The sequence below is a fragment of the Burkholderia sp. AU45274 genome (assembly GCF_030482505.1).
In the GTDB taxonomy this organism is placed as follows: domain Bacteria; phylum Pseudomonadota; class Gammaproteobacteria; order Burkholderiales; family Burkholderiaceae; genus Burkholderia.
The window spans coordinates 1-54,172 of sequence record NZ_JAUJQE010000005.1 but is presented as its reverse complement, the minus strand read 5'-3'; the positions used below and the strand labels follow the sequence as shown (position 1 = coordinate 54,172).

Here is a 54,172-nt window from a genome sequence, read left to right as displayed (position 1 = left end):
ACGAGCTGCGAGATCACCGAATAGCCGACCGCCGTCATCAGCGGGTTGCCGTTGTACGTGCCGCCCTGGTCGCCTGCCTCGAACACCGCGAACTCGGCCTTCGACAGCAGCGCGCCGAGCGGGGCGCCGCCGCCGATGCCTTTCGCGAGCGTCATGACGTCCGGCTCGATGCCGGACAACTCGTACGCGAACAGCGTGCCCGCGCGGCCGCAGCCGCTTTGCACTTCGTCGACGATCAGCAGCAGGTCGTGCTGCTTCGTCAGCGCGCGCAGCGCCTGCATGAATTCACGCGTGGCCGGAATCACGCCGCCTTCACCCTGGATCGGCTCGAGCATCACGGCGACGGTCTTGTCGGTGATCAGCTTCTCGACCGAGTTGATGTCGTTCAGCTCGGCCTTCGGGAAGCCCGGCACCTGCGGGGCGTAGATCGTGTCCCAGCCCGGCTTGCCGCTGGCCGACATCGTCGCGAGCGTGCGGCCGTGGAAGCTGTGGTCGAACGTGATGATCTCGTACGCGCCGTTCTTGAACTTGCGGCCCCACTTGCGCGCGAGCTTGATCGCGCCTTCGTTCGCTTCCGCGCCGCTGTTCGTGAAGAACACCTTGTCGAACACGCTGTGCTGCGTGAGCAGGCCCGCGAGCTTTGCCATCGGTTCGTTGTAGAACGCGGGCGACGGGTTCAGCAGCTTTTCCGCCTGCGTCTTCAGCGCGTCGACGATGCCTTCGTTGCAATGGCCGAGGCTGTTGACGGCCCAGCCCTGGATGAAGTCCAGATAGCGCTTGCCCGTGTGATCGTAGAGCCACGAACCCTTGCCGTGCGTAAACACGATGTCGGGGCGGTTCGTGATGTACATCAGCGAGTCGATCGGATAATCGTTCAGGGGCATGGCAGCAGACTCCAGCGGACGTTGAAAGGGAAACAGGCAATAAAAAAGCCACGGAAGGCCGTGGCTGGTGGGTCGAACAGCTTGTGCGTAACCGGTGAAGCTGTGGGGGTTACGCGCGAGTCCGTGACGAGCCTGCGGCATCCGGGCGGAGCGGCGAGCGGCGACGTCGAAGGGCGGACAGGAAGCAGTTCATGTGCGCAAGCATAAGGCATCCCGCGCGTCACTGTAAACCGCCGCGATGCCACGGATGTGACATCGCAGCGCGTAGTGCCGTACGCGGGTGCGCGGGCCTCAGACCGGATGCGCGAGATCGGCGGCGCTCGTGAACGAGTCCGCGTAGAACTCGTCGGCCGGCAGCGCGTGGTGCTGCGTGAAGTCGCGCTGCGCGGATTCGACCATCACCGGCGCGCCGCACGCGTACACCTGGTGGCCCGACAGGTCGGGCAGATCCTCGATCACCGCGCGGTGGACGAAGCCGGTGCGGCCCGTCCACTGATCGCCGGCGTCCGGCTCGGAGAGCACCGGCACGTACTTGAAATTCGGGATCTCGCGTGCCCACTGCTCGGCCAGTTCGCCGAGGTAGATGTCCTTCTTGCGGCGCGCGCCCCAGTAGAGCGTCATCGGGCGCGTGATGCCCGTGTGCTTCACGTGCTCGATGATCGCCTTGATCGGCGCGAAGCCGGTGCCCGATGCGAGCAGCACGATCGGCTTGTCGGAGTCTTCACGCAGGAAGAACGTGCCGAGCGGGCCTTCGAAGCGCAGGATGTCGCGCTCCTTCATCGCGCCGAACACGTGGTCGGTGAACTTGCCGCCCGGCATGTGGCGGATGTGCAGCTCGACCGGGCCTTCCTCGTGCGGCGCGTTCGCCATCGAGTAGCTGCGGCGCGAGCCGTCCTTCAGGATGAACTCGACGTACTGGCCCGCGAGGTACTGCAGGCGTTCGTTGGCGGGCAGTTGCAGCTTCACGACCATCACGTCGTCGGCCTTGCGCTCGAGCGCGGCGATCCGGCACGGCAGCTTCTTGACCTGCACGCCGTCGACGCCGGCGATTTCACGCACGTCGATTTCGAGATCGCACTGCGCCTTCGAGCAGCACAGCAGCGCGAGGCCGCGCGTGCGCTCGTCGTTGGACAGCGCCGACGCGGCGTGCGGGCCCTGTTCGATCTGGCCCGACACGATCTGGCCCTTGCACGAGCCGCACGCGCCGTTCTTGCAGCCGTACGGCAGATGGACGTTCTGGCGCAGCGCGGCCGCCAGCACGGTTTCATCCGACTCGACCTGGAATTGCCGGCCGCTTTGCTTGAGAGTGACGTTGAATGCCATAGAACCAAACTAGAACAAAATGGGGGGACCGTGCATGTCGGGCACGGCAGCTACAATGCAAACCCGTTGCGCGTCGCGCAACGGTGGCTACTGATTTCGCAACCAACATGATCGCGACTCGAATCCTGCGCCGGCCGCGCGCACTGATCGTCGGCTGCGGCGACGTCGGCATGCGCTGCGTCGCGCAATGGCGCGACACGCGCCGCAACCTGCGGATCTTCGCGCTGACGAGCCATCCGGCCCGCCGCGACGAACTGCGCGCCGCGGGTGCAACGCCGATCGTCGGCGACCTCGATCGCCGGGCGACACTCGGCCGCCTCGCGGGTCTGGCCCGCACGATCCTGCATCTCGCACCGCCGCAGTCCGATGGCCGTGACGACCGGCGCACCCGTGCGCTGATCGCCGCAACGACCGTGCCTGCGCGACGGCCACCGGTGCCGCCGGCCTCGGCGGTCGGCCGGCTCCGAACCCTGCGCACCGCTACCCGGCAGGCCGGCGCGCCCGTTCGGGCAGCGCGTATTGTACCCGACGCCCTTCGTGCGCCGAGGCTCGTCTATGCCAGTACGACGGGCGTTTACGGCGATTGCGGCGGCGCGCGCATCGACGAAACGCAGCCGCTGCGTCCCGCGAATCCGCGCGCGTTCCGGCGCGTGTCGGCGGAGCGGCAACTGCGTGCGGCGACGGTGCGCGGCGTGCTGTCCGCGCGCATCGTGCGGATTCCCGGGATCTACGCGGCGAACCGCCTGCCGGTCGCACGGCTCGAGCGCGGCACGCCGGCGCTCGAGCCGGCCGACGACGTCTACACGAACCACATCCATGCGAACGATCTCGCGGCGATCCTGCGCCGTGTGGCCGAACGCGGCAAGCCGGCGCGCGCCGTGCACGCGTCGGACGACAGCGAACTGCGGATGGGGGAGTATTTCGACCGGGTCGCGCAGGTGCTCGGCCTGCCGAGGCCGCCGCGCGTCAGCCGCGCGGACGCCGAGCGTCAGCTCGAACCGACACTGCTGTCGTTCATGCGCGAGTCGCGGCGCCTGTCCAACGCACGGCTCAAGGCCGAATTGTGCGTGACGTTGCGCTATCCGACCGTAGATGATTTCCTTCAAACGCTCGCGCCGGGGAGCGCGTCAGGTGAGCGCCGGTAACGCCTCGATCAGCAGGAAGCACAGCAACGCGCCGATCAGCGCGCCAATCAGGTTCGGATGATATTTGTGCTTCATGTGCATCGCGGCCAGCAGCCCGCCGATCACGATGACACCGATGACCGCGAACGCGATCATCACGGACGACAGTTCGAAAGTATGGTTGTTCATGATGCCTCCCCCTACGTCGCTGTTCTCTTACAGCTTGTGATTTCAGTATAGCGGGGGAACATGCGGCCGAGATGCGGTCGAGCGTCGAACGGTCGTGCGGATTTTCCCTTACAGGGTTTTGACGGTATTGCGCAGCGCCGAAAGGTCGGCGTCGTCGAGCCATCGCCACGCGCCGGGCGCGAGGTCGCCCGGCAGCGTGAAGCCGCCGATGCTTTCGCGGTGCAGCAACTCGACGCGGTTGCTCACCGCCGCGACCATCCGCTTGACCTGGTGATACTTGCCTTCGAGCACGGTCAGCGCGAGCGCGTGCGGGTCGCGCGCGTCGGCGGCGACCGCCGCGATCGGCTTCGGCTCGCCGTGCAACTGCACGCCGGTGCGCAGCGTGTTCAGCTGCGTGTCGTCGAGCGGGTGGCGCACGGTTGCCACATAGGTTTTCGGCACCTTGCGTTTCGGCGACGTGTACGCGTGCACGAACTGGCCGTCGTCGGACAGCAGCAGCAGGCCCGTCGTGTCCTGGTCGAGACGCCCGACGCACTGCACGCCGCGCGCGACGAGCGGTGCAGGCAGCAGGCTGAACACGCTCGCGTGGTGTTGCGGATCGCGCGAACACTCGTAGCCGGCCGGCTTGTTGAGCGCGAGATAGGCGCGTGCGTGGAACGGCCACGCCGTATCGTCGACCGAGAACACGAGGCCGTCGGTATCGAACGCGGCGTCGGGGTCGGTCGCGCGGGCGCCCGCCACGGTGACGCGGCCCGCTTCGATCAGGCCCCGGCACTGGCGGCGCGAGCCGAAGCCCTGGGTGTAGAGAATGCTTTCGAGATCCATAGCGCGCGCATTCTATCAAGCGATGGCGCGCGACCGGCATGAGCGCGCATGCGCTGGTAAGCTGCCGGTACGCCGCGCGGGGCGCGGCGCCCGTTCATTCTTCACGGAAAGTCCATGCCTTTTGCTTCGTTCCCGTTCGGCCGCCACGCCGCTGCCGTCATCGTTGCGGCGACCGTCTCGTCGGCCGCGTTCGCGCACGCGCACCTCGCGAAGAGCGATCCGGCGGCGGGCGCGTCGGTGGCTGCCGCCCCGGCCGCCGTCACGATCGACTTCACCGAGCCGCTGGAACCCGCGTTCAGCTCGATCGTCGTCGTCGATGGCGACGGCAAGACGGTGTCGGACGGCCGCGCGCGCATCGACGCGTCGAACCGCAAGCGGATGTCGGTGCCGCTCACGGCGGTCGGCACCGGCGCCTATACGGTGAAATGGGTGGCCGTCGCGACCGACGGGCACCGCACGCAGGGCGCGTACGGCTTCAGCGTGAAGTGACGCAACGGCGACGGCAGGCCCGTGCCAGGGCTGCCGCCGCCCCTATCCGACACGGAGTCCCGCATGAATCCGACGACGCTCGACGCACTCGCCGATTTCCCCCGTCAGCTCGAAGCCCATTTCGCGGCCGTCCCCGACGGCTACGCGCGCTGGACGCCCGACGACTGGGCCGGGATGCCGAGCGAGCATTTTTCGCCGCTCGGGCAGCTCTGCCATGTGCGCGACATCGAGATCGACGGCTATCACGTGCGGCTGCGGCGGATGCTCGACGAAGACCGGCCGCTGCTCGTGTCGATCGACGGCGACGCGCTCGCGATCGAGCGCCGCTACAACGATGCGTATGCGTCCGACGTGCTCGCGGCGATCCACGAAGCGCGGCGCGAGACGCTGGACCTCGTGTCGCGCCTCACGCCCGAACAGTTCGCGCGCACCGGGGAATTCGACGGCTACGGTTCGTTGACCGTGCGCGGGCTCGTCCACTACCTGTGCAGCCACGACCAGCAGCACCTGGCCGGCATGCAGTGGCTGCTCGGCAAGATCGACGCGACGCTGTACGCGCGCTGAGCGGGCGCCGCCCTCGGCATCGGCGCCCATCAATCGAGGGCGGATCCGGCGCGGTTGTCGGTGCGGCAGGCTGCACTGCCACGCTTCGATTGGATCGTTTTTCTGGATAATCCATCCAGCGTTGCCCGGCTGACCGGCGCGTCGCGCGTGCCTACACTCCAAGCTTCGTTCAACGAGAAAGGGAGTCAACCGTGGCAACTCATACGCTCGCAGACAAGGTCGTCCTGATCGCAGGCGGCGCAAAGAATCTCGGCGGCCTGATCGCGCGGGATCTGGCGAGCCACGGTGCGAAGGCCGTGGCGATTCACTACAACAGCGCCGCGTCGCAGGCGCAAGCCGAGGAGACGGCCGCCGCGGTGCGTGCGGCCGGCGCGGAAGCGGCTACGTTCCAGGGCGACCTGACGACGGCCGCCGCGGTCGAGAAGCTGTTCGACGACGCGAAGCAGCGCTTCGGCAAGATCGACATCGCGATCAACACGGTCGGCAAGGTGCTGAAGAAGCCGTTCACCGAGATCAGCGAGGCCGAGTACGACGAGATGTTCGCGGTCAACAGCAAGTCGGCATTCTTCTTCATCAAGGAGGCGGGGCGGCACCTCGAGGATCACGGCAAGCTCGTCACGCTCGTGACGTCGCTGCTCGGCGCGTTCACGCCGTTCTATGCGGCGTACGAAGGGTCGAAGGCGCCGGTCGAGCATTTCACGCGCGCGGCGTCGAAGGAATACGGCGCGCGCGGGATCTCGGTGACGGCCGTCGGGCCGGGCCCGATGGACACGCCGTTCTTCTATCCGGCCGAGGGCGCCGATGCGGTCGCGTATCACAAGACGGCGGCCGCGCTGTCGCCGTTCAGCAAGACGGGCCTGACCGACATCGAGGACGTCGTGCCGTTCATCCGCCATCTCGTCACCGACGGCTGGTGGATCACGGGCCAGACGATCCTGATCAACGGCGGCTACACGACCAAGTAACCGGCCCGGCAACGGGCCGCGCGGCGCACCGCAATGGCGCGTTTGCATGGACAATGGACAGGCGCGCGGCCTCGCGGCTGCGTGCCGTTTTCTCTGTGCCGCCGGACCTGGCCGCGACGCGTGACGGCTGGCGGCGGCGTTCGTCCGAACCTACGTTTCCTGCCGATGGACAAGCTGGATCAGGTCAGAATCTTCCTGCAGGTTGCCGAGATGGGCAGCTTCATCAAGGCCGCGCATGCGCTCGACGTGCCGCGCGCGACCGTGTCGGCAGCCGTCCAGCAACTGGAGACGGGGCTCGGCACGCGCCTCTTGCACCGCACGACACGCCAGGTGCAACTGACCGCCGACGGCGCGCTGCTGCTCGAACGTGGCCGGCGCCTGCTCGCGGAGGCCGACGAACTCGACCGCCTGTTCCGCCGCCGCGACCGCGACGTGATCGGCCGGCTGAACGTCGACGTGCCGAGCCGGATCGCGCGCCGCATGGTGGCGCCCGCGCTGCCGTCGCTGTTTCACCGTTATCCGAAGCTGCAACTGTCGCTCGGCTCGACCGATCGTTCGATCGACCTGGTGCAGGAGGGCGTCGACTGCGCGATCCGCGTCGGGCGGCTTGCCGACAGCAGCCTCGTCGTGCGGCCGCTCGGACAGTTCATGCTGATCAACTGCGCGAGCCCCGACTACCTGCGCGAATGCGGCGTGCCCGAGCATCCGGATGGGCTCGCGCACGGACACTGGGCGATCGGCTATGCGTCGCCGACGATCGGGCGCGAACTCGACTGGGAATACTGCGTGGACGGCCAGCGGCACACGCTCATGCTGCCGAGCCGGGTGATCGTCAACAATGCCGAAACCTATATTGCCAGCTGCATCGCCGGGATGGGGCTGATCCAGATTCCGCGCTTCGACGTCCAGCATCTGCTCGACAGCGGCGCACTCGTCGACGTGATGCCCGGCCACCGCGCCGCACCGATGGACGTGTCGGCCGTGTACCCGCACCGGCGTCACCGTTCGCGCCGGCTCAATGCCTTCATCGAATGGTTCGGGGAACTGATGGCGAGCGCGCTGACGCATGGCGGGGAGGGCGCGGAGGGCGACTGACCGGCACGGCCGGATCGCGTCACGTGCCGTCGTGCCTGTTTCAGCCGGGCAGCGCCGCGAACTGCCGGCTGCGCCCGGTTTCCCGCACCGCGTCGATCAACGCGGCGGCGGCGCCGTCCGGTTTCGCCGCAAACGCGTAGAAACGCGCGGCCGGCAGCGCCGGCAGGCCGTCCTGCGGGCCGCATTCGCGCAGGCCGTCGCGCAACTGGCTGCGCGCCAGCGCGGTGACCGCGAAGCCCGCGAGCGCGGCCGACACGCAGCCGGCCATGCTGCTGCTCTCGAACAGCACGCGAAACGGCCGCAGTGCAGCGGCGAGTGCCGCGACGGCGGCTTCGCGATAGACGCATGGCTGCGGAAACAGCGCGAGCGGCACGTCGCCGCCGGCGTCGAGCGTGCGATCCGACGCGAACGCCCACACGAGCGGTTCTTCCCACAGCAGTTCGCCCGGCGTGTCGACCTGCCGGCACTGCTTGCCGAGCACGACGTCGAGCCGGCCGAGCGTCTGCTCGCGCAGCAGCGACGCGGTGATCCCGACCTTCAGCTCGATCGACGTGCGCGGGTGGCGGTCGCGGAACGTGCGCAGCACGTGCGGCAGCCACGCACCCGCAAAATCCTCCGATGCGCCGACCCGCAGCGGGCCGTGCGCCGGCGCGCCGCGCAGCCTTGCGCGCACTTCGCGCTCCATGTCGACGATGTTGCGTGCGTATGCGTACAGCGTGTCGCCGGCCGGCGTGAGCGCGATGCGACGGGTGGTGCGCGCGAGCAGCACCGTGCCGGCCGCCTGTTCGAGCCGCTTGATGTGGCCGCTGACGGCGGATGGCGTCAGCGCGAGCCGTTCCGCGGCCGGCGCGAACCCGCGGCTGTCGACGACTTCGAGGAAGGTGCGCAGCAGCGTGATGTCGAGCGAGGTCGACGCGGGATCGGTCGGCGGTTCCATGGATCAATTCAACGCGATATTCGAAGAATGAACCATGATACTCCGTGAATCGTGATGAAAGGCCGGCCTACCATCGTGCACTCGGATCCACCCAACGGAGTGCACGATGACGACCTATGCGCATGCGACGACCGCGTCGCTCGACCTTGCCTATCTCGAATGGAACCCGCGCGGCGAGCGCGTGGCCGTGCTGCTGCACGGCTGGCCGGACAGCCCGGTCGGCTGGGACGCGGTGGCGGCAAGGCTCGCCGCGCACGGCTACCGCGTGCTCGCGCCCGCGCTGCGCGGTTTTGCGCCGACCCGCTTTCGCGACGCATCCGTGCCGCGCAGCGGCCAGCTCGCGGCGCTCGGGCGCGACCTGCTCGACTTCGTCGATGCGCTCGGCATCGAGCGGCCCGTACTGGTCGGGCACGACTGGGGCGCGCGGGCAGCCGCGAACGCGTGCGGGCTGCGCGAAGGCGCCGCATCGCATCTCGTGATGCTGTCGGTCGGGTACGGCACCAACGATCCTGGGCAGCCGCTGTCGCTGCAGCAGGCACGAAACTACTGGTATCACTGGTTCATGGCGACGCCACGCGGCGAGCAGGCGTTGCGCGACGATCGCCGCGCGTTTGCCCGCTTGATGTGGGACACGTGGTCGCCGCCGGGCTGGTATCGCGACAGCGATTTCGACGCGGCCGCCGCCGCGTTCGACGGGCCCGACTGGATCGACGTCGTGCTGCATTCGTACCGGCATCGATGGGGATTCACACCGGGCACGCCGGCCTATGCCGACGACGATGCGCGGCTGAATCCAGCGCCGGTGCTGGCGCTGCCGACGCTCGTGCTGCACGGCGGCGCGGACACCTGCAATCATCCGGACAGCTCGGCCGGGCGCGAGCGGTTCTTTGCGGGGCGCTACGCGCGCCAGGTGCTGGACGGTGTCGGCCACTTTCCGCAGCGCGAGGCGCCGGCGGCAATCGCCGACGCGATCCTCGGGTTCTGCGAGCCAGGCTGACGCGCGCCGGCGTGACCGGCGCACGGTGGATCAGCCGCCGACGCGGGCCGCGAGCAGGTCGGCGAGGCCGATGTTCCTGAATATCTCGCGGCGAATCCGGTCGCCGACGCGGAACACCTCCTCCGCGCCGTCCTGCGACGGATCGACGAACACGCGGTACGGGCGCTTGCCAGCCGGGGCGGCGACGATGTCGGCAATGGCTGTCGCGACGGTGCCGGCATCGGCGTCTGCCGGTTCGAGCGCGGCGAGGCCTTGAAGCGCCTGTTCGGCGACGCCGGCATAGGGGCCGTCGACGTAGGCGGCCTGAACGCCTGCATCGGCCGGCTTGCCCGCGTGGGCGAAGTGATTCGTGCCCTGGGTGAACGCGCCCGGCACGACGATCGACGTCTCGATCCCCCAGCGTGCCAGTTCGGCCGCGTAGGACACCGCGAGCGAATCCATCGCGGCTTTCGCGGCGAAGTAGGGCGCGAGGAACGGCGGCGTACCGCCGCGCGCGGACGACGACGACACCCAGACGAGCAGCCCGCGCCCCTGGCGGCGCAGGTGCGGCAGCGCCGCGCGGTTGACGCGCTGGGTCGACACGACGTTGATGTCGTAGAGCTCGCCGATCTGCTCGGGCGTGAACGCTTCGGCCGGGCCGAACACCATGTGGCCGGCGTTGTGGACGATGACGTCGAGCCGGCCGTTGTCCGCGATCACGCGATCGATGGCGGCGCCGACGGACGCGTCGTCGCCGACGTCGAGCTCGACGGTGCGCAGGTCGACGCCGTGTTCCTGCGCGTAGGCGGCGATGGCGGCGACGCGCGGCGCGTTGCGGCCGGTGCTTTCGCGCATCGACGCGTAGACGGTATGCCCGGCGCGGGCGAGCGCCTGGGCCGTCAGCAGGCCGAAGCCGCTGGACGCGCCCGTGACGAGAATGACTTCCTTCATGACCGATCTCCGGTAAGCGGTGGGCGTGGCAGGCGGCCGGTCAGCACATGCCGCCGTTGGCACGCAGGACCTGGCCGTTGACCCACGCGCCGTCGGGGCCGGCGAGGAACGCGACGACGCTGGCGATGTCGGCGGGCTGGCCGAGCCGCTCCAGCGGGTTCATCTTCGCCATCCGGTCGACGAGTTCGGCGCTCTTGCCCTGCAGGAACAGCTCGGTCGCGACCGGCCCGGGCGCGACGGCGTTCACGCTGATGCCGCGGCCCCGCATCTCCTGCGCGAGCACCTGCGTCATGCCCTCGACGGCGGCCTTGGTCGCGATGTACACGCCGTAGGTCGGCAGGCGCATGCCGATCACGCTCGAGGTCAGGTTGACGATGCGCCCGCCGTCGCGCACGCGCTTCGCTGCTTCGCGGCTGACGTTGAACGCGCCCTTCAGGTTGATCGCGACGGTCTGGTCGAACGCGGCGTCGTCGAACTCGGCGAGGGGCGCGAGCTTCATCACGCCGGCGCTGTTGACGACGACGTCGATCCGGCCGAATGCCTGCTCGGCCGTGTCGAACAGCGCGGCCACCGCGGCCGGATCGGCGACGTCCGCCTGCACCGCGACGGCCGTGCCGCCGCCGGCGACGATCGCGTCGACCACTTCCTGCGCGGGGCCGGCGCCGCCGGCATAGTTCACGACGACCCTGAAACCGTCGCGGGCGAGGCGGCGGGCGATTTCCGCACCGATGCCGCGCGACGAGCCCGTGACGAGGGCGACCTGTTCCGATGTGCTCATGTCCTGCTCCTTGGTTCGTGAGTGCCGTGCGATCCGGCGACAGGACTAATGTAGGCTCCCTCGATCAATAAAAATAATGAATAATGATCAGATCAAGAATGACTGAAAGTACGTCTCATGGCATTCGACAGCAGGCTTTTGAGCGGGATCGGCGTGCTCTCGGCGGTGATCGAGGCCGGCACCTTCGCGCGCGCCGGCGAGGCGATGGGGTTGACGCAGCCGGCGGTGAGCCGTGCCGTCGCCCGGCTGGAGGAGCGCGTCGGCATCCGGATCTTCAACCGCACGGCCCGTGCGATCACGCTGACCGACGAAGGGCGGCGTTTCTATGAAGCGGTCGCGCCGCTGCTGGCCGGCATCGAGGACGCGGCGATCGACGCCGGCCAGTCGAAGGCGCGTGTCAGGGGGCGGCTGCGCGTCAACGTCGACGCGACGTTCGGCCACTACGTGCTGGCGCCGAAGATGGCCGAGTTTCTCGACCGCTTTCCCGACCTGTCCGTCGAGATCAGCGTGCGCGACCGGATGGGTGACCTCGTCGCCGACGGGTTCGACGTGGCGGTGCGGTTCGGCATTCCGGAACCATCGTCATACCGTGCGCGGCTGCTGCTGGAAACGCGCGTGCTGACCTGCGCGTCGGCGGCCTATGTCGCGCGCCACGGCGAACCGCGGCACCCGCGGGATCTCGCGAGCGGGCATCGCTGCGTGCTGATCCGCGACCCGGTGACGGGGCGGCCGTTCGAATGGGAATTCCATCGCGGCAAGGAGGTGATGCCGTTCGATGCCGCCGGCCGGCTGATGGTCAACGATACGGGCATGCTGCTCGGCGCGTGCCTGGGCGGCGCGGGGATTGCCCAGCTGCTGGAACTCTATGCGCGCGACATCCTTGCCGACGGGCGGCTGGTGCTGCTGCTGCCGGAATGGGCGGACGAGACGTTTCCGCTCTACGCGTATCACCACGCGTCCAACCTCGTTTCCGCGAAGGTGCGCGTGTTTCTCGACTTCGTGCGGGCGTTGATGGCCTGAGCCTGCGCTCGACTTGACGTGCCGACGGTGGCCTTCCGGTCCACTCATTCGGTGCGATGCGGAATATTGTCCGGGAACGGGTAGGGCGCGTGCGGGCCCGGCCAGTCGGGCACCGGCGGCGCGGTCAGTACATCGCAGCCGGCCAGCATGAGCGACAGCACCGCGGCGAGCACGCGGCGGCGGAGCGGGGATGAAATCGTGCGCATGGACATGGCGTGCCTCCGTGCCGCGCATCCTCATGCCGCTTGGACTGTTGCGCGGGGCGCGCGTTGCGGCGCGGGCGGCAAAAACAAAAAACCCGCGAAGCGGCGAGCTTGCGCGGGTTTCGGGAGGCGCAGCGCTCACGCTGCGAGAATGCTGGTGCCCAGGGCCGGAATCGAACCGGCACGCCTTGCGGCGGGGGATTTTGAGTCCCCTGCGTCTACCAATTTCACCACCTGGGCTTGATCCTGGCCGCGCATGCGATGGTGCGCGGCGAAACGCGGATTATGTCCGAAATCCCGCCGCTGGGCAAGCTGCCCGGTTGCGGGCCGTCCAAGTCACTGACTGAGGTAGACGAACCGGCCCTGCTTGACGATCCCCATCACGCTCGCGCGCTGGTCGAGTCCCACATGATCCTTGTCGCTCGTGTTGACGACACCGTTCGGCACGACCAGCTCGTGCGCACGTTCCAGCTCGCGCCGCAGCGCCGCGCGGAACGCGGGCGTGCCGGGCTGCGCGGCCTTCAGCGCGCGGCCGACCGCGTCGGCGAGGCGCGGGTAGACGCCCGCCGCGTCGCCCGCGAACTGCGTGACCGTGCCGGCACCGTACTTCGCTTCGTACGCGTCGACGAACGCGAGCGCGGCCTTGCGGGACGGATGATCGGCCGGCAGCGTGCGCGCGACGACCACCGGCTGGGTCGGGAACAGCGTCCCGTCGACATCCTTGCCGCCCAGCTTGATGAATTCCGGTGTCGCGATCCCGTGGGTCTGGTAGACCGGGCCCTTGTAGCCGCGCTCGATCAGCGTGCGCTGCGGCAGCACGGCCGGCGTGCCCGAGCCCGCGATCAGGATCGCGTCGGGTTTCGCCGCGATCAGCTTCAATGCCTGGCCCGTGACGCTCGCGTCGGTGCGGTTGAAGCGCTCGGTCGCGATGACGCGGATCTTGCGCAGGTCCGCGAAGCGCGTGAACTCGTTCAGCCAGCTATCGCCGTAGCTGTCGGCGAAGCCGATGAAGCCGACCGTCTTCACGCCGTGGTTCGCCATATGGCGCGTCATCACGTCGGCCATCGCGCGGTCGCTCTGCGCCATCTTGAACGCCCAGGTCCGCGCGCCTTCCTGCGGCTCGACGATCGCGCCGGAGCCGACCAGCGTGATCATCGGCGTCTGCCCGGCGGCCACCGCATCGAGCGCCGCGAGCGCGGCCGGCGTGATGTTCGGCCCGACCACCACGTCGACGTGATCCTCGTCGACCAGCTTGCGGATGTTGCGCACCGCGGTGCCCGGGTCGGACGCATCGTCGAGCACCGTCACCTGCACGGGTTGCCCGGCGATCGTCTTCGGCCACATCAGGATCGCGTTCTTGCTCGTGATGCCGATCGCGGCCGCCGGGCCGGTCGACGACAGGTCGACGCCGACCTTCAGGTCGGCATGCGCGGCGGCGCTGGCCAGTACGAGAGCGGCGCCGGCAGCGCGGCGCAACAGGGCGAGAAGCGTCATGCGGAATTCTCCGTCGGACAGCAAAAAGGGGCGCGATGTGCGCCCCGTGGTTATACACGCCGCTCAGAGTTCGTACGATTCGGATTCGCCCTTGAGCGCCTGCTCGATCAGCTTGCGGTTCAGCGTCGGCGACAGCAGTTCGACCAGCGTATACACATAGCTGCGCAGGTAAGCGCCCTGCTTGAGCGCGACGCGCGTCACGTTGCTGCCGAACAGGTGGCCGACCGGGATCAGCCGCAGGCTACGGTCACGCTCGGGATTGAACGCGATGTCGGCCATGATGCCGACGCCGAGGCCGAGTTCGACGTAGGTCTTGATCACGTCGGCGTCGATCGCCTCGAGCACGATGTCCGGCGACAGGCCGCGCAGCGCGAACGCATGGTTGATCTTCTTGCGGCCCGCGAACGCATCGTCGTACGTGATCAGCGGGTACTGCGCGAGATCGTCGAGGGTGACCGGCTTGCGTTCGAGCAGCGGGTGGTCGGCCGGCACGACGGCCGCGTGATGCCACTGGAAGCAGGGCAGCGACACGAGTTCCTTGTAGTCGGAGATCGCCTCGGTGGCGATCGCGAGATCGGCCTGGTCGTGGATCACCATCTCGGCCACCTGCGTCGGGCTGCCCTGCAGGATCGACAGGTGCACTTTCGGGAAGCGCTTCTTGAACTCGGCGATCGCGGCCGGCAGCGAGTAGCGGGCCTGCGTGTGGGTCGCGGCGATGGTCAGGTTGCCCTGATCCTGGGCTGCATAATCTTTTCCGACCCTTTTAAGGCTTTCAACCTCCTGGAGAATCCGCTCGACCGACGCGAGGATGATCCGGCCCGGCTCGGTGAGCGAGCGCACGCGCTTGCCGTGCCGCGTGAAGATCTCCACGCCCAGCTCGTCCTCGAGCTCGATGATCGCCTTCGATACCCCCGGTTGCGACGTGTAGAGCGCCTTGGCGGCCTCGGTGAGATTGAAATTCTGCCGGACGGCCTCGCGCACGAAGCGAAATTGGTGCAGGTTCATTTATAACCCTTCCGCATATCAACAGAATTTTTTAGTCGTTTGAAATATAAGGCGAGTTTATTACGATTCACCGGAGTTTTTCAAATATGGATATCTGTTTTCGTCATTAGCAATCCAGCCGGGCAGCGGAAGGCCGGCGATAGCGGCGGAACGGAGATTCGGGCGCGACGTGGCTAGGACGTCGCGCGGTCACCACGAAAACCCTGGGGTCCCCGAATGTATCAGTACGACCAATACGACCAGACGATCGTCGACGAGCGTGTCGCGCAGTACCGCGATCAGGTGCGCCGCCGGCTGTCGGGCGAGTTGAGCGAAGAAGAGTTCCGTCCGCTGCGCCTGCAGAACGGCCTGTACATGCAGCGCCACGCGTACATGCACCGCATCGCGATTCCGTACGGCAACCTGCGCAGCGATCAGCTCCGGATGCTGGCACGCATCGCCCGCGAACACGACCGCGGCTACGGTCACTTCTCGACCCGCTCGAACATCCAGTTCAACTGGATCAAGCTGGAAGAAACGCCCGAGATCCTCGCGAAGCTCGCGTCGGTGCAGATGCACGGCATCCAGACGTCGGGCAACTGCATCCGCAACATCACGGCCGACCAGTTCGCCGGTGTCGCGCAGGACGAAGAGATCGATCCGCGTCCGTGGTCGGAAATCCTGCGCCAGTGGTCGACGTTCCATCCCGAATTCGCATGGCTGCCGCGCAAGTTCAAGATCGCGGTGTCGGGCTCGAAGGACGACCGTGCGGCCGTGCAGATCCACGACCTCGGCGTGTACCTGAAGAAGAACGCGCAGGGCGAAGTGGTCGCGAGCATCCTCGCGGGCGGCGGCCTCGGCCGTACGCCGATCATCGGCGCGGTGATCAAGGAAGACCTGCCGTGGCAGCACCTGCTCACCTATTGCGAAGCCGTGCTGCGCGTGTACAACCGTTACGGCCGCCGCGACAACCTCTACAAGGCGCGCATCAAGATCCTCGTGAAGGCGTTGTCGCCCGCGAAGTTCGCGCAGCAGGTCGAGGAAGAGTGGCAGCACCTGAAGGACGGCCCGTCGACGCTCACGCAGGCGGAAGTCGACCGCGTGTCGCAGTACTTCCAGCCGCCCGTCTACGAGAAGCTGGCCGACACCGACGCGTCGTTCGAACAGCACCTGCTCGAGAACAAGGCGTTCGCGCGCTGGGTCGAGCGTAACGTTGCCCCGCACAAGGTGGCCGGCTATGCCGCCGTCACGCTGTCGCTGAAGGATCACCGTATCGCGCCGGGTGACGCGACCGACCAGCAGATGGATCTGGTGGCCGACTGGGCCGACGCTTACTCGTTCGGCGAGCTGCGCGTGTCGCACGAGCAGAACCTGATTCTCGCGAACGTGAAGAAACGCGACCTGTTCGCCCTGTGGGAAAAGGCGAAGGCAGCCGGTTTCGCGACGCCGAACATCGGCCTGCTGACCGACATCATCGCGTGCCCGGGCGGCGACTTCTGCTCGCTCGCGAACGCAAAGTCGATCCCGATCGCGCTGGCGATCCAGCAGCGTTTCGACGATCTCGACTATGTGTACGACCTCGGCGACCTGTCGCTGAACATTTCCGGTTGCATGAACTCGTGCGGTCACCATCACGTCGGCAACATCGGCATCCTCGGCGTCGACAAGGACGGCGCCGAGTGGTACCAGGTGTCGCTCGGCGGCGAGCAGGGCACGGGCCGGAACGGCGCGCGCCTCGGCCGCGTGATCGGGCCGTCGTTCTCGGCGGAGGAAGTGCCCGGCGTGATCGCGAAGCTGATCGACACGTTCGTCGAATCGCGCATCGACGGCGAGCGCTTCGTCGACACGTACGATCGCATCGGCATCGCGCCGTTCAAGGAGCGCGTGTATGCGGCGCGCCAGGCAGTGAACGCGTAACCAACCGGGTAGAAGGAATTAGCAGATGGCTTCGATTATCAAGAACCGCGCAGTGATCGACGATGCATGGCAGGTCGTGCGCGCGGCGGAAGACGGTGCACTGCCCGCGGTCGACGCGTTGCCGGCCGGCAAGGTGCTGGTGCCGTTCGCATTGTGGCAGGCCGAGCGCGCGGCGCTCGTCGCCGCGAAGACGAAGGACGAGCTCGGCGTGTGGCTCGCGCCGGACAGCGAGCCGGCCGATCTCGTGGCCGATTTCGGCGCGATTTCGCTGATCGCGGTCGACTTCCCGCGCTTCGCGGACGGCCGCGGCTACAGCATCGCGCGCCTGCTGCGCGAGCGCCACGGCTGGACGGGCGAGCTGCGCGCGATCGGCGACGTGCTGCGCGACCAGCTGTTGTACATGTCGCGTTGCGGCTTCGATGCGTACGCGGTGCGCGCCGACAAGGACATCCACGACGCGCTGAATGCGTTCACGGAATTCACGCAGCGTTACCAGGGCGCGTTCGACCAGCCCGAACCGCTGTTCCGCCGCCGCGGCGCGACGCCCGACGCGAAGGTGGGCGCATGAGCACCGCGACCGCCACCGCGCTGACGCCGGAACTCGCCGCGAAGGTCGAGCGCCTCGACGCGCTGCTCGCGCAGATCGGTGCCCGTCACGAGAAGGTGAAGTTCGCGAGCAGCCTCGCGGCGGAAGACATGCTGCTCACGCATGCGATCCTGTCGAAGGGCGTGCGGATCGGCATCTTCTCGCTGAACACGGGCCGCCTGCATGCTGAAACGCTCGGCATGATCGACCGCGTGCGCGAGCGCTACGGCTACGAGATCGAGCAGTTCCATCCGCAGCAGGACGCGGTCGACCAGTACGTCGCCGAGCACGGCCTGAACGCGTTCTACGAGAGCGTCGAGCTGCGCAAGTCGTGCTGCCACATCCGCAAGGTCGAGCCGCTGAATCGCGCGCTCGCGGACGTCGGCGCATGGGTCACGGGCCAGCGCCGCGAGCAGTCGGTCACGCGTGCCGAACTGCACGAGGAAGAGCAGGACGAAGCGCGCGGGATCGCGAAGTACAACCCGCTCGCCGACTGGACGGAAAGCGACGTGTGGGCGTACCTTAAGGCGTTTGACGTGCCGGTCAACCCGCTGCATGCGCGCGGCTACCCGAGCATCGGCTGCGAGCCGTGTACGCGGGCGATCCGTCCCGGCGAAGACAGCCGCGCGGGCCGCTGGTGGTGGGAGTCGCGCGATACGAAGGAATGCGGCTTGCACATCACGACGATCACGCCGATTCCCGCGGACGCCGTTGCCGGCGCCACGCGCTGAAAGCCTGACAAGAAACTGAATATTGCGCCGCCTGCGACAGCGGGCGGCACGAACCCAGAAGAGAAGGACTGAAATCATGAGCACGACGCTCGAGCAATCCGCCTTTGCCCCGCCCGCCGGTGCCGACAACCGCATGGGCCACCTCGACTGGCTCGAAGCCGAGTCGATCCACATCCTGCGCGAACTGGTCGCCGAATGCAGCAAGCCGGCGCTGTTGTTCTCGGGCGGCAAGGATTCGGTCGTCGTGCTGCATCTGGCACTGAAGGCATTCGGCCTCGGCGCGAACCGCAAGACGACGCTGCCGTTCCCGCTCGTGCACATCGATACGGGCCACAACTACGAAGAAGTGATCGACTTCCGCGATCGCCGCGCGCAAGAACTCGGTGCCGAGCTGGTCGTCGGCCACGTCGAGGATTCGATCAAGCGCGGCACGGTCGTGCTGCGCCGCGAAACCGATTCGCGCAATGCCGCGCAGGCCGTCACGCTGCTCGAGACGATCGAGCAGCACGGCTACACGGCGCTGATCGGCGGCGCGCGCCGCGACGAAGAGAAGGCGCGTGCGAAGGAACGCATCTTCTCGTTCCGCGACGAATTCGGCCAGTGGGATCCGAAGGCGCAGCGCCCGGAACTGTGGAGCCTGTACAACGCCCGCCTGCACAAGGGCGAGCACCTGCGCGTGTTCCCGATCTCGAACTGGACCGAGCTCGACGTGTGGCAGTACATCGCGCGCGAGAACCTCGAACTGCCGTCGATCTATTACGCGCACCAGCGCGAGATCGTGCGCCGCAACGGGCTGCTCGTGCCCGTCACGCCGCTCACGCCGATGCGTGACGGCGAGACGAGCGAGCTCGCGCAGGTGCGCTTCCGCACGGTCGGCGACATTTCCTGCACGTGCCCGGTCGAGAGCGATGCGGACGACGTCGAGAAGATCATCGCGGAGACGGCGGTGACCGAGATCACCGAGCGCGGCGCGACCCGGATGGACGACCAGGCCTCCGAAGCCGCGATGGAACAGCGCAAGAAGCAAGGTTATTTCTGAAGCACACGAGGACATTCACATCATGAGCATCATCGAGAACACCGAAGACCTCGGCGTGCTGCGCTTCATTACCGCAGGCAGCGTCGACGACGGCAAGAGCACGCTGATCGGCCGCCTGCTGTACGACAGCAAGGCCGTGCTGTCCGACCAGCTGTCCGCGCTGTCGCGTGCGAAAAACAAGCGCACGGTCGGCGACGAGCTCGACCTCGCGCTGCTGACCGACGGCCTCGAAGCCGAGCGCGAGCAAGGCATCACGATCGACGTCGCGTACCGCTACTTCGCGACCGCGAAGCGCAAGTTCATCATCGCCGATACGCCGGGCCACGAGCAGTACACGCGCAACATGGTGACGGGCGCATCGACCGCGCACGCGGCGATCGTGTTGATCGACGCGACGCGCATCACGGTCGAGAACGGTGTCGTGCAACTCCTGCCGCAGACCAAGCGCCACAGCGCGATCGTCAAGCTGCTCGGGCTGCAGCACGTGATCGTCGCGATCAACAAGATGGACCTCGTCGACTACAGCGAAGCGCGCTTCAACGAGATCCGCGATGCATACGTCACGCTTGCGAAGCAGCTTGGCCTGAGCGACGTGCGCTTCGTGCCGGTGTCGGCGCTGAAGGGCGACAACATCGTCGGCGCGAGCGAGCGCATGCCGTGGTACGCGGGCGAACCGCTGCTCGACGTGCTCGAATCGCTGCCGGTCGAGACGCAGGCGCACGACGCGCTGCGCTTCCCCGTGCAGTGGGTCGCGCGCCAGGACGGCAGCTCGGCCGACGATTTCCGCGGCTACATGGGCCGGATCGAGTCGGGCGAAGTGAAGGTCGGCGACGAGATCGTCGTGCTGCCGTCGAACCGCACGGCGACGGTCGCCGAGATCGTCGCGCCGGTGCCGGGCGGCACCGCGTCCGTGCCGCACGCGTTCGCGGGCCAGACCGTGACGATCCGCCTCGCGGAAGACGTCGACGTGTCGCGCGGCGACATGTTCGTCACGTCCGCCGAGCCGGTCGAGCCGGCGAAGAAGCTCGAAGCCGATCTGTGCTGGTTCGACGAGACGCCGCTGTCGCCGCAGCGCAAATACCTGCTGAAGCAGACCACCAGCACGGTGTTCGCGAAGATCGGCGGCGTCAAGCAGGTGCTCGACGTGCACACGCTGTCGCACGCGACCGACCGTCACGATCTGAAGATGAACGACATCGGCCGCGTCGCGCTGACGCTGCAGAAGCCGATCGTGTGCGACACGTACGACGCGCATCCGGGTACCGGTGCGTTCGTGCTGATCGACGAGGCGACGCATCACACGGTCGCCGCAGGGATGATCCGGGCGTTCTCGGCGTGACCGGGCAACCGCGCCGCTTCGCGGCGGCGCGGGCCGGAGCCGACGCCCGCTGGAAGGCGAAGCGATAAACATGGGCAAGGTGTATCTGATCGGAGCAGGGCCGGGCGCGGCCGACCTCATCACGGTGCGCGGCGCGCGGCTGCTCGAGCAGGCGGACGTCGTGCTGCACGACGCGCTCGTCGAGCCCGCGATGCTCGACTACGCGCCGCATGCGCGCCGGATTGCCGTCGGCAAGCGCTGCGGGCAGCGCTCGACCGCGCAGCACTTCATCAACAAGCAGATCGTCGATGCGGCACGCGAGCATGCGTGCGTCGTGCGGCTGAAGGGTGGCGACCCGATGCTGTTCGGTCGCGCCGAAGAGGAGATGCGCGCGCTGGAAGCGGCCGGCATCGACTACGAGGTCGTGCCGGGCATCACCGCGGCACTGGCCGGGGCGGCGACGCTGAAGCGTTCGCTGACGTTGCGCGGCGTGTCGCGCAGCGTCGCGTTCGCGACGCACAGCCGCGCGCCGGGCAGCGACGAGATTCGCGAAGCCGCGCGCGCCGATTCGATGGTCTATTACATGGGCCGCGACAGCGCGCCCGGCATCGCGCAGGAGCTGATCGACGCGGGCCGTGCGCCGGCGACGGCCGTGGCGATCGTCGAGGCGTGCAGCACCGCGCGCGAACGTACGCTGACGCTGACGCTCGCGCAGATGGCGGCGGGCGACGCGCAGGCGTGGCTCGATCCCGCGGAACCGAGCCTGCTGATGATCGGCGATGCGTTCGCCGAGCGCGCCGGGCAGGCGAAAGTGGGCGATGTGCTGCGAAATGCGGCCTGAGCGGAATCCGGCTGGAGTTCCAAACGAAAAAAGCGCTGGCGGAAGCCGGCGCTTTTTCTTTGTGGGCCGTGACGGCGTGATTTACGCGTCGTCGCCGATCTGGTCGATGCAGTAGCGCGCGATCGCGTCGAGCACGCCGTCGTCTTCGCCGACGGCCGTCGCGCAGCGGATCTCGACACCCGGATGCACGGCGCGGCATGCGTCGACGAGCTGCGGCAGGTCGCGGCGGACATGGCCGCCCTGGCCGAAGAACACGGGCACCACGGTGATGTGCGTGCAGCCGGCCGCGACCTGCCCGGCGACCGCGTCGCCGAGCGACGGCGTCATCAGCTCGAGGAACGCGAGCGACACGTGTGCGGCGGGGGAGGGGGCGCCGCGCAGCCGCGCGGCGAGCCGTTCGAACGGCTCGGCCCAGCGTGGGTCACGCGCGCCGTGGCCGAACAGGACGATGCCATGCGAGCTCATGTCGAAACCTCCGTCGTGACGCGGCGCTCAGTGCCGGTCGACCCACTTGAGCGCGAACAGGCCGAGCGCGAGATAGATCAGGCCCGGCGTCGCCGCGGTGAGCGGCGCGGGCCACGTGTTCAGCGTGCCGATGTGCGAGAACAGCGTATTGAGAAGCTGGAAGCTCATGCCGAGCATGATGCCGCCGAACACCTTCACGCCGACCACGCCCGCACGCGTGTGCAGGTACGCGAACGGCAGCGACAGCACGAGCATCACGAACACCGCGAACGGATACAGCAGCTTGCGCCACAGCGCGATGTCGTAGCGCTGCGTGTCCTGCTGATTCTCGCGCAAATGCTGGATGTAGCGGAACAGGTTGATGATCGACATGCGATCCGGCGACACGAGCAGCACCGACAGGATCTGCGGCGTCAGGTCCGAGCGCAGCCGGTATTCGGGCAGCGATACCTGCTGCGACCGGTACACGGGGTTCAGCGCATCGGCCGGCTGGCCGCTGATCGGCTTGATCGGCGTCAGCTCGGTTTCGTTGACGCCCTTCAGCAGCCAGTGGCCGGGCGGCTCGTAGCGGCCCGTCTGCGCGATCCGCACGTTGCGCAGCTGGAATTTCGAATCGAATTCGTAGATGCGCACGTTGCTGATCGTCGAGTCGGGCGACAGGCTGCCGACGTTGACGAAGCGCGTGACCTGCTCGCCGTTTTCACGGGCCGCGAGCGTGTCCTTCACCCACACGCCCGACTGGAAGTTCGACGACACCGATGCGCCGAGCGCCTGCAGCCGCACGCGTTCGGACAGCTGGTCGGCGTACGGGCCGACGAATTCGCCGATCAGGTAGGTGATGATCACGAGCGGCACGCCGATCTTCAGCAGCGAGCGCAGCGCCTGGTTGGTCGCGAGGCCCGATACGCGGAAGATCGTGAATTCCGAGTTCGCGGCCATCTGCGCGAACACGTAGATCGCGCTGATCAGCGCGGCGACCGGGATGATTTCGTAGAAGCGCGACGGGGTCTGCAGCGCGACGCGCAGCACCGCGTAGCCGAACTTGTAGTTGCCGTGCCCGACCGAGTTCAGTTCGCTGATCAGGTCGAAGAAGAAGAACAGGCCCGAGAACGCGAACAGGATGAAGACGAACGTGACGTAGATCTGCCGCGCGAAGTACTTTTCATAGAGCCGCATCGATCATGCTCCCGAGCGGCCGAACAGCGCGCGTGTAAACAGCGGACGATTGCGCACGCGCAACCAGAAGATGAACGCGACGATCGCCGCGACGACCAGATGCAGGCCGACGAGACCGACGCCGAACGACATCTTGCCCTGCTCGATCTGCGACTGCACGACGTTCAGCAGGTTCGAGTACGTGAGGTAGATCAGCACGGCCATCACGAGGTTGATCGTGCGGCTGCGTCGCGGGTTCTGGTACGACAGCGGAATGCCGAGCACCATCAGGTTGATCGCGATCAGCGGCAGCCCCGCGCGCCACGCGAATTCCGCGAGGTTGTCGTTCGTCGGGTTGCGCAGCAGGTCCGGCGTCGGCGTGCTGTTGGTGGTCTGCACGTTGGTGACCGGGGTGCTCGTGATCTTCACGCCATAGCGCTCGAACTCCATGATCTTGAAGTTCGGCTGGCCGGGCGTGCCGTCGTAGCGGCGGCCGTCCTCCAGGACGACGAAGCGGCTGCCGTCGCGCGTTTCCGTGTGCCCCGTCTGCGACACGACCACATTGACCTTGCCGTTCTCGGTCGAGGTCACGAACACGTTCTGCACCTTGCTCTGGTCGGGCGTCATCTTCTCGATGAAGAACACGCGGTGGTTCGATGCCGATTCGCGGAACTGGCCCGGCGCGAGCAGCGAGATCTCGTCGCGCTGCTGGAAGCGCGCCTTGATCATCTTGCTTTGCTGGTTCGACCACGGCCAGCCGACGAACGCGAAGAAGGCGATCAGCAGGATGATCGGCGTGGCGAACACGCCGATCGGCTTGATGAGGCGCGTGAGGCTCACGCCGGACGCGAGCCACACGACCATTTCGGAGTCCCGGTACCACCGGGTCAGCACGAACAGGATCGACACGAACAGCGTGACGACGAGCATCACGGCGAGGTAGCCGATCACGGTGAGGCCGATCAGCACGAGGACGTCCCGCGGATCGATTTCACCGGACGCGGCGTAGCCGACGATGCGGATCATCATCGTCGTGAGCATGATCGTGAGCAGCACCATGAACACGGCGCCAGCCGTATACGCAAGCTCGCGCTGGAGGGAGCGTTCGAAGATCATTCTTGATGAGAAGAGGGCGGGAGGCTGCGCACGCGTGGTGGAGCGCTCGCGCCGCCACGGGAAAAATAGCGGATAATTGCGGCTTTCATCCTTAGCCCAGATTTTATCCGAGGACAAGCGCGATGGACTTTAGCATAAAAGGCTGTGATTGGAGCAAAGGCGAGGCGAAGGGGTTCCTGACCGGGAAGTCCGACTGCATCGTGCTCGGCATCTTCGAGGCGCAGACCCTGTCGGGCGCGGCGCTCGATATCGACACGGCCACCAAGGGGCTGGTTTCGCGCGTGATCAAGGCCGGCGACATGGACGGCAAGCGCGGCAAGACGCTGTTCCTGCACGAAGTGTCGGGCATCGGCGCGTCGCGCGTGCTGCTGGTCGGCCTCGGCAAGCAGGATGCTTTCAATCAGAAAGCCTATAACGATGCCGTGACGGCCGCATGGCGCGCGCTGCTGGCGACCAAGGTCGTCCAGGTCACGTTCACGCTCGCGCAACTGCCGGTCGACGAGCGCAGCTCCGACTGGGGCGTGCGCGCGGCAATCCTCGCGCTGCGCAACGAGACCTACCGCTTCACGCAGATGAAGAGCAAGCCGGAGCCGGCGTCGCACACGCTCAAGCGCGTCGTGTTCAGCGTCGATCCGTCCGACGAAAAGGCCGCGAAGGTCGCGGTCAAGCAGGCCGTCGCGCTCGCGAACGGGATGGATCTCACTCGCGACCTCGGCAACCTGCCGGGCAACGTCTGCACGCCGACCTACCTCGGCAACACCGCGAAGAAGATCGCGAAGGATTGGGGCCTGAAGGCGGAAGTGCTCGGGCTCAAGCAGATCCAGGCGCTGAAGATGGGCTCGTTCCTGTCGGTCGCGCGCGCGTCGGTCGAGCCGCCGCAGTTCATCGTGCTGCACTACCAGGGCGCCGCCGCGAAGGCCGCGCCGGTCGTGCTGGTCGGCAAGGGCATCACGTTCGACACGGGCGGCATCTCGCTGAAGCCGGGCGAGGGCATGGACGAGATGAAGTACGACATGTGCGGCGCGGGTTCCGTGCTGGGCACGATGCGTGCGGTCGCCGAGATGGGCCTGAAGATCAACGTCGTCGCGATCGTGCCGACCTGCGAGAACATGCCGGGCGGCAACGCGACGAAGCCGGGCGACATCGTCACCAGCATGAAGGGCCTGACGATCGAGGTGCTGAACACCGACGCCGAAGGCCGTCTGATCCTGTGCGACGCGCTCACGTATGCCGAGCGCTTCAAGCCGGCCGCCGTGATCGACGTTGCCACGCTGACGGGCGCGTGCGTGATCGCGCTGGGCGGCCACAACAGCGGCCTGTTCTCGACGGACGACGCGCTCGCGGGCGAACTGCTCGACGCGTCGCGCGAAGCGAACGACCCGGCATGGCGCATGCCGCTCGACGACGAGTACCAGGATCAGCTGAAGTCGAACTTCGCGGATCTCGCGAACATCGGCGGGCGCCCGGCCGGCGCCGTGACGGCCGCGTGCTTCCTGTCGCGCTTCACCGAGAGCTATCCGTGGGCCCACCTCGACATCGCGGGCACCGCATGGAAGGGTGGCGCGGCGAAGGGCGCGACGGGCCGTCCGGTGCCGTTGCTCGCGCAGTTCCTGATCGACCGCGCCGGCCAGTGATGGCGGTGTTGACGACGCTGCGGGTACGCGGGCAATGACGCGGATCGATTTCCACTCGAACGTCGGCGATTCGCTCGCGTATGCGTGCCGGCTGCTGCGCAAGGCCTACCTGGCCGGGCAGCCGGTCGTCGTGCTCGCCGAGCCCGCGCGCCTGCGCGCGCTCGACGAGCGGCTCTGGACGTTCTCGCCGCTCGATTTCATCCCGCATTGCGGTGTCGACAGCGAGCACGCAGCCGGCACGCCGATCGTGCTGGCCGCGGATCTCGACCGCGCGCCGCATCATCACGTGCTGCTGAACCTCGGCGCAGCCGTGCCCGCGCAGTTCGCCCGCTTCGAGCGCCTGCTCGAAGTGGTCGGCAATGCGCCGGACGAGCTGGCCGCGGGCCGCGACCGCTACCGGTTCTACCGCGACCGCGGCTACGCGCTGAACAACTACAAGCAGGGCAGCTAGCCGCAACCGTCAACGGAGTGTTCCCGTGACCGAAGCCGATTCATCCTCGATCCCGACGCTGACCGACGTGCTGGTGCCGGGCAAGCCGGTGCCGGCGCGCTCGCCCGCGCCCGACGCGCCGCAGCCGCCCGCCAGCGCGGCGATTCCGGTGCTCACCGACGTGGTCGCGCCGCACGCCGCAGATGCGGCGCCGGCCGAATCCGCGCAAAGTGAGCTTGACCCCGATTCCGTCGTGGTCGAATGCGTGCCGACGCCGCACGTGCCGGCGGTCGAACTGCCGGGCGACGTGGCGACGGCTGTCGCGGCAGCGATGGGCGAGACCGATGCGCCGGCCGAACCCGGCGCCGTGGAGCACGTGGTCGCCGAAGATTCGGCGGCCATGCGCGCGCCGCTGCAATCGTCGCTGGCCGACGCCGATGTGTCGCTACCCGCGTTCGCAGCGGTGGCGCATGAGGCGGTGGGGCATGCGCGTGAAGCGCACCTGCCGGAGGCCGTCGTACCAGTCGCTGCGCGGCAGCCTGAAGCGCAGGCTGCAGCCGGGCTGACGCCGGAAGATGCGCAGCACATCGCCGAGCGCCTGCGCAATCGCCTGACGAACTATCTGACTGGGGAAGGGCGCGACGCGATCGAGGCCCGCTGTCGCGATGCACTGCATGAGCATTCGGCCTGGCTGGTCGGCCAGATCACGCGCGAAGTGGCGCTGGCGCTGGAAACCGAGGTGATGGGCTGGGTCCGCGACGCGGTCGACGAAGAGATCGCACGGCGCCACGCCGGTCATTCCGGCTAAGCAACAGGCGTTTCGCTGAAAAACGGAGTGCGATCCAGTAAGGGCCGGTGAAGTTATCGGCGGGGCACTGCACGGGTTAGTCGGGTATGCCCGCCAGTCGCCGGAATCCGGCAGATTGGCCGTTCGGCCCGGGCGTCCGGTTCAGCGCACCGACAGCACCCATTGCGCGAGCGTGTGGGCTTCGCTGTTCGTCAGTTGCGTATTCGCGGGCATCGGCACGCCGCCCCATACGCCGACGCTGCCTTTCACGATCGACTGGGCAAGGTAATCGACGGCGTCGCCGCGCGGCGCATACTTGCCGGCGATGTCGTGGAACGACGGGCCCATCAGCGGCTTGCCGATCGCGTGGCAGGCCATGCAGTTCTTGCGCTGAGCCAGCGCGAGCCCGTCGGCCTGGTCGGCGCGCGCCGCTGCCCCGCTGCCGATCAGCAAGGTGGCGAGCAGGACGCGCAATATCGAGTGTTTCATGCGGTTCTCCGCCGGCGGGGACGGCCGGCTACATGGTCCGCGCATTATAGAAGCAAAGGGAAAGCGCGTTTTGCGCGTTCCCCCGGCAGCCATGTTTATCGGGGTCGCATGTCTTGACGCGCCCGGATCAACCCGTGACGGCGCCCTTGTTCGCCGGGCGGGCGAGCGCCGCGAATTTCGCGAGCACGCCGCGCGTGTAGCGTGGCGCCGGTTGTTGCCATGCGGCGCGGCGGCGCGCGAGTTCCGCATCATCGACGTTCAGCTGCAGCAGCAGCCGATGCGCGTCGATCGTGATCGAGTCACCCTCTTGCACGAGCGCGATCGTGCCGCCGACGAACGCCTCGGGCGCGACGTGGCCGACCACCATCCCCCAGGTGCCGCCCGAGAAGCGGCCGTCGGTGATGAAGCCGACCGATTCGCCGAGCCCCTTGCCGATGATCGCGGACGTCGGCGCGAGCATTTCCGGCATGCCGGGGCCGCCCTTCGGGCCGAGGTAGCGCAGCACGAGGATGTCGCCGGCGCGAATCCGGTCGCCGAGAATCGCATCCATCGCGCTCTGCTCGTCGTCGAACACGCGTGCCGGGCCCGTGATCACCGGGTTCTTCAGGCCGGTGATCTTCGCGACCGCGCCATCTTCCGCGAGATTGCCCTTCAGGATGGCGAGGTGGCCTTCCTTGTACAGCGCGCGGTCGATCGGGAAGATCACGTCCTGGTCCGCGCGCGGCACGCCCGGCACGTCCTTCAGCTCGTCGGCGAGCGTGCGGCCGGTGATCGTCATGCAGTCGCCGTGCAGCAGCCCCGCGTCGAGCAGGATCTTCAACACCTGCGGAATCCCGCCGGCCCGGTGCAGGTCGGTCGCGACGTACTTGCCCGACGGCTTCAGGTCGCAGATCACGGGCACGCGCTTGCGGATGCGCTCGAAGTCCTCGATCGTCCAGTCGACCTCGGCCGCGTGCGCGATCGCGAGGTAGTGCAGCACTGCATTGGTCGAGCCGCCCGTCGCCATGATCACCGACACCGCGTTCTCGATCGACTCCTTCGTGATGATGTCGCGCGGCTTCAGGTCGCGCTTCACGGCCTCGACGAGCACACGCGCCGATTCGGCGGCCGAATCGACCTTCTCCTGGTCGGGGTTCGCCATCGTCGACGAGTACAGCAGCGACATCCCGAGCGCCTCGAACGACGAGCTCATCGTGTTCGCGGTGTACATTCCGCCGCATGACCCCGACGTCGGGCAGGCGTTCTGCTCGACGCCTTCGAAATCCTCCTGCGACATCCGGCCCGCGGTGAATTCGCCGACCGCCTCGAACGACGACACGATCGTCAGGTCCCGGCCTTTCCAGTTGCCGGGGCGGATCGTGCCGCCATACACGTAGATGCCCGGCACGTTCAGGCGCGCGAGCGCGATCATCCCGCCCGGCATGTTCTTGTCGCAGCCGCCGACCACCACCACGCCGTCCATCCATTGCCCCTGCACGCAGGTCTCGATGCAGTCGGCGATCACCTCGCGCGACACGAGCGAGTACTTCATGCCTTCGGTGCCCATCGACATGCCGTCCGAAATCGTCGGCGTGCCGAAGATCTGCGGGTTCGCATCGGCCGCCTTCACGGCCGCGACGGCCGCGTCCGACAGGCGCTGCAGGCCGGAATTGCACGGCGTGATCGTCGAGTGGCCGTTCGCGATGCCGATCATCGGCTTGTCGAAATCGTCCTTCTGGTAGCCGAGGGCGTAATACATCGAGCGGTTCGGCGAGCGGGCCACGCCTTGCGTGATGTGCTTCGAGCGACGGTTGTAAGCCATGGGGGACTCCATCGTTGTCTGGGCAACGCCGTCGAGCGACGCGCCGGTTTGGATCAATCAAGCATGGAGTGTCCGGATTGGGATGTCCAATATATTATTTGTCGCTTATTAAGTCGTTTTTCGAATGAGAGAGCCATGGCCGATCCGACTCCCGACCTGCGCCAGTGGCGCTATTTCGTGACCGTCGCCGACGAGCGCCATTTCGGCCGCGCGGCCGAACGCCTGTCGATGACGCAGCCGCCGCTGTCGCAGGCGATCCGTGCGCTCGAGGATGCGCTCGGCGTCGCGCTGTTCGCGCGCACCAAGCGCTCGGTGGCGCTGACGGCGGTCGGGGCGGCGCTGCTGCCGGACGTGCGCCGGCTGCTTGCAGCGGCCGATGCGCTGCCGCCGCTGGCGCGACGGCTCGCGCGCGGCGAGGCCGGTTCGCTGTCGCTCGCGTTCGTGTCGACCGCCGATTACGGGCTGCTGCCTGCGCTGCTGCGGGCGTTCGGTGCGCGCTATCCGCAGGTGCGGCTGCAACTCACGGAGGCGACGAGCGACGTGCAGATCGATGAGCTCGTCGCGGGGCGCATCGACGCGGGGCTCGTCATTCCGCCCGTGCCGCCGCGCCACGCGGCCGGGCTGTCGTACCTGCCCGTCATGCGCGAGCCGCTGGTGGTGGCGATGCCGGCCGCGGCGAGCAATGCGCCGGAAGACGAGCCCGTGCGTCTCGCCGAGGTTGCCGCGTTGCCGCTCGTGATCTTTCCGCGTCGTCTGGCGCCCGGCTTTTATGACATCATTACGGGCTGCTACGGCGCGGCGGGGGCAACGCCGCACATCGGCCAGGAGGCGATCCAGATGCAGACGATCGTCAGCCTCGTGTCGGCCGGCATGGGCGTCGCACTGGTGCCGCAATCGCTGCGTAACCTGCGGCGCACCGGCGTGGTCTACCGGCCGCTTGCCGATCGCGCGCCGGTCGTCGAGACCGGCCTCGTGTGGCGCACCGGTGACGTGAGCCCCGTGCTGGCCGGCTTCATCGACGTCGTGCGCGCGCAGGGCCTCGCCACGTGACGTGAACGATGACGCGCCGGTGCCGTCCAACGCGCGGTGCGGCGCGTTTGCGACGGCCGTACCGCATTCGAAAACTTCTTCGCTAACCCATGATCATTCACCCGAATTTCGACCCCGTTGCGATCCATCTCGGGCCGCTGGCCGTGCGCTGGTACGGGCTCATGTATCTCGTCGGCTTCATCGCGGCGATCGTCGTCGGCCGGATCCGGCTGAAGCTGCCGCACGTCGCGGCTCAAGGCTGGACCGCAAAGGACATCGACGACATGATGTTCTACGGCGTGCTCGGCACCGTGCTCGGCGGCCGGCTCGGCTATGTGCTGTTCTACAAGGCCGATTTCTACTTCTCGCATCCGCTCGACGTATTCAAGGTGTGGGAAGGCGGCATGTCGTTTCACGGCGGCTTCCTCGGCGTGACGCTCGCGATGATGCTGTTCGCGTGGCAGCGCAAGCGCCACTGGCTGCAGGTCACCGACTTCGTCGCGCCGATGGTGCCGACGGGGCTCGCGGCCGGCCGGCTCGGCAACTTCATCAACGGTGAGCTGTGGGGCCGCGTGACCGATCCTTCGGCACCGTGGGCGATGCTGTTCCCGGGCGCGATGCGCGACGATGCGGCATGGTTGCCGAAGCATCCGGAGCTCGTCGAGAAGTGGCATCTTGCCGACGTGTTCATGCAATACCAGCTGCTGCCGCGCCATCCTTCGCAGCTCTATGAAATCGCGCTCGAAGGCATCGCGCTGTTCTTCGCGCTGTTCTTCTTCGCGCGCAAGTCGCGGCCGATGGGCGCCGTGTCCGCGCTGTTCCTGATCGGCTACGGCCTCGCACGCTTCACGGTCGAGTTCGCGCGCGAGCCCGACGACTTCCTCGGCCTGCTCGCGCTCGGCCTGTCGATGGGGCAGTGGCTGTCGCTGCCGATGATTCTCGCGGGTGTCGCGCTGATGGTCTGGGCGTATCGCCGCCGCGCGGCGCATGCCGCTGCGTGATGCGATGTCGATGCACGTGCGATCGGCGCGTGCATCGGCGCCCTGCAGGTCAACGCAAAACGCCGGCCCTCGGGCCGGCGTTTTTCATTTCGGACTGCCGTGCGCTGCGCGTTACTTCATCTGCACGGAGCCGTTGACGGTGACCGACACGGTGGCCTTGCCGCCTTCGACCGCGATCGGCGCGCTCATCTTCGCACTGTCCATCGGCGCCGCGGCCATCGCCATCATGCGCGGGTACGGCTGTACGTTGCGGCCGCCGCCGACGTTCACGTCGCGGATCGTGTAGCTGCCGTAACCGAATGCCTTCGCGGCTTCGTCGGCGCGGGCGCGGAACGACTTGATCGCTTCGGTCGTCAGCTTTTGCTCGGCCGCGCGCTGCGCTTCGGGCGACAGCGAGAACTCTACGTTCGCGACCTGCATCAGGTTCGACAACTGGCCCGCAAGCTTCGACGCGGCAGCAAAATCGCGCGATTCGAGCGCCACTTCGGTACGACCGCGCCATGCGGAGATCTTGCCGTCACGATCGGTGCTCGGGTACACGGAGAAGGCGCCCGTGTGTGCGGTGACGCCCGATACGCCCTTGGCCTGCGACAGTGCTGCATCGGCGCGCTGGTTCAACTGCGCGGTGAGGCTGCCCGGATCCTTGGCCTGCTGCTCGTAGAACAGCGTGATGTGGATGATGTCCTGCGGCACGTCCGCGCTGGCCTGCGACGATAGCGACAGCACGCCTGCCGGCTCCGGAAAGTGCGGGTTCGCGGTTTGCGCGTGCGCGGCGGTCGACGCGAGCGTCAGCGCGGCGGGAACGGCGGCGGCAAGGGCGAGCGACAGCGCGAGTGCGGATTTCTTGGTCATTGTTGGACTCCTGGTGCGAGGGCGTGCACGCGGATTGCGCGTGCACGACGCGGGCGTACCGCGCGACGAAAAAACGACAGCCGGCCTGATCGGCCGACAGCGGTTGCTTAGGCCGCGCGAAAGTGCCGCGAGTTCCGTTGCGGCGGTGCGGACTGACCAGATTTGACCTTTGGCGCGCGCCTACTTCATCAGCTTTTCGGTGATGAAGCGCCATTCGGCGCGCGTGACCGGCGTGATCGACAGCCGGTTGCCGCGCGCGAGCACGCGCATGTCGGCGAGTTCGTCGTGTTCGCGCAGCGCCGCAAGCGGCACGAGCGGTGATTTTTTCACGTAGCGCACGTCGACGAGCAGCCAGCGCGGCGCTTCCTGAGTCGACTTCGGGTCGTAATAGGGGCTTTTCGGATCGAACTGCGTGGGGTCGGGGTAGGGCGTCGACGACACTTCGGCGAGGCCCGCGATGCCCGGCTCGGGGCAGCTCGAGTGATAGAACAGCACGCCGTCGCCGATCTTCATCGTGTCGCGCATGAAATTGCGCGCCTGATAGTTGCGCACGCCGGTCCACGGCAGCGTGCGCTGCGGTGCGTTGGCGAGATCGTCGATGCTTGCTTCGTCCGGTTCGGACTTCATCAGCCAGTATTGCATGGATCGTGATCGACGCAGAAAGAGGCTGCTACAAAAGAAAACGGCACCGGGCTTCGCCCGATGCCGTTGGATAGGCCCCCGCCTTGGCCGCTAGGCCGGCATCCTGAACCTGAGGTTCAGAATTGGTCGCAGTTAGCAGCACTTCGGGTACATCAGACAGAGTGACGCGCGCGCCCGTGCTACAAATTTCCGCAACCGTGCACATGGCATTGGTTCAAGGAATATATGACCTTGGCGAACCAGGCAGGGAAGCTGACTGAACTGTGATTCGATGCGCCAATTTGACCACCGTTGATCGCCGAGATCAAGGGGAATCGACGCATCGATTAAAACGTTACTGCGTCTCGTGCTGTGCGAGCACCGCGCCGAGCTGTTCGTTCATCTGGTGCATTGTACGACGGATTTCCTCCGCCGGAAATGCTTCACCGTGCCGCACGCTCGTTTGCAGCCGCAGCAATTCGGACGCGAGCGACAGCGCCGCCATCACGGCGATGCGATCGGTGCCGCGTACCGAGCTGTTCGAGCGGATTTTCGACATTTCGGCGTCGACGCGTGCGACCGCTTCGAGCAGCGCCGCTTCGGTCTCGGCCGAGCAGGCGAGCCGATAGGCCTGGCCGAGAATCGAGACTTCGATCTGCTTGGTGCTCATGCATGTTCTCCATGGCTGGCCGCGTCATCGCCATCCGTACGCGCCTGCGCATCCAGCAGGTCGAGCTGGTTGTCGGCTTGCTCCGCATTTTTCGAGCGCGGCAGCTTTTCGAGAATCGCGTTCAGTTTCACCTGGGCGTCGTCGATCTTTGCCGACAGCGTGTCACGCTCGGCCGCAAGTGCATTGCGTTCATCGCGCAGTTGCGCGAGTTCCGTGCGGACAGCATCCGCATCCGCGCGCAATTGCGCGACCTGCTCCTCGAGCGCGAGCCGTTCCGCGTGATAGCGCTTGTTCAGCGAAATCAGACGGCCAATATTTTGAGATAGGGTTTCGAGTTCGTTGAGCATTTGCTGCGTCCTCTAAAGACCCAGCATTTTAGCGCGGAATAACGCGCAATCCGACATCTGTAACGTTTCCAGTCGTAACACCCCTGCTTCTTGCCGCGAATCGGCGCGTCCCGTGCGTGTCCGGAGGCTTCCTTGACGCTCGCGCGACCCGCTCCTAAACTGGCGCCGCCTCGGTGCTCGCGCGTGGAACGCGCGGTTAAACGGGAAGCAGGGCGCGGGTGCCGGAAGCCCGCCAACCTGCGCTGCCCCCGCAACGGTAAGCGGCCGCGTCTCGTGACGCAGGCCGGCTCGGGCGCGTTTCGCGTGCAGATCCTGCATGCGGACGCGGGCCACTGCGCGTCATCGCGCGGGAAGGCGAGCCGGACCGCCGCCAGCCCGGATACCGGCCGAGACGGGGAGCCCGCACGGGCTTCGTGACGCGCGGCCTGCGGGGAGGCGGGGCGCGCAATGCTTCACGGAATCTTCTTCGATGCTGACCCCAATCGTCCGCGCGGCACTCACGTCACGACCGGCCCGCTGCCGCAAGCGGGTGCGCCGCACGTCGTGTGCGGCGCCGTGCGCGGCATGAGCGCCGCGCGCGCCGCCGCGATCTGGGCCGCGCTGGCCGCCACGGTCGCGTTGCTGTTCGTCGCGTCGCTGTCGATCGGCAGCGTCCCGATGTCGCCATGGCAGGCGCTCGCGTCGCTCGTGCCGCATGGCGGCGACGCGCTGTTCGCCGATATCGTCCGCACGCTGCGCCTGCCGCGCGCGCTGGCCGGCTTCGCATGCGGCGCGCTGCTCGCGCTGGCCGGTGCACTGCTGCAGGTACTGTTGCGCAATCCGCTCGCGGAGCCGTACGTGCTCGGCGTGTCGGGTGGCGCGGCCGGCTTCGCGCTCGTCGCGATGATCGCGGGCGGCGCGTGGTGGCTCGTCGATGCGTCGGCGTTCGCCGGCTCGCTCGTGTCGGTCGCCCTCGTGCTCGGTCTCGCACGCCGCGAGCTGGGGCGCGGCGATTCGCGCGACGCGTCGCCGCGTTTGCTGCTCACCGGCGTCGTGATCGCGGCCGGGTGGGGCGCGCTCGTCACGCTGCTGCTGTCGCTCGCGCCCGATGCACGGCTGCGCGGGATCATCTTCTGGCTGACCGGCGACCTGAACGGCGTGACCGCGCCGTGGTTCGCGTGGGGTGCGCTGTTGCTGGCCGCCTGCGTCGCGCTGCCGGTCGCGCCGCAACTGAACGTGCTGCTGCGCGGCGACGCGACCGCGCTCGCGCTCGGCGTGCCCGTTGCGCGCCTGCGCGTGCGGATCTATCTCATCGCGTCGCTGGCCGCCGCAGCCGCGGTGACGACGGCCGGCACGATCGGTTTCGTCGGCCTCGTCGTGCCGCATGCGCTGCGGCTCGCCTTCGGCAACGACCAGCGAATGCTGCTGCCGGCCGCGATGCTCGCGGGCGGCGGCGGCGTGATGGCGGCCGACCTGCTCGCACGCACCGTGATCGCGCCCGCGCAACTGCCGGTCGGCGTGATGACCGCGCTGATCGGCGTGCCGGTGTTCCTGTGGATGTTGTTGAGGAGACCGATGCGATGACGGGGGCCGCACTGCACGCCACGGCCGGCGACTTGAACTACGCGGCCGTCGGCCTGACGCTGAAGGCCGGCGCGCGTACGCTGCTCGACGGCTTCACCCAGGTGTTTCGGCCCGGCGAGATCTGGTGCGTCGCCGGGCCGAACGGCGCGGGCAAGACGACGCTGCTCGCGACACTCGCGGGGCTGCAGCCGCCGGCCGGCGGACACGTCGAGATCGACGGCCGGCCGCTTGCCGCATGGCCACCCGAGCAGCTCGCGCAGCGTCGCGCGCTGATGCCGCAGCAATTGCACGACGCATTCAGCGCGACCGTGTTCGACACGGTGCTGCTCAACCGCTTTCCGTATCTCGGCGGCTGGGGTTGGGAACGCGACGGCGACCACGCGGCCGCGCGCGACGCGCTGGCGACGTTCGACCTGACCGCGCTCGCGTCGCGTGACGTGCTGTCGCTGTCGGGCGGAGAGCGGCAGCGCGTCGCGCTGGCCGCGACGCTGTGCCAGGACGCACCGTTGATGCTGCTCGACGAGCCGCTCGCGCATCTCGACCTGCATCACCAGATCGATTGCCTGACCGCGCTGGCCGCATGGCTCGACGCGGGCCCGCGCACGATGCTGTTCTCGTGCCATGATCTGAATCTCGCGCGGCGTTTCGCGACGCATGCGCTGTTGCTCGACGGCCGCGGCCATGCGTGGGCCGGCCCCGTGCACGACGTGCTGACGCCCGAGCGCGCGAGCGATGCGTTCGGCTATCCGCTCGTGCTGATCCGCGAGAACGGCCGCGATGCGCTGCTGCCGGCGTGGCCCGAGCGACAATGACCTTTTCTTTTCCGATGCGCGGCGCACACCGCGCCAACGACACGGCTTTTCGATGACGACCCCGACCCCCTTCCCGCCCGCGATCGCGCCGCTCGACGAGGTGCTGCGCAAGCGCCTGCAGCACGTGATCGACCACAAGACCAAGCCGCCCGGCAGTCTCGGCCAGCTCGAGGCGGTCGCGTTGCAGATCGGCCTGATCCAGCACACCGAGCGGCCGGTCGTGCAGCGTCCCGTGATGATCGTGTTTGCCGGCGATCACGGGATTGCCGCCGAGGGCGTGAGTCCGTATCCGCAAGCGGTGACCGCGCAGATGGTCGCGAACTTCCTCGCCGGCGGCGCGGCGATCAACGCGTTCTCGGGCGTCGCGCAGAGCACGCTCGAGATCGTCGATGCGGGGGTTGCGTCACCGCTGCCGCTGTCCGGCCGGCTGGTGTCGCTGCCGGTCGCACGCGGGACGCGCAACTTCGCGGCAGAGCCGGCGATGACGCGCGACGAGGCGATGACGGCGCTCGCGGCCGGCGCGGCGCGCGTGCGCCTGCATGCGTCGCTCGGCACGAACGTGATCGGCTTCGGCGAGATGGGGATCGCGAACACGTCGTCGGCCGCGTGCCTGATGAGCCGCCTGCTCGGCGTGCCGATCGACGCGTGCGTCGGGCGCGGCACGGGCCTCGACGACCAGGGCCTCGCGCACAAGCGCGCGGTGCTCGGCCGTGCGCTCGTCAAGCACTCGCACGCGATCGCGCCGCTCGATGTGCTCGCGACGTTCGGCGGCTTCGAGATCGCGATGATGACGGGCGCGTATCTCGCGGCCGCGAGCGAGCGGATGACGATCCTCGTCGACGGCTTCATCGCGACGGCCGCGCTGCTGGTTGCCGAGCGCATCGCGCCCGGCGTGCGCGACTACTGCGTGTTCTCGCATACGTCGCACGAGGCCGGGCACCGGCGCATGCTCGAGCATTTCGGCGCGAAGCCGCTGCTCGCGCTGGACCTGCGGCTCGGCGAAGGCACGGGCGCCGCGCTCGCGCTGCCGCTCGTGCGGGCGGCAGCCGCCTTCCTCACGGAGATGGCGAGCTTCGAATCCGCCGGCGTCGACAATCGTGACGCCTGATCGCGCGCGCGGCGTGCGGGCCGAACTGCGCTACTTCTTCGTCGCGCTCGGCTATTTCACGCGGGTGCCCGTGCCGCGCGCGATCGGCTACGCGGCCGGCGATCTCGACCAGGCCGCGCGCTATTTCCCGCTCGTCGGCGCATGTGTCGGCACGTGGGGTGCGCTCGTCTATCTTGCTGCGCTGCGCGCGCTGCCGCCGTCGATCGCGGTCGGGCTGTCGATGGCCGCGACGCTGCTCGCGACGGGCGCCTTCCACGAGGACGGCCTGGCCGACAGCTGCGATGCATTCGGCGGCGGCTATACGCGCGACGACGTGCTGCGCATCATGCACGACTCGCGGATCGGCACGTTCGGTGCGGTCGCGCTCGTGATCTCACTCGGCGTGAAATGGCAGGCGCTCGCGTCCATGCTGCCGTTGCGTGCCGCGTGGACGATGATCGCCGCGCACGCGGCGAGCCGAGCGGCGGCGGTGAGCCTGCTGATGACGCTCGACTACGTGCGGCCCGAAGGCAAGGCGAAGCCGGTTGCGCAACGGATGGGTGCACGCGCGGCGTGCGTCGCGGCGCTGTTCGGATTGCCCTGGCTATTCTGGCCCGACTGGCGCATGGGTGTCGCAGCATGCGTTGCGCTCGTGCTCGTGCGCGCGTGGGCCGCCCGCTACTTCGTGAAGCGGATCGGCGGCTATACCGGCGACTGTCTCGGCTTCACGCAGCAACTGTGCGAACTGGCGATCTATCTCGTGGTGCTCGGATGGACGTCGTCCTGATCCGTCATCCGGCCGTCGGCATCGAGCCGGGCATCTGCTACGGACGCAGCGACGTGCCGCTCGCCACGCCGGCCGAGGCCGGGGCGAAGGTGGTGCGTACGCATCTGTCTGCTATCGGCGCGCCGCTCCCCGAACAGGTCTGGACGAGCCCGCTGATGCGCTGCGCATCGGTGGCCGAACGGCTCGCGCAGGCATGCGACGTGCCGTTGCGGCGCGACGCGGACTGGCAGGAGATGGATTTCGGCGCGTGGGAAATGCGGCGCTGGGACGATATCGATCGCGCGGCGCTCGATGCGTGGGCGGCCGACCTGATGCATGCGTGCGCGCATGGCGGCGAAAGCGTCGCGCGGTTTGCCGCGCGGGTTGCGCGGCGAGCCGACGCAGTGGCGCAGTTCGTCCGGCCGCAGTGGGTCGTCACGCATGCGGGCGTGATCCGTGCGTTTGCATCGCATGTATTGCGCGTGCCGCTCGACACATTGCTGTCTCGCCCCGTACCGACAGGGGGTGTCGTCTGGCTGCGCGCGGATGCTGCCGCGCGAACGTGGGACGTGATGCACTGGGACGCATAGGTGCGCTGGCCACCGCGTGTGAACGACGCAGCGCGCGGTCAGTTCGTCTCAGGCATCCGGCACGCGATGACCGCGGACGTCGCCGGAAATCAGCGCGCCGCCCGCCGCGCACGCGCGGCATCGAGATCCTCGCACAGCGCGGCCGCGCCCTGCGCGATCCGCGGCGACGGCCGTGTCAGCAGATCGCCGTCGATCGCGAACAGGTTGTTGCGTGCCACGGCCGTCAGTGCGGGCCACGTGCGCCAGCGCGCCAGGCTCGGCAGCGGTTCGTCGGAGCGCGTCGTACCCGCACGGGTCGTCACGATCGCCTCCGGATTCGCCGCGAGCACGGCCTCGTCGGTGACGGTCGGCACGAGCGGCTTGAGCGAGCCGAACACGTTGCGGCCGCCGCACAGCTCGATCACGTCGTTGATCAGGTGCGCACCGTTGAGCGTCATCAGCGGCCGATCCCAGACCTGGAAGAACATTGTGACGGGCGCTCGCGTCGAGTAACGCGTGCGCAGTGCCGCGATGTCGCGCGTATAGGCAGCCGCGGCCGCATCGGCAGCCGGTTGCGTGCCGAGCAGCGTGCCGAGCCGGCGCAGCGATGACGCGACGTCGTCGAGATGCTTCGGTTCGCTGAAGAACAGCGGGATGTGCAGCGCGCGCAGCGCATCAGTCTGCCGCTCGGCATTGCCGTGTCGCCAGACGACGATCAGGTCGGGCTTCAGCGCGGCGATCCGCTCGAGATCGAGCGCCTTGTTGTCGCCGACGCGCGGTATCGCTTGCGCCGCGGGCGGATAGTCGCTGTACGTGACGGTGCCGACGAGCTTCGCGCCGCCGCCGGCCGCGTAGACGAGTTCGGTCGCGTGCGGCGCGAGACTGATCACGCGCTGCGCGGGTGCCGGCAGCGTGATGGTGTTGCCGGCGTCGTCACGCGTCGTGACATCGGCGTGGACGCGTGGCGCGTAAGCAAGCGCAGCCAATAGCGCGATTGGCGCGAGCCGGTGAAACATGCGTGAACTCATGCGGATTCCCGTTGCAGCGTCGGCACGCAGTGCGCGAGCGCGTCGCCGAGGCGCTGCCATTCCGATTCGTTCCCCGGCAAGCCGACGCGTACGCTCGACGGTGTCGGGAAGTGCCGCGTCCAGACCCCGCGTGCGGCGAGTGCCGCATGCAGTGCCGCAGCGCGCGGGTCGTCGGTCCAGCTGAAGAGCGGCGTCGCGCGAACCGAGAAGCCGTGCGCGCGCAGCAAGGCGGCCAGCCGTTCGCCGTCGGCCGCGAGCCGTTCGCGGGCGGCGGCCTGCCATGCGCGGTCGGCGAACGCCGCGGCGACCGCGTGGCGGGCAGGGCCGCCGACCGTCCACGCGCCGAGCATGTCGCGCAGCGCGACGATCCGGTCAGGACAGGCGAGCACGAAGCCTGCGCGGATGCCGGCGAGCCCGAAGAACTTGCCGATCGAACGCAGCACGATGAGCCCGGGGCGATCGACGTGCGGCGCGAGCGACCGCGTCGCGCCCGTATCGGCGAATGCCTCGTCGACGATCAGCGTGCCCCCGCGCGCGGCCAGTTGCACGTGCCAATCGAGCAGGCGCTCGGCCGACAAGAACTCGGCGGTCGGATTGTTCGGATTCCCGACGATGACGTGACGCAGCGTCGCAGGCAGCGTATCCGCGTTGATGTCGAGCGTGACGACGCGATGGCCGTGGCGCGCGAAGGCGGGCGCGTATTCGCCGTACGCGAGCGCCGCGACGCCGGCGTCGCCGGTCGGCAGCAACGCGGGCAACGCGCGGATCGCAGCCTGGCTGCCGGCAACCGGCAGCACGTGTGCGGGATCGGGCGCGTGGTAGTACTGTGCGGCGCAGGCCGCGAGGCCGTCGCCGTCGTCGGGCAGCCGGCGCCATGCGTCGGCCGGGACGGGCGGCACCGGATAGCCGACCGGATTGATGCCGGTCGACAGGTCGAGCCACGCGTCGTACGGAATGCCGTGGCGGCGCGCGGCTTCATGCAGGTTGCCGCCGTGTGCGATGCGGGTGTCAGACATGATGGGTGGCCATGGCGAGGGCGCCGCTCGCGACCAGCAGCGCGAGCCACAGGGCGAGCGTGCGCGTGACGAGCGACAGCGCGGCGACGATGTGGGCGGCGGTCGCCGTGGCGCCGGTGCCGAGCGCGGGACGATCCTCGATCTCGCCGTGATAGACGGCCGGGCCGCCGAGCTGCACGTTCAGGCTGCCGGCGCCGGCGGCCATCACCGGGCCCGCGTTCGGGCTGTCCCAGTGGCGCGCCTGCGTGCGCCAGCAGCGCCATGCGGCGGCCGTGTCGCCGAGCAGTGCGTAGCTTGCGGCCGTGAGGCGCGCGGGAATCCAGTTCAGCGCGTCGTCGAGGCGCGCGGCGGCCCAGCCGAAGGTCAGGAAGCGCGGCGTGCGGTAGCCCCACATCGCGTCGAGCGTGTTCGCGAGCCGGAACAGCAGCGCGCCGGGGCCGCCCGCGACGACGAACCAGAACAGCGCGCCGAAGATCGCGTCGTTGCCGTTCTCGAGCGCGGATTCGACGGCTGCGCGCGACAGCGCGCCTTCGTCCGCGTCGCTCGTGTCGCGCGACACGATGCGCGCGGTCAGCGCGCGGGCGGCGCCGAGGTCATGCCGCAGCAACGCGGCAGCGATCGGCGCGACGTGGTCGGCGAGGCTTTTCGCGCCGAGCGCGAACCACAGCAGCGCGATATGCAGCGCGGCCGCGAGCGGCCACGGCAGCACGGTCGTGAGCCATGTCGCGATGGCGACCGGCGGCACGACCGCCGCGACCCAGGCGGCGACGCCGATCACGCGGCCGCGCCGGCCCGTGTTCAGCGCGCCTTCGATGCGCGCGGCGAGGCGGCCGAACGCGACGAGCGGGTGCCAGCCGGCTGGTTCGCCGATCGCGCGGTCGATGATCGCGGCCGCGACCGCGAACATCGCGACGACGGGCAGCGTCAGCATCAGCATGACGGTGCTCCGGTCTTGAGGTCGAGCGGCAGCCCGGCGACGAGCAGCGTCACGCGTGTCGCGAGCGCGGCGACGCGCTGGTTCAGGCGCCCGAGCTCGTCGACGTAGCGGCGCGTGACCGACCCGAGCGGCACGACGCCGAGCCCGATTTCGTTACTGACGACGATCACCTTCGCGCGTGCGCCGCGCAACGCGTGCTCGAGCCGCTCGACCTGCACCGCGTACTGCGCATCGTCGAGCGGTTCACCGTCGGCGGGACACAGCAGGTTCGTGAGCCACAGCGTCAGGCAGTCGACGAGCAGGCACGCGTGCGGATCGTCGAGCCGTGCGAGCGTGCCGGCGAGATCGACGGGCGCGTCGGCGAAACCCCAGTCGGCCGGCCGGCGCGCGCGATGGTGCGCGATGCGCTTCGCGAACTCGGCATCGGCGGCGGTCGCGGTCGCGATGTAGGTGACGGGGAGGCCGCTGTCGGCGGCGAGCCGCTCGGCATGTGCGCTCTTGCCCGAGCGCGCGCCGCCGATGACGAAGGTGAGGTCGTGCGGAATCATCGCGTGATTGTAACGGCGCGGGCAGGGCGGCGCGGGGGATAATGCGGCCTTTGCTTCGCGACGATCTTTACACGATGAATGCACCCGAGCCGCGGCCGCGCGGCACGCTGATGATCCAGGGCACGACGTCCGACGCGGGCAAGAGCACGCTGGTTGCCGGCCTGTGCCGGCTCGCCCGCCGCGCCGGCGCGCGCGTTGCGCCGTTCAAGCCGCAGAACATGGCGCTCAACAGCGCGGTGACGGCCGACGGCGGCGAGATCGGCCGCGCGCAGGCGCTGCAGGCGCTGGCCGCGGGCGTCGCGCCGCATACGGATTTCAACCCCGTGCTGCTGAAGCCGACGAGCGATCGCGGCGCGCAGGTGATCATCCACGGCAAGGCGCGCATGAACCTCAATGCGCGTGCGTACCACGACTACAAGCCGGTCGCGTTCGACGCGGTGCTCGAGTCGTACGCGCGCCTGCGCGCCGGCTACGACACGGTGATCGTCGAAGGCGCGGGTAGCCCGGCCGAGATCAACCTGCGCGATGGCGACATCGCGAACATGGGATTTGCCGAACGCGTCGACTGCCCGGTCGTGCTGGTCGCCGACATCGACCGCGGCGGCGTGTTCGCGCATCTGGTCGGCACGCTCGCGTGCCTGTCGGACAGCGAGCGCGCGCGCGTGCGCGGCTTCGTGATCAACCGCTTCCGCGGCGATTTCAAGCTGCTCGAACCGGGGCTCGACTGGCTGCGCGCGCAAACGGGCAAGCCGGTGTTCGGCGTGCTGCCGTACCTGCACGGCCTGCTGCTCGACGCCGAGGACATGCTGCCCGCCCAGGCGCGCAGCGCCGCCGCACGGGGCGATGCCGGCGTGCTGCGCGTCGTCGTGCCGGCGCTGCCGCGCATCAGCAACCACACCGATTTCGATCCGCTGCGTGCGCATCCGCAGGTCGAATTCACGTACTGGAAGAGCGGCCCCGTGCCGGACGCCGACCTGTTGATCCTGCCCGGTTCGAAGAGCGTGCAGCGCGATCTCGCGTGGCTGCGCGACGCGGGCTGGGACACGCTGATCCGTCGCCACCTGCGCTATGGCGGCAAGGTGATCGGCATCTGCGGCGGGATGCAGATGCTCGGGCGCACGCTCGACGATCCGCTCGGCCTCGAAGGCGCGCCCGGCAGCGTGCCGGGGCTCGGGCTGCTCGATTTCGACACGACGCTGCAGCCCGACAAGACGCTGAAGAACGTGGCGGGGCAGCTCGCGCTGCCGGGCGGGGCCGCGGTGCGCGGCTACGAGATCCACATGGGCGATACGCACGGGCCTGCGCTCGCGTCGCCCGCGCTGGCGCTGGCCGCCGACGCCGCGCGGGACGGCACACGCCCCGACGGCGCGGTGTCCGACGACGGCCAGATCCTCGCGACCTACGTGCACGGGCTGTTCGACTCGCCCGACGCCTGCACGGCGCTGCTCGCATGGGCCGGGCTCGACGGCGCGGAGCGCATCGACTATCCGGCGCTGCGCGAGGCATCGCTCGAACGGCTGGCCGACACGTTTGCCGACCATCTCGACCTCGACGCGCTGTACGCCGAGTTTCGTTGACGCGAGGCCGGCCCGTACTCGCTTTTTCCGCCGGATCGCGTACAACACAGAAGGGCGGAGGTCCGCCTGGAGGAGTGCGACGATGAAGGCTCGATGGTGGTGGAGCGTGCTGCTCGCGGCGCTGCTGGGCGCGTCGGCGGTGGCGCACGCGTGCGATTCGTCCGCACCGGGCGGCAGCCAGTCCGGTTCCGGCGACGCCACACAAGGCAAGAACGGTTACTGAGGCAGGTGGCGGGGCATGATCGGTCGTGCCCCTTTTTACGCCCCGATTAACTCCATATAGGAATCAGTTAAAGCGAAGTGGCGAGTTTATCGGTCGAATTGATTCGAATAGAGTGCGATCCATTCACACCACTCACGAAGGAATTCGCCATGAACCCCAATCGCCTCAACGATTTCGCCGCGACCCTGCTGCGCGTCGCGCTCGGCGTGTTGTATCTCGCGCACGTCGCGCAGAAGGTGTTCGTCTTCACGCTGCCCGGCACCGCGCAGTTCTTTGCGTCGATCGGCCTGCCGGGCTGGCTCGCGTACCTGACGACGTTCATCGAACTGGCCGGCGGCCTGGCGCTGCTCGCGGGCTTCCGCGTGCGCGTCGCCGCACTCGTGCTGCTGCCGTTCATGCTCGGCGCAACCGCTACGCATTTGCCGAACGGCTGGAGCTTCGCGTCACCGCACGGCGGCTGGGAATATCCGGCGTTCTGGGCCGTCACGCTTGCCGTGCAGGCGCTGCTGGGCGGCGGCGCGTTCGCGCTCGGCGCACGGGAGGTCGCGGTTCAGCGTGTGTAAGGGGTAAGTCAGCGCACCCGGGGCGGCGCAACCCGTTCCGGTGACCCCCCGTTTGCCGATATCATCGCTCCCTGTATCCGCAATCGAGCGGCGCCTGCCAGGCGGCGGGCGCCGCGCGGCTTTTTCGGGGGAATTCATGACGGTGATCGTGGTGGCGAATCCGAAGGGCGGCGTGGGGAAGAGCACGCTGTCCACCAATCTTGCCGGCTTTTTCGCGGCGCAGGGCGCGTGGGTCGCGCTCGCCGACCTGGACCGGCAGCAGTCCGCGCATGCGTGGCTCGACCTGCGGCCGGCCGGATTGCCGCCGATCGAGGCATGGGAACTCGACCCGGACGCGCCGACGAAGCCGCCGCGCGGCCTCGAATATGCGGTGATCGATACGCCGGCCGGCCTGCACGGCAACCGGCTCAACGTCGCGCTGCAACTGGCCGACAAGGTGATCGTGCCGCTGCAGCCGTCGATGTTCGATATCCTGGCCACGCAGCAGTTTCTGGAGCGCCTCGCCGACGAGAAGGCCGTGCGCAAGGGCAACGTCGAGGTCGGGATCGTCGGGATGCGGGTCGATGCGCGCACGCGCTCGTCCGACCAGCTTCACCGCTTCGTCGAAGGGCTCGGCCTGCCGGTGCTCGGCTACGTGCGCGACACGCAGAACTACGTGCAGATCGCCGCGCACGGCCTGACGCTGTGGGACGTCGCGAAGAGCCGCGTCGAGAAGGATCTCGAGCAATGGCGGCCGATCGTCGAATGGGCCGAACGCCGGGCGCCGAAGGCAGGGAAGACGGAGAAGGCCGCCAAGGCGTCCTGATCGCGTGGCCGCCGGGGCGGCGCACGATGAAATGAGAAAGGGCCGGATGCCGTCGAGTACGGCATCCGGCCCTTCGACCACAAGCGGCACCGCCGCGCCCGCGCGCCGCGGCACGCGGGCAGGCGGTCAGGTCAGGTCCAGTTCTGCGTCGGCACGTGATCGCGGTGGCCCTTGATCTTGTTGCCGTCGTCCATGAACACGAGCTTCGGCTTCCAGCCGGCCTGCAGCTCGGCTTCGTCGACCATCGCGAAGGCCGCGATGATCACGAGGTCGCCGAGTTGCGCGCGACGCGCGGCCGAGCCGTTCAGCGAGATCATCCCGCTGCCGCGCTCACCCTTGATCGCGTAAGTCGAGAAGCGCTCGCCGTTGTTGATGTTCCAGATGTCGATCCGTTCGTTCTCGATGATGCCCGAGGCGTCGAGCAGGTCTTCGTCGATCGCGCACGAGCCTTCGTAGTGCAGCTCGCAGTGCGTGACGGTCGCACGGTGGATCTTCGATTTGAGCATGTGGCGCTGCATGGTGTCTCCGTGATGCGTGAGAGGCGCGGGCGGGGCGGCCCGTCAGATTTCCAGGTTGTCGATGAGGCGCGTCGCGCCGAGCTTCGCGGCGGCGACGACGACGAGCGGTTCGCCGGCTTCGAGCTGGGCCGCGTCCGGCGCGATCAGGTTCGCGCGGCGGCGGATCGAGATGTAGTCGGGCGCCCAGCCGCGGCCGGCCAGATGCGTGCGGGCCAGTTCCTCGAGCTTGCCGAGGTCGCGCTCGCCGCCGAGCACGCTTTCGCGGATGCGCTGCAGCGTCTTCGCGAGCTCGGGCGCCTCGCCGCGCTCGTCGGCCGACAGGTAGCGATTGCGCGACGACAGCGCGAGGCCGTCCTCGTCGCGCACGGTTTCGGCGGCGATGATGTCGACCGGCAGCGCGAGCTGCTGGCACATGCGGCGCACGATCATCAGCTGCTGGTAGTCCTTCTTGCCGAACACGGCGACGCGCGGCTGCACGCAGGCCATCAGCTTCGCCACGACCGTGCACACGCCGGTGAAGAAGCCGGGCCGGAATTCCCCTTCGAGGATCCCGCCGAGATCGTCCGGCGGCAGCACGCGGTATTCCTGCGGTTCCGGGTACATGTCGCGCTCGGTCGGCGCGAACAGCACGTAGACGTTTTCCTTCTGCAGCTTCTCGATATCGTCCTGGAGCGTGCGCGGATACTTGTCGAAATCCTCGTTCGGGCCGAATTGCAGCCGGTTGACGAAGATGCTCGCCACGACCGGGTCGCCGTGCTGGCGCGCGAGGCGCATCAGCGACAGGTGCCCTTCGTGCAGGTTGCCCATCGTCGGCACGAACGCCGTGCGGTTCTGTCCGCGCAGCTGGTCGCGCAGTTCATGGATCGAGCTGATGACTTTCATGATCGGGTAGCGGGTTCCTCGCGCTGGCGCGCGTTGGCGCCGCAGCAGCGGCGTCGGGGTCGAAGCGGAGAACGCCGGCGCGCGGGCGGCGCATCGGGCGTCGGCGGATTGTAGAGGATTTGGCCGCCAAACGCATCGAAAAAAGAACGGTCGTTCACTTTTTAATCGGGCGTGCCGGCAACCATGCGCGCGGCCGCACCGGACTGCGGCGTAGCGGCGAGCGTGCCGGGATGAATCGGGAGAACGGGAAGGGCGGGCGCGGGTGTTACGCGGGCAGGTACGCGAGACGCACGTAGATCGGCGCGAACGGCTCGGCCTGCGTGATTTCGAGGAGCGACTCGCGCGCGAGTTCGAGCATCGCGATGAAATTCACGACGACGACCGGCACGCCGCGCGACGTGTCGAACAGCTCGGCGAACTCCATGAAGCGCGCGTTCTGCAGCCGGCGCAGGATCAGGCTCATGTGCTCGCGCACCGACAGCTCCTCGCGCGAGATCTTGTGGTGCTGGACGAGCTTCGCGCGCTTGAGCACGTCGGCCCATGCGGCGCGCAGGTCGTCCGAATTCACGTCGGGGAAGCGCGGCGTGACGCTTTGCTCGATGTAGACCTCGGCGCGCAGGAAGTCGCGGCCGAGCTGCGGCAGCTGGTCGAGCCGCTGCGCGGCGAGCTTCATCTGCTCGTATTCGAGCAGGCGGCGCACGAGTTCGGCGCGCGGATCCTCGGCTTCCTCGCCGGTGTCGGCCTTCTTGACCGGCAGCAGCATCCGCGACTTGATCTCGATCAGCATCGCGGCCATCAGCAGGTACTCGGCCGCCAGCTCGAGGTTCGACGTGCGGATCTGGTCGACGTAGCCCAGGTATTGCGCGGTGACCTGCGCCATCGGGATGTCGAGCACGTTGAAGTTCTGCTTGCGGATCAGGTAGAGCAGCAGGTCGAGCGGGCCTTCGAAGGTCTCGAGGAAGACCTCGAGCGCATCGGGCGGGATGTAGAGATCCTGCGGCAGCTTGAAGAGCGGCTCGCCGTACAGGCGAGCGAATGCCGCGACGCCGTCGACCGTGTCGGGCGTCGAATCGGCGCCCGCGGGCGCGGCGATCGCGTCGTCCTGCCGGGCGGCGCTGGCCTCGTCGGCGGCGCTCACGTCGTCAGAAGTTCTGGTAGTAGACGTACGGCGTTTGCTTCACGCGCGATTCCTGCTGCTCGGCGCGCTCTTCGAGGTCGATCGGCTGCTTGTCCCACAGCAGGGAACGGCCCTTGCGCTGCTCGTCCTCGAGCGTCGGCTTCTGCTGCTTGAGCTGGTTCAGGAACTGCGTGACATCGGACTGGTACGGCATGGCTGGGTTTTCCGTTTCGGGCGGCGCACGATGCGCCGGATTCACGATGGCGGGATTTTACCGCATCGCGGGAACGGCCGGCGTCAATCGCGCGTCGAATCCGCTGGCCGGTACCGGCGGACATCGTGCGGTGGCCCTTCCGGTGGCTTGGCACTCTTTCACAATCGTTTGGCGGTGACGTCGGCGCCCTGTGGTCAAATACAGGGTTTTCCACGAAACCGTAACACTCCGAGACGGCGAGGTCATATTTGGCGGGGCAGTCGAACCAGCAAGCACACACGGCGCATGACGCGAGCCCGCGCGCGGCACGCGAGCGCGCCGCCGCCGCGGCCCGCGTCGCGCGGGCGGCCCTCGCGGGTTGCCTGGCCGCGTGCTTCGCGCTGCCGGCCCATGCGAAGTACGACGTCGACATCGACGCGCCGCGTTCGATCCGCAAGCTCCTGAAGACGCATCTCGACATCGCGCGCTTCGCGAAGCGTGACGACATCAGCGACGACCAGTTCGACTTCCTCGTGACCGCCACGCCGCAGCAGGTGCGCGACCTCACCGCGACGGCCGGCTATTTCTCGCCGGTCGTGCGCACCGACGTGCGCACGCGCGACGGCAAGCGCGACGTGCGCATCGCGGTCGATCCGGGCAAGCAGACGATCGTGTCGAGCGTCGACCTGACGTTCAAGGGGCCCATCGACACCGAGGATCCGAAGCAGGAAGCCGCGACCCGTTTCGCGTTCTCGCTGAAGCCGGGCGATCCGTTCACGCAGTCCGACTGGGACGGCGCGAAGGGCGCGGCGCTCAGGCAACTGCAGTCGCACCGCTATCTCGGCGGGAAGATCGCGTCGTCCGAAGCGCGCATCGACCCGCGCACGCAGCGCGCGATGCTCGCGGTCACGTTCGACAGCGGCCCGACGTTCACGATCGGCAAGGTCGACGTCGACGGCGTGCGGCGCTATCCGGAAAAGATCGTCACGAACGTCAATCCGCTGTCGGAAGGCGAGATCTACGACGTGCAGCGGATCACCGAACTGCAGCGGCAGTTGCAGAACACGCCGTATTACGCGAGCGTCGCGATCGACGTCGGCGACGATACGGCGAAGCCCGAGCGCACGCCCGTGCACGTGAAGGTCAGCGAGTTTCCGTACAACAACATCCGCGGCGGCGTCGGCTTTGCCACCGATACCGGGCCGCACGTGCAGGGTTCCTACACGTATCTCGACACGTTCGGCGCCGCGTGGCCGCTGACCGTGTCGGGCCGGCTCGACCAGATCCAGCAATACGGGCAGGTCCAGCTGTCGATGCCGCCGGGCGAGAAGGGCTGGACCAACAGCGTGCTCGCGTCGTACACGAACACCAACGTGTCGGACACGCGCATCTACAGCGCGCGGGTCGGCGTGCAGCGCACGCGCACCGGCCAGTTCATCGACTATGCGTATTCGCTGATGTACTACCAGGACCGGCTCGACCAGAACGGCGCCGGGCCGACCACGAGCCGCGCGCTCGTGCCGCAATGGGCGTGGACGCGCCGCAACGTCGACGATCCGCTGTTTCCGCGTTCGGGCAACCTGATCCACGCGGAGGCCGGCTTCGCGGTCAAGGGCGTGCTGACCGACCAGTCCTTCATCCGCGGCTACGCGCGCGGCCAGCAGTACCTGCCGATCGGCAAGCGCGACCTGTTCGTGTTCCGTGCGGAGCTCGGCGGCGTGTTCACGAGCGGCAGCTCGACCGGCGTGCCGGCGTCGCTGCTGTTCCGCGCGGGCGGCTCGAACTCGGTGCGCGGCTACGGCTACCAGAGCATCGGTAACAGCGTCGACGGCTCCGTGCTGCCGACCAAGTACCTGATGACGGGCACCGCCGAATACCAGCACTGGTTCAACCGCGACTGGGGCGCGGCGACGTTCTTCGACATCGGCACTGCCACCGATGCGTGGGGCGAGCGCGTGTTCTACCCGGGTGTCGGCATCGGCGCGCGCTGGCGCAGCCCCGTCGGCCCGATCAACGTCGACGTCGCGTACGGGTTGCGCAACCATAGCGTGCGCCCGTACCTGACGCTCGGCATCGCTTTCTGACCGTACCGCTTCACCGACGACGAACCGCATGACGAAGGACCCGAACGACACGCCGCCGCCTCACGATCCGGACTCGCCCGACGGCGCGCCCGACGCGCCGCCGCGCACGCCGCGCCGCGGGCCCGTCGCGCGGATCGGGCGGTTCGTCGCGTGGACGCTTGTCACGGTCGTGCTGCTCGTCGTGCTGGCGGTCGGCCTCGTGCTGGCCGCGGCGACGACCGAGCACGGCACGCGGCTCGCGTGGCAGGTGGCCGGTCGCGTGCTCGGCGCGCGGCTCGCGGGCACGCTCGACGGCGGCGCGCTTGCGACCGGTGTGCGGTTGCGCGGATTCGCGTGGACGAGCCCCGACGGCACCGGCACCGAAATCCGCATCGACCGGCTCGACGGCCGCTGGGCCCTGACCCGCGCGCCGTGGCGGCTGTCCATCGCGTACCTTCGCGCCGGCACGATCGACGTGCGGATCGCGCCGGGGCCGCCGACGCCGAGTACGACGCCGCAGGACCTGAGCCTGCCGCTGCAGTTGCGGATCGACGACCTGCGCGTCGATCACCTCGCGATCCACGACGGCGGCTCGACGACGCAGCTCGACCATATCGCGCTGAACGGCCGCAGCGACGGCCGTCACCATGAACTCGTGCTCGAGGGCATCGATACGCCGTACGGCGCGCTGACCGCACGCGCGAAGCTCGACGGCGTGAAGCCATTCGCGCTGACGGGTGACGCCACCTATGCAGGCAAGCTGTCCGACGAGCCGGTCGACGCGCGTGCGCGCGTGTCGGGGTCGCTCGAGGCGCTCGTCGCCGAAGTCGACGCAAGCGGGATGAAGCTGAACGGACGCGCGCACGTCGAGGCCGCGCCGTTCGGCGCGGTGCCGCTCACCCGCGCATCGCTCGCGTTCGATCACGTGAATCCGCAGGCGCTCGCGCCCGGCGCGCCGGCTGCCGATCTCGCGGTGCGCGCGGAACTCGCGCCGGTGACGGCGCCGGCCGGGGCCGAGCCCGCGAAGGGTTTTGCGGTGACGGGCCCGGTGTCGATCGTCAACGCGAAGCCCGGTACGCTCGGCGACCATTTGCTGCCGGTGATCGATGCGCACGCGAACGTGCATCTCGACGCGCACGCGCAGCGGATCGACGATCTCGCGCTGAAGCTGATCCGCGACGGCAGCGTGACCGGCAACGGCACGCTGACGGGTGGCAAGGGCCGCTTCGACCTGAAGGTCGCGAACCTCGACCTGAACGCGTTCGTCGCCGAGCTGCGACCGATGCGCCTCGCCGGCCCGCTCGGCGTGACGCTCGCGGGCGATGTCACGACCGTCGATTTCAACCTGAACGATCCGAAGCTCGCGCTCGGCGCCCGCGCGAAGGTTGCGCTGACGCCGCAGCAGACCGTGCTGACCGACGCGCGCGTGACGGCGGGCAAGGGCCGCATCGACCTGACGGGTGTGTTCCGCCACGATGCGCATTCGAGCTATGACGCGAAGGCGACGCTGACCGCATTCGATCCGCTGCTGCTCGCCGCGATGAGCGCGCCGAAGGCGGGGGGCGGCAAGGCGCCCGCCAAGGCCACGAAAGCGCCGGCCCCGCGCGGCGAGACGCGCGTGTCGGGCACGCTGACGGCGTCGGGCGCATTCGCGCCGCAGGTATCGACGAAGGCGACCTTCAAGCTCGGCGACAGCCTGTACGACGGCGTGCCGCTGACCGGCGCCGGCGTCGTGCAGCTGGCCGGCTCGCGCATCTTGCCGAGCAACGCGAACCTGTCGATCGCGGGCAACCATGTCGACCTGCGCGGCAGCTTCGGTGCGCCCGGCGACCGGCTGCGCTTCGTCGTCGACGCGCCGCAGCTCGACCGGCTCGGCTTCGGCGTGCAAGGGCTCGTGCAGGCGCAGGGCGACCTGACCGGCAGCTTCGCGCACCCGAACGTGACGGCCACCTACAAGGCCGAGCACGTCGTCGTCGGCTCGAACCGGATCGGTGCCGCGCAGGGCCGCGCGGACATCCGCGACGGCGCGCACGGCGCGCTCGTGTTCACGGCCGATGCGTCCGACATCGCGCTCGGCTCGCTGAAGCTGAAATCGCTGCGCGCGAACCTCGACGGCACGCGCGCGAAGCACACGCTCGACGCGTCGGCGCTCGGGGCGGCCGGCGGCCGCGTGATCGACGTGACGCTCGCGGCGAATGGCGGCGTGGTCGAGAATCGCGACGGGATGCGCTGGGACGGCACCGTCACGCGTCTTGCGAACCGCGGCACGCCGACCATCGCGCTGCAGTCGCCGCTGACCGTGTCGGCCGGCGCCGGCCGCGTGACGCTCGGCGCGACGCGCCTCACGCTCGAAGGCGCGGCGATCGACCTGAAGTCGTTCGTGTTCGATCACGGCCAGATGCGCTCGGCGGGCTCGGTGACCGGTGCGTCGGTCGCGCGTTTCCTCGAGGTCCGCCAGGAACTGACGGGCCAGCGGCCGCCGGTGCGCACCGACGTCGTGCTCGATGCCGACTGGGATTTCTCGCTCGGCGCGAACGCGACAGGCTACGTGCAGGTGAAGCGCCGCGGCGGCGACGTGACGATCGAAAGCGGGCGCGGCATCGCCTCGCTGGGGCTGACCGACCTGTCCGCGCGCGCGAGCTTCACGCCCGGCAACCGGCTCAACGTGACGGCGCTCGCGAAGGCGGCCCGGATCGGCACGCTCGACGCGAACGTCACCGTGCCGTTCGCGCTGCGCGACGGGATGTTCGGCGTGGTCGACGACGGCCCGCTGTCGGGTCGCATCGACGCCGACATCCCGGCGCTGAAGACGACCGGCAACCTGTTCGGGCCGAGCTACCTGCTCGGCGGGCGCGCGGCGCTGAAGCTGACGGTCGCCGGCACGCCGGTGAAGCCGAACCTGTCGGGGATGCTGACGGGTGACGACCTGTCCGCGACGCTGATCGACCAGGGCGTGCAGCTGAAGGACGGCATCGTGCGCGTGAAGCTGTCGGAAAACCTCGTCGAATTCCAGCAGGTCGAGTTCCACGGCGGCGACGGTACGCTGCGCGCACTCGGCCGCGTGCGCCTCGACGGCGAGGCGCCCGACCTGACCGCGAGCATCGTCGCGGACAAGCTCGAACTGTTCGCGGCGCCGGACCGCAAGCTGTCGCTGTCGGGCAAGGCGACGGTTGCGAACGACGGGCCGCGTGGCGCACTGTCGATCGACGGCAAGTTCGTCGTCGACCGCGCGCTGTTCGACTTGCCCGAGGAATCGGCGCCGCACCTGTCGGACGATGTGGTGATCGAGCAGCCGGGCGGCACGGTGCGCGGCGAGACGCCGACCGGTTCCGCGGTCGCGAAGCCGAAGCCGGTCGAGGACAAGCCGGCGCCGTCGCTCGCGCCGCGCGCGAACATCGACATCGGCCTCGGCAACAACTTCCGCTTCAAGGGCCACGGCGCGGATCTCGGGCTGCGCGGCACGATCACCGTGATGAGCGCGCCGGGCGTGCCGCTGCGCGCGGTCGGCAACGTGCGCGTGACCGAAGGGTCGACGTACACGTCGTTCGGCCGCAAGCTCGCGGTCGAGAACGGCTTCTTCACGTTCAACGGCCCCGTGTCGAACCCGGGCGTCAACATCCTCGCGATGCGGCGCAACCAGGAGGTCGAGGCCGGCGTGCAGGTGACGGGCACGATCCAGTCGCTGACGGTCAAGCTCGTGTCGGAGCCGAACGTCACCGAAAACGAAAAACTGTCGTGGCTGTTGTTCGGGCACGGCACCGACCAGGGCAACAACGTCGGCCAGCAGGGTGCGATGACGGCGGCGCTCGGGCTGCTCGGCAGCGTGACCGGCAAGCGCGTCGCGCAGACCTTCGGTCTCGACGAGGTGTCGGTCGGCCGCAGTGAAGTCGGCCTGACCGATCCGCAGGTCGTGCTCGTGTCGAAGGCGATCAACGAGCGCTTCGTGCTCGGCTTCGAGCAGGGGCTGCAATCGGCGGCCAACGCGTTCAAGGCGACGATCAACCTGACGCGTTTCTGGTCGGTATCCGCGTACGGCGGCACGTTCCAGGGCGTCGACCTGAACTACACGCGGCGTTTTGATCGCTGGTTCAGCAGTGACCGCGGGGGCGGGCGGCGCGCCGAGCAGCCATGAAAAAAGCCCCGCACATTGAACTGCACCCCAAAAGTTGGACATCGATCCAACCTTTGGGGTGTTTTTCATGAGCAAGTACACGGAGCAGTTCAAGGTATCCATTGCAGAGGAGTACGAGTCCGGCCACGCTGGGTTCCGTGAGA

At 68.4% G+C, this 54,172-nt stretch carries 56 protein-coding genes, 1 tRNA gene, 1 other RNA gene and 1 riboswitch (1 of these 59 cut by a window edge); of the genes, 29 read left to right on the top strand and 29 right to left on the bottom strand.

Translation table 11 applies throughout. The features are described from left to right. Both QZM35_RS19280 and QZM35_RS19275 read right to left on the bottom strand, forming a co-directional pair. On the bottom strand, positions 1–884 hold the 5' portion of the coding sequence (locus tag QZM35_RS19280; RefSeq protein WP_069248649.1) for an acetylornithine transaminase. The gene continues 301 nt to the left of window position 1, outside the view; only the first 884 of its 1,185 coding nucleotides appear in the window; it begins with the start codon at positions 882–884; the stop codon falls past the left edge of the window. A 291-nt stretch (positions 885–1,175) separates the two neighbouring features. Beyond that, positions 1,176–2,207: a CDP-6-deoxy-delta-3,4-glucoseen reductase gene (locus QZM35_RS19275; protein WP_011352940.1), complete on the bottom strand. Its 1,032-nt coding sequence runs from the start codon at positions 2,205–2,207 to the stop codon at positions 1,176–1,178. Between the two features lie 107 nt (positions 2,208–2,314). Here QZM35_RS19275 and QZM35_RS19270 point away from each other — a divergent pair, with 107 nt between their 5' ends. Then, positions 2,315–3,352: an NAD-dependent epimerase/dehydratase family protein gene (locus QZM35_RS19270; protein ID WP_301776640.1), complete on the top strand. Its 1,038-nt coding sequence runs from the start codon at positions 2,315–2,317 to the stop codon at positions 3,350–3,352. Here QZM35_RS19270 and QZM35_RS19265 read toward each other — a convergent pair. Further along, on the bottom strand, positions 3,335–3,520 hold the full coding sequence (locus tag QZM35_RS19265; RefSeq protein ID WP_089426139.1) for a hypothetical protein: 186 nt from the start codon (positions 3,518–3,520) through the stop codon (positions 3,335–3,337). The two genes, QZM35_RS19270 and QZM35_RS19265, sit on opposite strands and share 18 nt — an antisense overlap. A gap of 108 nt (positions 3,521–3,628) precedes the next feature. After that, positions 3,629–4,345, bottom strand: coding sequence for a pseudouridine synthase (locus QZM35_RS19260; RefSeq protein ID WP_089426138.1), 717 nt, complete (start codon positions 4,343–4,345; stop codon positions 3,629–3,631). 114 nt (positions 4,346–4,459) lie between these two features. On the opposite strand from QZM35_RS19260, the gene copC reads away from it, so the two are divergent. The 4 genes from copC to QZM35_RS19240 all read left to right on the top strand — a co-directional run bounded on the left by copC (position 4,460) and on the right by QZM35_RS19240 (position 7,458). Continuing rightward, positions 4,460–4,834 (top strand): copper homeostasis periplasmic binding protein CopC, encoded by a 375-nt coding sequence (copC, locus tag QZM35_RS19255; RefSeq protein WP_089431593.1) that lies wholly within the window; start codon positions 4,460–4,462, stop codon positions 4,832–4,834. A gap of 63 nt (positions 4,835–4,897) precedes the next feature. Next, positions 4,898–5,398, top strand: coding sequence for a DinB family protein (locus tag QZM35_RS19250; protein WP_089431592.1), 501 nt, complete (start codon positions 4,898–4,900; stop codon positions 5,396–5,398). A 191-nt stretch (positions 5,399–5,589) separates the two neighbouring features. Then, a complete protein-coding gene (locus tag QZM35_RS19245) occupies positions 5,590–6,363 on the top strand; it encodes an SDR family oxidoreductase (RefSeq protein WP_039368119.1) in 774 nt (257 codons plus the stop codon). A 165-nt stretch (positions 6,364–6,528) separates the two neighbouring features. Continuing rightward, entirely contained in the window at positions 6,529–7,458 is a 930-nt protein-coding gene (locus QZM35_RS19240) for a LysR family transcriptional regulator (RefSeq protein WP_301776639.1), read from the top strand. 40 nt (positions 7,459–7,498) lie between these two features. Here the strand turns inward: QZM35_RS19240 and QZM35_RS19235 are convergent, their stop codons facing one another. Further along, complete coding sequence (locus tag QZM35_RS19235) at positions 7,499–8,395, bottom strand: LysR family transcriptional regulator (RefSeq protein ID WP_301776638.1); 897 nt, start codon at positions 8,393–8,395, stop codon at positions 7,499–7,501. A 106-nt stretch (positions 8,396–8,501) separates the two neighbouring features. On the opposite strand from QZM35_RS19235, the gene QZM35_RS19230 reads away from it, so the two are divergent. Further along, complete coding sequence (locus QZM35_RS19230; protein WP_301776637.1) at positions 8,502–9,392, top strand: alpha/beta fold hydrolase; 891 nt, start codon at positions 8,502–8,504, stop codon at positions 9,390–9,392. 30 nt (positions 9,393–9,422) lie between these two features. On the opposite strand, the gene QZM35_RS19225 is transcribed toward QZM35_RS19230, so the two are convergent. Together QZM35_RS19225 and QZM35_RS19220 are read right to left on the bottom strand one after the other, a co-directional pair. Then, positions 9,423–10,322 (bottom strand): SDR family oxidoreductase, encoded by a 900-nt coding sequence (locus QZM35_RS19225; protein ID WP_301776636.1) that lies wholly within the window; start codon positions 10,320–10,322, stop codon positions 9,423–9,425. A gap of 40 nt (positions 10,323–10,362) precedes the next feature. After that, entirely contained in the window at positions 10,363–11,100 is a 738-nt protein-coding gene (locus QZM35_RS19220; protein ID WP_089431587.1) for an SDR family oxidoreductase, read from the bottom strand. Between the two features lie 117 nt (positions 11,101–11,217). On the opposite strand from QZM35_RS19220, the gene QZM35_RS19215 reads away from it, so the two are divergent. Next, a complete protein-coding gene (locus QZM35_RS19215; RefSeq protein WP_089426129.1) occupies positions 11,218–12,120 on the top strand; it encodes a LysR family transcriptional regulator in 903 nt (300 codons plus the stop codon). A gap of 44 nt (positions 12,121–12,164) precedes the next feature. On the opposite strand, the gene QZM35_RS19210 is transcribed toward QZM35_RS19215, so the two are convergent. From QZM35_RS19210 to QZM35_RS19195, 4 genes are all read right to left on the bottom strand, one after another. Continuing rightward, positions 12,165–12,332 carry a hypothetical protein gene (locus QZM35_RS19210; protein ID WP_179255068.1) on the bottom strand — a complete coding sequence of 56 codons (168 nt, stop codon included), beginning with the start codon at positions 12,330–12,332 and terminating at the stop codon, positions 12,165–12,167. Between the two features lie 146 nt (positions 12,333–12,478). After that, positions 12,479–12,563: transfer RNA gene (locus QZM35_RS19205), tRNA-Leu, on the bottom strand. A gap of 96 nt (positions 12,564–12,659) precedes the next feature. Then, the gene (locus tag QZM35_RS19200; RefSeq protein WP_089426128.1) at positions 12,660–13,817 is read right to left on the bottom strand and encodes an ABC transporter substrate-binding protein; all 1,158 of its coding nucleotides are present in this window, start codon (positions 13,815–13,817) and stop codon (positions 12,660–12,662) included. Between the two features lie 63 nt (positions 13,818–13,880). Next, on the bottom strand, positions 13,881–14,822 hold the full coding sequence (locus tag QZM35_RS19195; RefSeq protein ID WP_046544612.1) for a CysB family HTH-type transcriptional regulator: 942 nt from the start codon (positions 14,820–14,822) through the stop codon (positions 13,881–13,883). Positions 14,823–15,038: 216 nt separating this feature from the next. Between QZM35_RS19195 and QZM35_RS19190 the strand changes: the two genes are divergently transcribed. The 6 genes from QZM35_RS19190 to cobA all read left to right on the top strand — a co-directional run bounded on the left by QZM35_RS19190 (position 15,039) and on the right by cobA (position 21,233). Continuing rightward, a complete protein-coding gene (locus QZM35_RS19190) occupies positions 15,039–16,718 on the top strand; it encodes a nitrite/sulfite reductase (protein ID WP_089426127.1) in 1,680 nt (559 codons plus the stop codon). 25 nt (positions 16,719–16,743) lie between these two features. Further along, positions 16,744–17,286, top strand: coding sequence for a DUF934 domain-containing protein (locus QZM35_RS19185; protein ID WP_301776635.1), 543 nt, complete (start codon positions 16,744–16,746; stop codon positions 17,284–17,286). After that, positions 17,283–18,035, top strand: a complete 753-nt coding sequence (locus QZM35_RS19180) for a phosphoadenylyl-sulfate reductase (protein ID WP_301776634.1) — start codon at positions 17,283–17,285, stop codon at positions 18,033–18,035. Before QZM35_RS19185 ends, QZM35_RS19180 begins: the two co-directional genes overlap by 4 nt. Before the next feature lie 76 nt (positions 18,036–18,111). After that, positions 18,112–19,074 (top strand): sulfate adenylyltransferase subunit CysD, encoded by a 963-nt coding sequence (cysD, locus tag QZM35_RS19175; RefSeq protein WP_034192618.1) that lies wholly within the window; start codon positions 18,112–18,114, stop codon positions 19,072–19,074. A gap of 22 nt (positions 19,075–19,096) precedes the next feature. Next, positions 19,097–20,413: a sulfate adenylyltransferase subunit 1 gene (locus QZM35_RS19170; protein ID WP_089431585.1), complete on the top strand. Its 1,317-nt coding sequence runs from the start codon at positions 19,097–19,099 to the stop codon at positions 20,411–20,413. 70 nt (positions 20,414–20,483) lie between these two features. Beyond that, entirely contained in the window at positions 20,484–21,233 is a 750-nt protein-coding gene (gene cobA / locus QZM35_RS19165; protein ID WP_089426124.1) for a uroporphyrinogen-III C-methyltransferase, read from the top strand. 81 nt (positions 21,234–21,314) lie between these two features. Here the strand turns inward: cobA and QZM35_RS19160 are convergent, their stop codons facing one another. Genes QZM35_RS19160 through lptF form a run of 3 tightly spaced genes read right to left on the bottom strand, consistent with a single transcriptional unit; the run spans position 21,315 to position 23,969 of the window. Next, positions 21,315–21,698 carry a sirohydrochlorin chelatase gene (locus QZM35_RS19160; protein WP_089426123.1) on the bottom strand — a complete coding sequence of 128 codons (384 nt, stop codon included), beginning with the start codon at positions 21,696–21,698 and terminating at the stop codon, positions 21,315–21,317. A 27-nt stretch (positions 21,699–21,725) separates the two neighbouring features. Further along, the gene (lptG, locus tag QZM35_RS19155; protein WP_089426122.1) at positions 21,726–22,874 is read right to left on the bottom strand and encodes an LPS export ABC transporter permease LptG; all 1,149 of its coding nucleotides are present in this window, start codon (positions 22,872–22,874) and stop codon (positions 21,726–21,728) included. A 3-nt stretch (positions 22,875–22,877) separates the two neighbouring features. After that, on the bottom strand, positions 22,878–23,969 hold the full coding sequence (lptF, locus tag QZM35_RS19150; protein ID WP_089426121.1) for an LPS export ABC transporter permease LptF: 1,092 nt from the start codon (positions 23,967–23,969) through the stop codon (positions 22,878–22,880). A 122-nt stretch (positions 23,970–24,091) separates the two neighbouring features. Here lptF and QZM35_RS19145 point away from each other — a divergent pair, with 122 nt between their 5' ends. Genes QZM35_RS19145 through QZM35_RS19135 form a run of 3 tightly spaced genes read left to right on the top strand, consistent with a single transcriptional unit; the run spans position 24,092 to position 26,841 of the window. Beyond that, on the top strand, positions 24,092–25,603 hold the full coding sequence (locus tag QZM35_RS19145) for a leucyl aminopeptidase (protein ID WP_089426120.1): 1,512 nt from the start codon (positions 24,092–24,094) through the stop codon (positions 25,601–25,603). Positions 25,604–25,637: 34 nt separating this feature from the next. After that, on the top strand, positions 25,638–26,054 hold the full coding sequence (locus QZM35_RS19140; RefSeq protein WP_039368072.1) for a DNA polymerase III subunit chi: 417 nt from the start codon (positions 25,638–25,640) through the stop codon (positions 26,052–26,054). A 25-nt stretch (positions 26,055–26,079) separates the two neighbouring features. Beyond that, positions 26,080–26,841 (top strand): DUF2486 family protein, encoded by a 762-nt coding sequence (locus QZM35_RS19135; protein ID WP_089431582.1) that lies wholly within the window; start codon positions 26,080–26,082, stop codon positions 26,839–26,841. 141 nt (positions 26,842–26,982) lie between these two features. Here the strand turns inward: QZM35_RS19135 and QZM35_RS19130 are convergent, their stop codons facing one another. Together QZM35_RS19130 and ilvD are read right to left on the bottom strand one after the other, a co-directional pair. Next, positions 26,983–27,309 (bottom strand): c-type cytochrome, encoded by a 327-nt coding sequence (locus tag QZM35_RS19130; RefSeq protein ID WP_089426118.1) that lies wholly within the window; start codon positions 27,307–27,309, stop codon positions 26,983–26,985. Between the two features lie 127 nt (positions 27,310–27,436). After that, positions 27,437–29,110 carry a dihydroxy-acid dehydratase gene (gene ilvD / locus QZM35_RS19125; RefSeq protein WP_206149486.1) on the bottom strand — a complete coding sequence of 558 codons (1,674 nt, stop codon included), beginning with the start codon at positions 29,108–29,110 and terminating at the stop codon, positions 27,437–27,439. A 135-nt stretch (positions 29,111–29,245) separates the two neighbouring features. Here ilvD and QZM35_RS19120 point away from each other — a divergent pair, with 135 nt between their 5' ends. Both QZM35_RS19120 and lgt read left to right on the top strand, forming a co-directional pair. Next, positions 29,246–30,160 (top strand): LysR substrate-binding domain-containing protein, encoded by a 915-nt coding sequence (locus QZM35_RS19120; RefSeq protein WP_089426116.1) that lies wholly within the window; start codon positions 29,246–29,248, stop codon positions 30,158–30,160. 89 nt (positions 30,161–30,249) lie between these two features. Then, positions 30,250–31,140, top strand: a complete 891-nt coding sequence (lgt, locus tag QZM35_RS19115; protein ID WP_089426115.1) for a prolipoprotein diacylglyceryl transferase — start codon at positions 30,250–30,252, stop codon at positions 31,138–31,140. Positions 31,141–31,251: 111 nt separating this feature from the next. Here lgt and QZM35_RS19110 read toward each other — a convergent pair whose 3' ends face one another. The 5 genes from QZM35_RS19110 to QZM35_RS19090 form a co-directional block, all read right to left on the bottom strand. Beyond that, positions 31,252–31,992, bottom strand: coding sequence for an SIMPL domain-containing protein (locus QZM35_RS19110; RefSeq protein ID WP_089426114.1), 741 nt, complete (start codon positions 31,990–31,992; stop codon positions 31,252–31,254). A gap of 180 nt (positions 31,993–32,172) precedes the next feature. Then, positions 32,173–32,634, bottom strand: a complete 462-nt coding sequence (locus QZM35_RS19105; RefSeq protein ID WP_089426113.1) for an EVE domain-containing protein — start codon at positions 32,632–32,634, stop codon at positions 32,173–32,175. 71 nt (positions 32,635–32,705) lie between these two features. Beyond that, positions 32,706–32,887: non-coding RNA, 6S RNA (ssrS, locus tag QZM35_RS19100), on the bottom strand. Between the two features lie 81 nt (positions 32,888–32,968). Next, positions 32,969–33,283 (bottom strand): cell division protein ZapA, encoded by a 315-nt coding sequence (locus QZM35_RS19095; RefSeq protein WP_011352906.1) that lies wholly within the window; start codon positions 33,281–33,283, stop codon positions 32,969–32,971. Beyond that, positions 33,280–33,630: an ATPase gene (locus QZM35_RS19090; protein ID WP_089426112.1), complete on the bottom strand. Its 351-nt coding sequence runs from the start codon at positions 33,628–33,630 to the stop codon at positions 33,280–33,282. The genes QZM35_RS19095 and QZM35_RS19090 overlap by 4 nt, the downstream gene beginning before the upstream one ends. A gap of 154 nt (positions 33,631–33,784) precedes the next feature. Beyond that, positions 33,785–34,036, top strand: a riboswitch (cobalamin riboswitch). Positions 34,037–34,077: 41 nt separating this feature from the next. Here QZM35_RS19090 and QZM35_RS19085 point away from each other — a divergent pair. From QZM35_RS19085 to cobC, 5 genes are read left to right on the top strand one after another with little or no spacing between them, the layout of a single operon-like run. Then, positions 34,078–35,193 (top strand): iron ABC transporter permease, encoded by a 1,116-nt coding sequence (locus QZM35_RS19085; protein WP_301776633.1) that lies wholly within the window; start codon positions 34,078–34,080, stop codon positions 35,191–35,193. Beyond that, positions 35,190–36,005, top strand: coding sequence for an ABC transporter ATP-binding protein (locus tag QZM35_RS19080; RefSeq protein WP_301776632.1), 816 nt, complete (start codon positions 35,190–35,192; stop codon positions 36,003–36,005). Before QZM35_RS19085 ends, QZM35_RS19080 begins: the two co-directional genes overlap by 4 nt. A gap of 52 nt (positions 36,006–36,057) precedes the next feature. Continuing rightward, a complete protein-coding gene (gene cobT, locus QZM35_RS19075; RefSeq protein WP_089431879.1) occupies positions 36,058–37,113 on the top strand; it encodes a nicotinate-nucleotide--dimethylbenzimidazole phosphoribosyltransferase in 1,056 nt (351 codons plus the stop codon). Continuing rightward, positions 37,103–37,879, top strand: coding sequence for an adenosylcobinamide-GDP ribazoletransferase (locus QZM35_RS19070; RefSeq protein ID WP_089426109.1), 777 nt, complete (start codon positions 37,103–37,105; stop codon positions 37,877–37,879). The genes cobT and QZM35_RS19070 overlap by 11 nt, the downstream gene beginning before the upstream one ends. Continuing rightward, positions 37,864–38,448, top strand: a complete 585-nt coding sequence (cobC, locus tag QZM35_RS19065; RefSeq protein ID WP_089426108.1) for an alpha-ribazole phosphatase — start codon at positions 37,864–37,866, stop codon at positions 38,446–38,448. The genes QZM35_RS19070 and cobC overlap by 16 nt, the downstream gene beginning before the upstream one ends. 89 nt (positions 38,449–38,537) lie before the next feature. On the opposite strand, the gene QZM35_RS19060 is transcribed toward cobC, so the two are convergent. Genes QZM35_RS19060 through cobU form a run of 4 tightly spaced genes read right to left on the bottom strand, consistent with a single transcriptional unit; the run spans position 38,538 to position 41,956 of the window. Next, positions 38,538–39,455 (bottom strand): cobalamin-binding protein, encoded by a 918-nt coding sequence (locus QZM35_RS19060; protein WP_301776631.1) that lies wholly within the window; start codon positions 39,453–39,455, stop codon positions 38,538–38,540. Next, the gene (gene cobD, locus QZM35_RS19055; RefSeq protein WP_301776630.1) at positions 39,452–40,471 is read right to left on the bottom strand and encodes a threonine-phosphate decarboxylase CobD; all 1,020 of its coding nucleotides are present in this window, start codon (positions 40,469–40,471) and stop codon (positions 39,452–39,454) included. Before cobD ends, QZM35_RS19060 begins: the two co-directional genes overlap by 4 nt. Beyond that, positions 40,464–41,408 carry an adenosylcobinamide-phosphate synthase CbiB gene (gene cbiB / locus QZM35_RS19050; protein WP_301776629.1) on the bottom strand — a complete coding sequence of 315 codons (945 nt, stop codon included), beginning with the start codon at positions 41,406–41,408 and terminating at the stop codon, positions 40,464–40,466. Before cbiB ends, cobD begins: the two co-directional genes overlap by 8 nt. Next, positions 41,402–41,956: a bifunctional adenosylcobinamide kinase/adenosylcobinamide-phosphate guanylyltransferase gene (gene cobU / locus QZM35_RS19045; RefSeq protein WP_301776628.1), complete on the bottom strand. Its 555-nt coding sequence runs from the start codon at positions 41,954–41,956 to the stop codon at positions 41,402–41,404. Before cobU ends, cbiB begins: the two co-directional genes overlap by 7 nt. A gap of 74 nt (positions 41,957–42,030) precedes the next feature. Between cobU and QZM35_RS19040 the strand changes: the two genes are divergently transcribed. The 4 genes from QZM35_RS19040 to QZM35_RS19025 all read left to right on the top strand — a co-directional run bounded on the left by QZM35_RS19040 (position 42,031) and on the right by QZM35_RS19025 (position 45,124). Next, positions 42,031–43,533, top strand: coding sequence for a cobyric acid synthase (locus QZM35_RS19040; protein WP_089426103.1), 1,503 nt, complete (start codon positions 42,031–42,033; stop codon positions 43,531–43,533). Positions 43,534–43,615: 82 nt separating this feature from the next. Further along, complete coding sequence (locus QZM35_RS19035) at positions 43,616–43,756, top strand: hypothetical protein (RefSeq protein ID WP_179255067.1); 141 nt, start codon at positions 43,616–43,618, stop codon at positions 43,754–43,756. A gap of 149 nt (positions 43,757–43,905) precedes the next feature. Beyond that, complete coding sequence (locus QZM35_RS19030; RefSeq protein WP_089426102.1) at positions 43,906–44,319, top strand: DoxX family protein; 414 nt, start codon at positions 43,906–43,908, stop codon at positions 44,317–44,319. A 136-nt stretch (positions 44,320–44,455) separates the two neighbouring features. Continuing rightward, entirely contained in the window at positions 44,456–45,124 is a 669-nt protein-coding gene (locus QZM35_RS19025; protein ID WP_089426101.1) for a ParA family protein, read from the top strand. A 131-nt stretch (positions 45,125–45,255) separates the two neighbouring features. Here the strand turns inward: QZM35_RS19025 and panD are convergent, their stop codons facing one another. The 4 genes from panD to QZM35_RS19005 all read right to left on the bottom strand — a co-directional run bounded on the left by panD (position 45,256) and on the right by QZM35_RS19005 (position 47,855). Further along, complete coding sequence (panD, locus tag QZM35_RS19020; protein WP_089431573.1) at positions 45,256–45,642, bottom strand: aspartate 1-decarboxylase; 387 nt, start codon at positions 45,640–45,642, stop codon at positions 45,256–45,258. Between the two features lie 42 nt (positions 45,643–45,684). Further along, positions 45,685–46,524, bottom strand: a complete 840-nt coding sequence (gene panC / locus QZM35_RS19015) for a pantoate--beta-alanine ligase (RefSeq protein ID WP_089431572.1) — start codon at positions 46,522–46,524, stop codon at positions 45,685–45,687. Positions 46,525–46,789: 265 nt separating this feature from the next. Beyond that, positions 46,790–47,662, bottom strand: coding sequence for a ScpA family protein (locus QZM35_RS19010; protein ID WP_021164248.1), 873 nt, complete (start codon positions 47,660–47,662; stop codon positions 46,790–46,792). A gap of 4 nt (positions 47,663–47,666) precedes the next feature. Next, positions 47,667–47,855, bottom strand: coding sequence for a DUF3460 family protein (locus QZM35_RS19005; RefSeq protein WP_089426099.1), 189 nt, complete (start codon positions 47,853–47,855; stop codon positions 47,667–47,669). Between the two features lie 248 nt (positions 47,856–48,103). Here QZM35_RS19005 and QZM35_RS19000 point away from each other — a divergent pair, with 248 nt between their 5' ends. After that, positions 48,104–49,918, top strand: a complete 1,815-nt coding sequence (locus QZM35_RS19000) for an autotransporter assembly complex family protein (protein ID WP_089431571.1) — start codon at positions 48,104–48,106, stop codon at positions 49,916–49,918. A 28-nt stretch (positions 49,919–49,946) separates the two neighbouring features. Continuing rightward, positions 49,947–54,029 (top strand): translocation/assembly module TamB domain-containing protein, encoded by a 4,083-nt coding sequence (locus QZM35_RS18995; protein WP_301776627.1) that lies wholly within the window; start codon positions 49,947–49,949, stop codon positions 54,027–54,029. The last annotated feature ends 143 nt before the right edge of the window (positions 54,030–54,172 follow it).

What these genes read in the sequence shown, in the direction of transcription:
- QZM35_RS19060 (WP_301776631.1), bottom strand. Translation starts at nt 39,455, where the DNA reads ATGAGTTCACGCATGTTTCACCGGCTCGCGCCAATCGCGCTATTGGCT.
- QZM35_RS19110 (WP_089426114.1), bottom strand. Translation starts at nt 31,992, where the DNA reads ATGACCAAGAAATCCGCACTCGCGCTGTCGCTCGCCCTTGCCGCCGCC.
- QZM35_RS19230 (WP_301776637.1), top strand. Translation starts at nt 8,502, where the DNA reads ATGACGACCTATGCGCATGCGACGACCGCGTCGCTCGACCTTGCCTAT.
- QZM35_RS19225 (WP_301776636.1), bottom strand. Translation starts at nt 10,322, where the DNA reads ATGAAGGAAGTCATTCTCGTCACGGGCGCGTCCAGCGGCTTCGGCCTG.
- QZM35_RS19200 (WP_089426128.1), bottom strand. Translation starts at nt 13,817, where the DNA reads ATGACGCTTCTCGCCCTGTTGCGCCGCGCTGCCGGCGCCGCTCTCGTA.
- QZM35_RS19005 (WP_089426099.1), bottom strand. Translation starts at nt 47,855, where the DNA reads ATGCCGTACCAGTCCGATGTCACGCAGTTCCTGAACCAGCTCAAGCAG.
- QZM35_RS19185 (WP_301776635.1), top strand. Translation starts at nt 16,744, where the DNA reads ATGGCTTCGATTATCAAGAACCGCGCAGTGATCGACGATGCATGGCAG.
- QZM35_RS19210 (WP_179255068.1), bottom strand. Translation starts at nt 12,332, where the DNA reads ATGTCCATGCGCACGATTTCATCCCCGCTCCGCCGCCGCGTGCTCGCC.
- QZM35_RS19180 (WP_301776634.1), top strand. Translation starts at nt 17,283, where the DNA reads ATGAGCACCGCGACCGCCACCGCGCTGACGCCGGAACTCGCCGCGAAG.
- QZM35_RS19250 (WP_089431592.1), top strand. Translation starts at nt 4,898, where the DNA reads ATGAATCCGACGACGCTCGACGCACTCGCCGATTTCCCCCGTCAGCTC.
- lgt (WP_089426115.1), top strand. Translation starts at nt 30,250, where the DNA reads ATGATCATTCACCCGAATTTCGACCCCGTTGCGATCCATCTCGGGCCG.
- QZM35_RS19215 (WP_089426129.1), top strand. Translation starts at nt 11,218, where the DNA reads ATGGCATTCGACAGCAGGCTTTTGAGCGGGATCGGCGTGCTCTCGGCG.
- QZM35_RS19090 (WP_089426112.1), bottom strand. Translation starts at nt 33,630, where the DNA reads ATGCTCAACGAACTCGAAACCCTATCTCAAAATATTGGCCGTCTGATT.
- QZM35_RS19170 (WP_089431585.1), top strand. Translation starts at nt 19,097, where the DNA reads ATGAGCATCATCGAGAACACCGAAGACCTCGGCGTGCTGCGCTTCATT.
- QZM35_RS19190 (WP_089426127.1), top strand. Translation starts at nt 15,039, where the DNA reads ATGTATCAGTACGACCAATACGACCAGACGATCGTCGACGAGCGTGTC.
- QZM35_RS19240 (WP_301776639.1), top strand. Translation starts at nt 6,529, where the DNA reads ATGGACAAGCTGGATCAGGTCAGAATCTTCCTGCAGGTTGCCGAGATG.
- QZM35_RS19080 (WP_301776632.1), top strand. Translation starts at nt 35,190, where the DNA reads ATGACGGGGGCCGCACTGCACGCCACGGCCGGCGACTTGAACTACGCG.
- QZM35_RS19105 (WP_089426113.1), bottom strand. Translation starts at nt 32,634, where the DNA reads ATGCAATACTGGCTGATGAAGTCCGAACCGGACGAAGCAAGCATCGAC.
- QZM35_RS19025 (WP_089426101.1), top strand. Translation starts at nt 44,456, where the DNA reads ATGACGGTGATCGTGGTGGCGAATCCGAAGGGCGGCGTGGGGAAGAGC.
- cobT (WP_089431879.1), top strand. Translation starts at nt 36,058, where the DNA reads ATGACGACCCCGACCCCCTTCCCGCCCGCGATCGCGCCGCTCGACGAG.
- QZM35_RS19040 (WP_089426103.1), top strand. Translation starts at nt 42,031, where the DNA reads ATGAATGCACCCGAGCCGCGGCCGCGCGGCACGCTGATGATCCAGGGC.
- QZM35_RS19235 (WP_301776638.1), bottom strand. Translation starts at nt 8,395, where the DNA reads ATGGAACCGCCGACCGATCCCGCGTCGACCTCGCTCGACATCACGCTG.
- cobU (WP_301776628.1), bottom strand. Translation starts at nt 41,956, where the DNA reads ATGATTCCGCACGACCTCACCTTCGTCATCGGCGGCGCGCGCTCGGGC.
- QZM35_RS19130 (WP_089426118.1), bottom strand. Translation starts at nt 27,309, where the DNA reads ATGAAACACTCGATATTGCGCGTCCTGCTCGCCACCTTGCTGATCGGC.
- cobC (WP_089426108.1), top strand. Translation starts at nt 37,864, where the DNA reads ATGGACGTCGTCCTGATCCGTCATCCGGCCGTCGGCATCGAGCCGGGC.
- cysD (WP_034192618.1), top strand. Translation starts at nt 18,112, where the DNA reads ATGAGCACGACGCTCGAGCAATCCGCCTTTGCCCCGCCCGCCGGTGCC.
- QZM35_RS19260 (WP_089426138.1), bottom strand. Translation starts at nt 4,345, where the DNA reads ATGGATCTCGAAAGCATTCTCTACACCCAGGGCTTCGGCTCGCGCCGC.
- QZM35_RS19270 (WP_301776640.1), top strand. Translation starts at nt 2,315, where the DNA reads ATGATCGCGACTCGAATCCTGCGCCGGCCGCGCGCACTGATCGTCGGC.
- QZM35_RS19095 (WP_011352906.1), bottom strand. Translation starts at nt 33,283, where the DNA reads ATGAGCACCAAGCAGATCGAAGTCTCGATTCTCGGCCAGGCCTATCGG.
- QZM35_RS19160 (WP_089426123.1), bottom strand. Translation starts at nt 21,698, where the DNA reads ATGAGCTCGCATGGCATCGTCCTGTTCGGCCACGGCGCGCGTGACCCA.
- cobD (WP_301776630.1), bottom strand. Translation starts at nt 40,471, where the DNA reads ATGTCTGACACCCGCATCGCACACGGCGGCAACCTGCATGAAGCCGCG.
- cbiB (WP_301776629.1), bottom strand. Translation starts at nt 41,408, where the DNA reads ATGCTGATGCTGACGCTGCCCGTCGTCGCGATGTTCGCGGTCGCGGCC.
- QZM35_RS18995 (WP_301776627.1), top strand. Translation starts at nt 49,947, where the DNA reads ATGACGAAGGACCCGAACGACACGCCGCCGCCTCACGATCCGGACTCG.
- cobA (WP_089426124.1), top strand. Translation starts at nt 20,484, where the DNA reads ATGGGCAAGGTGTATCTGATCGGAGCAGGGCCGGGCGCGGCCGACCTC.
- QZM35_RS19195 (WP_046544612.1), bottom strand. Translation starts at nt 14,822, where the DNA reads ATGAACCTGCACCAATTTCGCTTCGTGCGCGAGGCCGTCCGGCAGAAT.
- QZM35_RS19265 (WP_089426139.1), bottom strand. Translation starts at nt 3,520, where the DNA reads ATGAACAACCATACTTTCGAACTGTCGTCCGTGATGATCGCGTTCGCG.
- QZM35_RS19085 (WP_301776633.1), top strand. Translation starts at nt 34,078, where the DNA reads ATGCTTCACGGAATCTTCTTCGATGCTGACCCCAATCGTCCGCGCGGC.
- QZM35_RS19145 (WP_089426120.1), top strand. Translation starts at nt 24,092, where the DNA reads ATGGACTTTAGCATAAAAGGCTGTGATTGGAGCAAAGGCGAGGCGAAG.
- copC (WP_089431593.1), top strand. Translation starts at nt 4,460, where the DNA reads ATGCCTTTTGCTTCGTTCCCGTTCGGCCGCCACGCCGCTGCCGTCATC.
- QZM35_RS19140 (WP_039368072.1), top strand. Translation starts at nt 25,638, where the DNA reads ATGACGCGGATCGATTTCCACTCGAACGTCGGCGATTCGCTCGCGTAT.
- lptF (WP_089426121.1), bottom strand. Translation starts at nt 23,969, where the DNA reads ATGATCTTCGAACGCTCCCTCCAGCGCGAGCTTGCGTATACGGCTGGC.
- QZM35_RS19030 (WP_089426102.1), top strand. Translation starts at nt 43,906, where the DNA reads ATGAACCCCAATCGCCTCAACGATTTCGCCGCGACCCTGCTGCGCGTC.
- panC (WP_089431572.1), bottom strand. Translation starts at nt 46,524, where the DNA reads ATGAAAGTCATCAGCTCGATCCATGAACTGCGCGACCAGCTGCGCGGA.
- ilvD (WP_206149486.1), bottom strand. Translation starts at nt 29,110, where the DNA reads ATGGCTTACAACCGTCGCTCGAAGCACATCACGCAAGGCGTGGCCCGC.
- lptG (WP_089426122.1), bottom strand. Translation starts at nt 22,874, where the DNA reads ATGCGGCTCTATGAAAAGTACTTCGCGCGGCAGATCTACGTCACGTTC.
- panD (WP_089431573.1), bottom strand. Translation starts at nt 45,642, where the DNA reads ATGCAGCGCCACATGCTCAAATCGAAGATCCACCGTGCGACCGTCACG.
- QZM35_RS19275 (WP_011352940.1), bottom strand. Translation starts at nt 2,207, where the DNA reads ATGGCATTCAACGTCACTCTCAAGCAAAGCGGCCGGCAATTCCAGGTC.
- QZM35_RS19120 (WP_089426116.1), top strand. Translation starts at nt 29,246, where the DNA reads ATGGCCGATCCGACTCCCGACCTGCGCCAGTGGCGCTATTTCGTGACC.
- QZM35_RS19035 (WP_179255067.1), top strand. Translation starts at nt 43,616, where the DNA reads ATGAAGGCTCGATGGTGGTGGAGCGTGCTGCTCGCGGCGCTGCTGGGC.
- QZM35_RS19220 (WP_089431587.1), bottom strand. Translation starts at nt 11,100, where the DNA reads ATGAGCACATCGGAACAGGTCGCCCTCGTCACGGGCTCGTCGCGCGGC.